The organism is Streptosporangium sp. NPDC051022, assembly GCF_040683035.1.
Classification (GTDB): domain Bacteria; phylum Actinomycetota; class Actinomycetes; order Streptosporangiales; family Streptosporangiaceae; genus Streptosporangium.
In genome coordinates, this window is the sequence record NZ_JBFBCF010000013.1 from 1 (window position 1) to 45,874 (window position 45,874).

Annotated in this window: 43 protein-coding genes and 1 pseudogene; 28 read left to right on the plus strand and 16 right to left on the minus strand. The window is 71.7% G+C overall.

The window, feature by feature from the left end; translation table 11 throughout:
- Together AB0N02_RS21600 and AB0N02_RS21605 are read right to left on the minus strand one after the other, a co-directional pair.
- A partial coding sequence (locus AB0N02_RS21600; protein ID WP_363949228.1) for a DUF4158 domain-containing protein occupies window positions 1–720 on the minus strand: 720 nt, incomplete at its 3' end.
- Window positions 721–1,220: 500 nt separating this feature from the next.
- Complete coding sequence (locus tag AB0N02_RS21605) at window positions 1,221–1,850, minus strand: helix-turn-helix domain-containing protein (protein ID WP_363949230.1); 630 nt, start codon at window positions 1,848–1,850, stop codon at window positions 1,221–1,223.
- A gap of 368 nt (window positions 1,851–2,218) precedes the next feature.
- Between AB0N02_RS21605 and AB0N02_RS21610 the strand changes: the two genes are divergently transcribed.
- Together AB0N02_RS21610 and AB0N02_RS21615 are read left to right on the plus strand one after the other, a co-directional pair.
- Window positions 2,219–3,430: a cytochrome P450 gene (locus AB0N02_RS21610; RefSeq protein WP_363949233.1), complete on the plus strand. Its 1,212-nt coding sequence runs from the start codon at window positions 2,219–2,221 to the stop codon at window positions 3,428–3,430.
- A gap of 27 nt (window positions 3,431–3,457) precedes the next feature.
- A complete protein-coding gene (locus AB0N02_RS21615; RefSeq protein ID WP_363949236.1) occupies window positions 3,458–3,658 on the plus strand; it encodes a ferredoxin in 201 nt (66 codons plus the stop codon).
- A 17-nt stretch (window positions 3,659–3,675) separates the two neighbouring features.
- Here the strand turns inward: AB0N02_RS21615 and AB0N02_RS21620 are convergent, their stop codons facing one another.
- Entirely contained in the window at window positions 3,676–5,292 is a 1,617-nt protein-coding gene (locus tag AB0N02_RS21620; RefSeq protein ID WP_363949238.1) for a DHA2 family efflux MFS transporter permease subunit, read from the minus strand.
- An 87-nt stretch (window positions 5,293–5,379) separates the two neighbouring features.
- Between AB0N02_RS21620 and AB0N02_RS21625 the strand changes: the two genes are divergently transcribed.
- Window positions 5,380–5,517 (plus strand): hypothetical protein, encoded by a 138-nt coding sequence (locus AB0N02_RS21625; RefSeq protein WP_363949239.1) that lies wholly within the window; start codon window positions 5,380–5,382, stop codon window positions 5,515–5,517.
- Between the two features lie 120 nt (window positions 5,518–5,637).
- Here AB0N02_RS21625 and AB0N02_RS21630 read toward each other — a convergent pair whose 3' ends face one another.
- Window positions 5,638–7,200 (minus strand): FAD-binding oxidoreductase, encoded by a 1,563-nt coding sequence (locus AB0N02_RS21630; RefSeq protein ID WP_363949241.1) that lies wholly within the window; start codon window positions 7,198–7,200, stop codon window positions 5,638–5,640.
- 439 nt (window positions 7,201–7,639) lie between these two features.
- Here AB0N02_RS21630 and AB0N02_RS21635 point away from each other — a divergent pair, with 439 nt between their 5' ends.
- On the plus strand, window positions 7,640–8,458 hold the full coding sequence (locus AB0N02_RS21635) for an alpha/beta hydrolase (RefSeq protein ID WP_363949243.1): 819 nt from the start codon (window positions 7,640–7,642) through the stop codon (window positions 8,456–8,458).
- Between the two features lie 88 nt (window positions 8,459–8,546).
- Here AB0N02_RS21635 and AB0N02_RS21640 read toward each other — a convergent pair whose 3' ends face one another.
- The gene (locus AB0N02_RS21640; RefSeq protein ID WP_363949245.1) at window positions 8,547–8,921 is read right to left on the minus strand and encodes a DoxX family protein; all 375 of its coding nucleotides are present in this window, start codon (window positions 8,919–8,921) and stop codon (window positions 8,547–8,549) included.
- A 153-nt stretch (window positions 8,922–9,074) separates the two neighbouring features.
- Here AB0N02_RS21640 and AB0N02_RS21645 point away from each other — a divergent pair, with 153 nt between their 5' ends.
- The 6 genes from AB0N02_RS21645 to AB0N02_RS21670 all read left to right on the plus strand — a co-directional run bounded on the left by AB0N02_RS21645 (window position 9,075) and on the right by AB0N02_RS21670 (window position 16,822).
- Window positions 9,075–9,605, plus strand: coding sequence for a MarR family transcriptional regulator (locus tag AB0N02_RS21645; protein WP_363949247.1), 531 nt, complete (start codon window positions 9,075–9,077; stop codon window positions 9,603–9,605).
- Window positions 9,606–9,980: 375 nt separating this feature from the next.
- Complete coding sequence (locus tag AB0N02_RS21650) at window positions 9,981–11,552, plus strand: alpha/beta hydrolase (RefSeq protein WP_363949250.1); 1,572 nt, start codon at window positions 9,981–9,983, stop codon at window positions 11,550–11,552.
- Window positions 11,553–11,701: 149 nt separating this feature from the next.
- A complete protein-coding gene (locus AB0N02_RS21655; protein ID WP_363949253.1) occupies window positions 11,702–11,950 on the plus strand; it encodes a hypothetical protein in 249 nt (82 codons plus the stop codon).
- A 22-nt stretch (window positions 11,951–11,972) separates the two neighbouring features.
- Window positions 11,973–13,307 (plus strand): Dyp-type peroxidase, encoded by a 1,335-nt coding sequence (locus AB0N02_RS21660; protein WP_363949256.1) that lies wholly within the window; start codon window positions 11,973–11,975, stop codon window positions 13,305–13,307.
- 247 nt (window positions 13,308–13,554) lie between these two features.
- Window positions 13,555–15,381: a glycoside hydrolase family 15 protein gene (locus tag AB0N02_RS21665; protein WP_363949258.1), complete on the plus strand. Its 1,827-nt coding sequence runs from the start codon at window positions 13,555–13,557 to the stop codon at window positions 15,379–15,381.
- Between the two features lie 49 nt (window positions 15,382–15,430).
- Window positions 15,431–16,822 (plus strand): MFS transporter, encoded by a 1,392-nt coding sequence (locus AB0N02_RS21670; protein WP_363949261.1) that lies wholly within the window; start codon window positions 15,431–15,433, stop codon window positions 16,820–16,822.
- 128 nt (window positions 16,823–16,950) lie between these two features.
- Here the strand turns inward: AB0N02_RS21670 and AB0N02_RS21675 are convergent, their stop codons facing one another.
- Complete coding sequence (locus AB0N02_RS21675; RefSeq protein ID WP_363949263.1) at window positions 16,951–17,643, minus strand: amino acid racemase; 693 nt, start codon at window positions 17,641–17,643, stop codon at window positions 16,951–16,953.
- A gap of 203 nt (window positions 17,644–17,846) precedes the next feature.
- Here AB0N02_RS21675 and AB0N02_RS21680 point away from each other — a divergent pair, with 203 nt between their 5' ends.
- On the plus strand, window positions 17,847–18,887 hold the full coding sequence (locus tag AB0N02_RS21680; protein ID WP_363949266.1) for an AsnC family transcriptional regulator: 1,041 nt from the start codon (window positions 17,847–17,849) through the stop codon (window positions 18,885–18,887).
- A 3-nt stretch (window positions 18,888–18,890) separates the two neighbouring features.
- Here AB0N02_RS21680 and AB0N02_RS21685 read toward each other — a convergent pair whose 3' ends face one another.
- Both AB0N02_RS21685 and AB0N02_RS21690 read right to left on the minus strand, forming a co-directional pair.
- Window positions 18,891–20,084: an amidase gene (locus AB0N02_RS21685; RefSeq protein ID WP_363949269.1), complete on the minus strand. Its 1,194-nt coding sequence runs from the start codon at window positions 20,082–20,084 to the stop codon at window positions 18,891–18,893.
- A gap of 139 nt (window positions 20,085–20,223) precedes the next feature.
- On the minus strand, window positions 20,224–21,099 hold the full coding sequence (locus tag AB0N02_RS21690; protein ID WP_363949271.1) for a LysR family transcriptional regulator: 876 nt from the start codon (window positions 21,097–21,099) through the stop codon (window positions 20,224–20,226).
- 111 nt (window positions 21,100–21,210) lie between these two features.
- On the opposite strand from AB0N02_RS21690, the gene AB0N02_RS21695 reads away from it, so the two are divergent.
- The 4 genes from AB0N02_RS21695 to AB0N02_RS21710 are packed head-to-tail and all read left to right on the plus strand — an operon-like array spanning window position 21,211 to window position 25,503.
- Entirely contained in the window at window positions 21,211–22,779 is a 1,569-nt protein-coding gene (locus AB0N02_RS21695) for an amidohydrolase (RefSeq protein ID WP_363949274.1), read from the plus strand.
- A 26-nt stretch (window positions 22,780–22,805) separates the two neighbouring features.
- Window positions 22,806–23,798 carry an ABC transporter substrate-binding protein gene (locus AB0N02_RS21700; protein ID WP_363949277.1) on the plus strand — a complete coding sequence of 331 codons (993 nt, stop codon included), beginning with the start codon at window positions 22,806–22,808 and terminating at the stop codon, window positions 23,796–23,798.
- 2 nt (window positions 23,799–23,800) lie between these two features.
- A complete protein-coding gene (locus AB0N02_RS21705) occupies window positions 23,801–24,709 on the plus strand; it encodes an amino acid ABC transporter permease (protein WP_363949280.1) in 909 nt (302 codons plus the stop codon).
- A gap of 41 nt (window positions 24,710–24,750) precedes the next feature.
- Complete coding sequence (locus AB0N02_RS21710; RefSeq protein WP_363949720.1) at window positions 24,751–25,503, plus strand: amino acid ABC transporter ATP-binding protein; 753 nt, start codon at window positions 24,751–24,753, stop codon at window positions 25,501–25,503.
- Window positions 25,504–25,656: 153 nt separating this feature from the next.
- Here AB0N02_RS21710 and AB0N02_RS21715 read toward each other — a convergent pair whose 3' ends face one another.
- Both AB0N02_RS21715 and AB0N02_RS21720 read right to left on the minus strand, forming a co-directional pair.
- Window positions 25,657–26,313 carry a response regulator transcription factor gene (locus tag AB0N02_RS21715; protein ID WP_363949283.1) on the minus strand — a complete coding sequence of 219 codons (657 nt, stop codon included), beginning with the start codon at window positions 26,311–26,313 and terminating at the stop codon, window positions 25,657–25,659.
- Complete coding sequence (locus AB0N02_RS21720) at window positions 26,310–27,515, minus strand: sensor histidine kinase (RefSeq protein WP_363949285.1); 1,206 nt, start codon at window positions 27,513–27,515, stop codon at window positions 26,310–26,312. Before AB0N02_RS21720 ends, AB0N02_RS21715 begins: the two co-directional genes overlap by 4 nt.
- Window positions 27,516–27,647: 132 nt before the next feature.
- Between AB0N02_RS21720 and AB0N02_RS21725 the strand changes: the two genes are divergently transcribed.
- Complete coding sequence (locus AB0N02_RS21725; protein ID WP_363949287.1) at window positions 27,648–28,637, plus strand: alpha/beta hydrolase; 990 nt, start codon at window positions 27,648–27,650, stop codon at window positions 28,635–28,637.
- A complete protein-coding gene (locus AB0N02_RS21730; RefSeq protein ID WP_363949290.1) occupies window positions 28,630–29,787 on the plus strand; it encodes an acyltransferase in 1,158 nt (385 codons plus the stop codon). Before AB0N02_RS21725 ends, AB0N02_RS21730 begins: the two co-directional genes overlap by 8 nt.
- Window positions 29,788–29,952: 165 nt before the next feature.
- Here AB0N02_RS21730 and AB0N02_RS21735 read toward each other — a convergent pair whose 3' ends face one another.
- A complete protein-coding gene (locus tag AB0N02_RS21735; RefSeq protein WP_363949293.1) occupies window positions 29,953–30,303 on the minus strand; it encodes a GerMN domain-containing protein in 351 nt (116 codons plus the stop codon).
- Between AB0N02_RS21735 and AB0N02_RS21740 the strand changes: the two genes are divergently transcribed.
- Window positions 30,302–30,742, plus strand: a complete 441-nt coding sequence (locus tag AB0N02_RS21740; protein WP_363949296.1) for a hypothetical protein — start codon at window positions 30,302–30,304, stop codon at window positions 30,740–30,742. The two genes, AB0N02_RS21735 and AB0N02_RS21740, sit on opposite strands and share 2 nt — an antisense overlap.
- Window positions 30,743–30,785: 43 nt before the next feature.
- The gene (locus AB0N02_RS21745; protein WP_363949298.1) at window positions 30,786–31,334 is read left to right on the plus strand and encodes a phosphatase PAP2 family protein; all 549 of its coding nucleotides are present in this window, start codon (window positions 30,786–30,788) and stop codon (window positions 31,332–31,334) included.
- Window positions 31,335–31,472: 138 nt separating this feature from the next.
- Here AB0N02_RS21745 and AB0N02_RS21750 read toward each other — a convergent pair whose 3' ends face one another.
- A complete protein-coding gene (locus tag AB0N02_RS21750) occupies window positions 31,473–34,253 on the minus strand; it encodes a BTAD domain-containing putative transcriptional regulator (protein ID WP_363949301.1) in 2,781 nt (926 codons plus the stop codon).
- Between the two features lie 98 nt (window positions 34,254–34,351).
- Here AB0N02_RS21750 and AB0N02_RS21755 point away from each other — a divergent pair, with 98 nt between their 5' ends.
- From AB0N02_RS21755 to AB0N02_RS21765, 3 genes are all read left to right on the plus strand, one after another.
- A complete protein-coding gene (locus AB0N02_RS21755; RefSeq protein ID WP_363949303.1) occupies window positions 34,352–34,804 on the plus strand; it encodes a carboxymuconolactone decarboxylase family protein in 453 nt (150 codons plus the stop codon).
- Between the two features lie 30 nt (window positions 34,805–34,834).
- Window positions 34,835–35,125, plus strand: coding sequence for a hypothetical protein (locus tag AB0N02_RS21760; protein WP_363949306.1), 291 nt, complete (start codon window positions 34,835–34,837; stop codon window positions 35,123–35,125).
- Window positions 35,126–35,291: 166 nt separating this feature from the next.
- Window positions 35,292–35,771: a DM9 repeat-containing protein gene (locus AB0N02_RS21765; protein ID WP_363949309.1), complete on the plus strand. Its 480-nt coding sequence runs from the start codon at window positions 35,292–35,294 to the stop codon at window positions 35,769–35,771.
- A gap of 356 nt (window positions 35,772–36,127) precedes the next feature.
- On the opposite strand, the gene AB0N02_RS21770 is transcribed toward AB0N02_RS21765, so the two are convergent.
- Complete coding sequence (locus AB0N02_RS21770) at window positions 36,128–36,802, minus strand: hypothetical protein (RefSeq protein ID WP_363949312.1); 675 nt, start codon at window positions 36,800–36,802, stop codon at window positions 36,128–36,130.
- A gap of 361 nt (window positions 36,803–37,163) precedes the next feature.
- Here AB0N02_RS21770 and AB0N02_RS21775 point away from each other — a divergent pair, with 361 nt between their 5' ends.
- Both AB0N02_RS21775 and AB0N02_RS21780 read left to right on the plus strand, forming a co-directional pair.
- A complete protein-coding gene (locus AB0N02_RS21775) occupies window positions 37,164–37,361 on the plus strand; it encodes a BTAD domain-containing putative transcriptional regulator (RefSeq protein WP_363949315.1) in 198 nt (65 codons plus the stop codon).
- Between the two features lie 42 nt (window positions 37,362–37,403).
- A complete protein-coding gene (locus AB0N02_RS21780) occupies window positions 37,404–39,374 on the plus strand; it encodes a tetratricopeptide repeat protein (RefSeq protein ID WP_363949318.1) in 1,971 nt (656 codons plus the stop codon).
- 156 nt (window positions 39,375–39,530) lie between these two features.
- On the opposite strand, the gene aspS is transcribed toward AB0N02_RS21780, so the two are convergent.
- The gene (aspS, locus tag AB0N02_RS21785) at window positions 39,531–40,862 is read right to left on the minus strand and encodes an aspartate--tRNA(Asn) ligase (RefSeq protein WP_363949321.1); all 1,332 of its coding nucleotides are present in this window, start codon (window positions 40,860–40,862) and stop codon (window positions 39,531–39,533) included.
- Window positions 40,863–41,403: 541 nt separating this feature from the next.
- Between aspS and AB0N02_RS21790 the strand changes: the two genes are divergently transcribed.
- Window positions 41,404–41,904, plus strand: a complete 501-nt coding sequence (locus AB0N02_RS21790; RefSeq protein WP_363949323.1) for a hypothetical protein — start codon at window positions 41,404–41,406, stop codon at window positions 41,902–41,904.
- Here AB0N02_RS21790 and AB0N02_RS21795 read toward each other — a convergent pair.
- Both AB0N02_RS21795 and AB0N02_RS21800 read right to left on the minus strand, forming a co-directional pair.
- Entirely contained in the window at window positions 41,889–42,215 is a 327-nt protein-coding gene (locus AB0N02_RS21795; protein ID WP_363949722.1) for a helix-turn-helix domain-containing protein, read from the minus strand. The genes AB0N02_RS21790 and AB0N02_RS21795 overlap by 16 nt on opposite strands.
- Window positions 42,216–42,290: 75 nt before the next feature.
- Window positions 42,291–42,776 (minus strand): annotated as a pseudogene (locus tag AB0N02_RS21800) (hypothetical protein); the annotation flags it as partial.
- 531 nt (window positions 42,777–43,307) lie between these two features.
- Here AB0N02_RS21800 and AB0N02_RS21805 point away from each other — a divergent pair.
- The 3 genes from AB0N02_RS21805 to AB0N02_RS21815 all read left to right on the plus strand — a co-directional run bounded on the left by AB0N02_RS21805 (window position 43,308) and on the right by AB0N02_RS21815 (window position 45,647).
- On the plus strand, window positions 43,308–43,583 hold the full coding sequence (locus AB0N02_RS21805; protein WP_363949326.1) for a hypothetical protein: 276 nt from the start codon (window positions 43,308–43,310) through the stop codon (window positions 43,581–43,583).
- Between the two features lie 84 nt (window positions 43,584–43,667).
- Window positions 43,668–44,657, plus strand: a complete 990-nt coding sequence (locus AB0N02_RS21810) for a zinc-binding dehydrogenase (protein ID WP_363949328.1) — start codon at window positions 43,668–43,670, stop codon at window positions 44,655–44,657.
- A 405-nt stretch (window positions 44,658–45,062) separates the two neighbouring features.
- Window positions 45,063–45,647, plus strand: coding sequence for an SH3 domain-containing protein (locus AB0N02_RS21815; RefSeq protein WP_363949330.1), 585 nt, complete (start codon window positions 45,063–45,065; stop codon window positions 45,645–45,647).
- Window positions 45,648–45,874 lie beyond the last annotated feature (227 nt).

Sequence of the window (45,874 nt, forward strand, 5' to 3'; positions counted from 1 at the left end):
CCCGCGCCCAGCCCTGGATCTGGGGGCGACCACCACCTCAACCTCGGGTCCTGCGCCGCACGTTCGTCTACCGGCTATGAGGAACGCAGCACTAGCGCCATTGGTGATCTGAGCCTGCCCGTCTCCCGGGGCCTCCTCTCCGGCGGCCGGGACGCCGGCCGAGGGAGCTTCGGCGACGATCAACTCTTCCAGCTTGCCGACCGACTCAAACGACAAACGCTCCATGGTCGTGGCGGTGAAGTTCCGCTCGAACATCGCCTCGGCCGCGCCCAGCACGCGTTCGATCCGGGTAGTCTTCGGCGGTTCGATCCTGTCTTCGCGGCAGCGCGCCAGCAACGCGCCGCGCAGTCGATCCCGCGACATCTCCACCGGGCAGATTTTGGTGGCCAGCCAGTCGGCGAGCTTGTCCTCATCGCCTACCGTCGGCTCACGGAAGCCGTAGAACTCCCGGATTTGCGCTCGGTGGTTCTTGATAGTCCGGCCGGACCAGTCGTAGGCGGCGAACAGCTGCGCGTCGACCTTCACCTGCCCCGCCATGAACTCCACCGCCGGGCGCGGCACGTCCTCCCGGCGAGGGAACCTCGCTTCCAGCTCGAAGAACTTCAGCATCAGCCCGAAGCCGAGCCGCGTCGCCCCGGACTTGTTCGCCAGTAGCGCGAACTCCTCCTCATCCAGCGTCCAGCACTCGATCAGGTCCTCTAACTCCCAGCCACGTCGCATGTCCGCACCCTTTCTCCCGACCTCTAACGGAGGGGCAGGAGAAACATGATTTGTAACCACTCGACTACCAACCGGTATGTCCGAGCTGTGATCGCGACGTGGCGGACCTGAGACGTAACGCTCAGTTACATTACTCCCGTCTCAAGCTGGCTTCCACCCCCGCGAGTCACTCGAACCACGATTACGCAGAGCTACTTTGCCCCTGGTGACGGCGACCCGAGTGCCGGGCCTCATCGGCGGGCTGCTCCTGGTGCTCCTGACCGGGTTCTGCTTCCGCGGAGAAGAGGCGGGCGCGGACCGGTGAGGTCACCCCGCCGCGACGCCTGCCGTGCCGGTGGCGGTCCTGGTGTCAGGATCGCGGAGCATGCGCAAGACGGTGGACCTCCGTCTTCACCGAGGCCGAGCGTGAAGATCAACACTCCGGTACATGCCGTCGCCACCTGGACGGATCACTTCCTGACGATCCACGGAGGCGGTGACAGCGGCCGTCTGCTGGTGTGTCAGGAACGCAGGAGGTTCGATGGCCGCGGCGGCAGTAGCGGGACCGCCGGTGGCAGGGGGGTGGCGGCTTCGGGGGAGAGGGCGTCGAGGATGAGGGTCAGATAGCGTCGCCAGCCGCCGCTGTGGGGATCCATTGTCGGCAGCACGCTGATGAGCATGGCCATGGCTCTGAAGATGTCCTCGGGGACGAGGTCGGCGCGGATGACGCCTGCTTGTTGTCCGCGGCGGGCGAGCAGGGTGAGCGGGTCGAAGAACCGGGTGGCGGCTTCGGCGGTGACGGCGCCGAGGTTGGTGGCGGTGGCCAGGATGTTGCGTTCGTTGATGGCCAGGGAGAGCGCGGCTTCCAGGACGGTGGCCAGGCCGCGTCGTGGCTGGTCGTCGTGCATGGCCTGTTCGATGGCGGGGGTGATCTGTTCGTCGAAGGCCTGGTCGAGGGCTGCCCGAAGTAGGGCTGTTTTGTCGGGAAAGTGGCGATAGAGCGTGGCGATGCCCACGTCGGCGCGGCGGGCGATCTCGTCGAGTTGGGTCTCAGGGCCGCGTTCGGCGTAGACCTGGCGTGCGGTTCGTGTGATCTTTTCGAAGTTGCGTGCCGCGTCGGCGCGCAGTGGTTTGGGGATGTCGGTGGCCACGGCTCCAGGATAGCAACCAATAGCTGACTCTCATTTGAGGTAGTATCCTGACATGAGTCATGTGATAGTTGACTATCTGTTGTGGGTGTCACGCGGGCGGCTCGGTGGTTCTGCCGCCGGTGCCGCGCGATGACCCGCGGGTTCTCGGACGTGCTCGGGGCAGGGAGGGGCCGGTGTCGGCGTCGCGATGCGGTCGAGCATCGCACCAATGCCGCCGAGCAGGGGGTGGCCGTGGCCCGTGACCTGCTTGGTCTCGAGACGCGGCGGCCGCTCGCGCCAGTGCCGTTCGCGGCCGGTGCCGCGCGGACTTCGATCGTTGGCGCGGCCGCTGTCTGACGCGGCCGGCCACCTCTTTCAAGGAGATGCCGATGAGTGTGAACGAGAGGGTTCTGAACTACCCGATTCCGAGCGACGCGGCGCTGGAGCCGCCCGCTGACTGGGCCGAACTGCGTGAGCGGTGCCCGGTGGCCCATGTCGAGCTGCCCAGTGGCGATCGGGCGTCGCTGCTGACCCGCTACGAGGACGTCAAGCGGGTGCTGGCCGATCCGCGCTTCACCCGCCGGCTCACCGCGCCCGACGCGGCCCGGCTGTCGGCCGAGGGCGACGGCGTGTTCAGCGGTCAGCTGGCGGGGATCATTCCCGACGGGGGTGAGGAGCATCGGCACTGGCGGCGCCTGGTCGGCAGGTGGTTCACCGCCAGGCGCATGACCGCGCTGCGGCCCGCCATGGTCCGGATCGCCGAGCGGCTCATCGACGACATGGTCGAGCGTGGCGCGCCCGGTGATCTCAAGGCCGGTCTGGGGTTCCCGCTGCCGGTCTACGTGATCTGCGACATGCTCGGTGTGCCCGCCGCCGATCGGGACCGGTTCTCGTACTGGTCCGACACGCTGCTCAACCTCACCCGCTACAGCAAGGCCGAGACCGAAGCGGCCCAGGGGGAGTTCGTCCGGTACATGTCCGAGCACGTCGCCGCCAAGCGCGCCGAGCCGGGTGAGGACCTGCTGAGTGAGCTGATCGCGGCCGGTGGTCCTGAGGACGGGGGGCTGTCCGACGTTCAGATCCTGGTCACCGGTATGGCGTTGCTGGTCGCCGGGCACGAGACCACCGCCAACATGATCGGCAAGATGGTGGCCATGTTGCTGGCCGACCGTACCCGGTGGGAGCGGCTGCTGGCCGATCCGTCGCTGGTTCGCACGGCGGTGGAGGAGGCGTTGCGTCTTGATGCCAACCCCGGTTTCGGTCTGCCTCGTTACCTGTGCGAGGAGGCCGAGGTCGGCGGTGCGGTACTGCCTCGCGGTACGACCGTGGTCTGCAGCATGGGCGCGGCCAATCGGGACGAGAGTGTTTTCGAGGCCGCCGGTCGGATGGACCTGACCCGCACGCCGAACCCGCATCTGGCCTTCGGTTCCGGAGCCCATTCCTGTCTCGGCCAGGCGCTGGCCCGTACCGAGCTGCAGGTGGTCCTGGAGGTGTTGCTGCGCAGGCTGCCCACTTTGGAGCTGGCCGTGCCGGTGGCGGAGCTGGAGCGTGTGGAGGGGCTGGCCGTCGGCGGTCTGCGTACGGTCCCGGTCCGCTGGTGACCCCGGGTCAATGGAGAGGAGTTCCCTGTGAAGGTCATCGTCGATGAGGGCAGGTGCTGCGGTGCCGGTCAGTGCGTGCTGATCGCGCCCGAGGTGTTCGACCAGCGTGACGAGGACGGCATCGTTGTCCTGCTGGAGCCTGAGCCGGCCGCGGATCGGCATGCCGCCGTCCGTGAGGCCGCCGCTGTCTGTCCCGCGGCCGCCATCCGTGTGGAGGACGACGGCTAGCGGTCAGCACCGGAGTGTCAGGCCGAGGTGCCGAGGCCGGCTGCCTGCGGAGCGTTGCGCGGGCTGCCGGCCTGCCGGCGCCGTACCGACAGGCAGGCGACGGCGCCGATCGCGATCACGGCGATGGGAAGCGCCAGGGTGGGCCGCATCGCCTGGACGACTCCGTGCTCGAAGGTGGAGGCCGCCGCCTGCTGGATGTGGTGGGCGAGACTCGCCGGTGTTCCCGGCGGCGGTTGGAACGCCGTCCCGGTCCGTCCGGCGCCGATCTCCAGGCCGTTCGCGGCGGCGTTGTCGAAGCCGGCCACGAACCGGTCGCGGACACCCGCCGGAAGGGCGGCGGCCCGCCTGGCCGCTTCGTCTCGCAGCGAGGCGGCCAGGCGGTTCTGCAGCAGGGCGCCGACCGCGGCGCTGCCGATGACCGTGCCGATCTGCCGGATCGTGTTCAGCACGCCGGAGGCGGCCCCGGCCATCCTCGGCTCGACGTTGTGCATCGCGACCGTGACCATCGGGCCGAACACGCAGCCGATGCCCGCCCCGGCCACGATCAGAGCCGGTTGGAACTCCCACCAGGCGCGGCCGACATCGGTGACCAGGGTGAGCCAGGCCATGCCGGCCGCGAACAGGACCAGGCCTGTCATCAGGACGTACTTGCCGCCGATCCGGTCCGCCGTCCGGCCGGCGATCGGTGACAGGACCGCCGACACCACCATCGCCGGCGCCATCACGAGTCCGGCTTCGAACGCGCTGAAGTTCAGCACCGACTGCAGATAGATCATCACCGGCAGGAACAGGCCGATCATCCCGACCTGGACGGTCGCGGACACGAAGCTCATGACCGCGTAGTCACGGTCGCGGAAGAGCACGAAGGGCAGCAGCGGTTCGCGGTGCTGCCGTGTGCCCTGGTGGGCCAGGAACACCACCAGCAGCAGCGCGGCCCCGCCCAGCAGCGCCCAGATCCCGGCGTTCCAGCCGTACCGCTGGCCCTCGGTGAGCCCGAAGGTCAGGCACACCAGTGTCGCCGTGGCGAGTATGACGCCCGGGACGTCCAGCCTGTGGCGGTTGCCGTGTCGGACGTCCGGTATGAGCGTGGCGGCCATCGTGAGTACGATCGCGCCGATCGGGACGTTCACGAAGAAGATCCAGCGCCAGTCGGCCGTGCTGACCAGGAGCCCGCCGAGCGTGGGCCCGGCGATCGTGGCCACGCCGGCGACCGCGCCCCAGACGCCGAGCGCCGTGCCCCGGCGTTCGGCCGGGAACGTGCCGACGATGATCGTCATCGTCTGCGGCATCAGCGCCGCCGCGCCCAGGCCTTGCGCGGCCCGGGCGGCGATGAGCTGGGCCGGATCCTGCGACAGGCCGCACAGCACCGACGCCACCGTGAACAGCGCGACGCCCCCGACGAACATGGTGCGCGGGCCGCGCGCGTCGCCCAGCCGGCCGAAGGTGATCAGCAGTGCGGCGAGGACGAGGATGTAGACGTTGATCACCCACAGCACCTCGTCCAGCGACGCGCGCAGGTCGTCGATCATGCTGGGGAGGGCGACGTTGACGGCCGTCAGGTCCAGCAGCGTCATGAAGAATCCCAGGCTGAGCGTCAGCAGTACCGCCCAGGGATCGCCACGCCATCTGCTCATTCCCATTCCTTTCATCGCCTTTCATCGGCTATCCGCTTCCCCGGGGAGCTTCGCCCGGCCGGACGGCGCCCCGCCGGGGTGTTGCCCGTGGACCTTGTCGAGATGGGCGCGCGACGCGTCGGCGACCGGCGCAGACACGCCCGTCTCGATCGCGTGATGCTTGACCTGCCCGATCGGCCCTGCCTGCGGGGACACGTCGAACTGCTCGGCCTCCGCCCCCCATGACCAGGATGCTAGCATGCTAGATAGTTAGCTCGTCGAGGGGAAAACACGTGTCTGTTCTCGTGGCCCCGCATCGGCGCGACCGCTCGTCCGGGCCGTTCTTCGTCGTCGAGGGGGCAGCGGTCAGAGCGGGACGGCGCCGTCCGGTGGTTCGATGGACTGCGCGTGCCGGAAGACGTTGTTCGGATCCCAGCGTCTCTTGGCTCGCTGCAGCCGGGGGTAGTTGGTGCCGTAGTACAGGGCCGGCCAGGGGACGCCGGAGGTGTTCCACTCCGGATCGCCGAGGTCGACGTCCGGGTAGCCGATGTAACAGCCGTCCGTGTGCCGGCCGGGCGAGGGCACGCCGTGCGGATACATGTCCCGGTACAGCGTGCGGATCCACCGCAACTGGTCGTCGCCGTCCTGTCCCTCCGGCCAGTAGGCCTGGTGCTGGAGCTTCAGGACGGAGTCGCGCTGCACCGTCGCGGTGTCACCGGGCCGTCGCCGGTTGATCGCGGAGCCGTAGGAGTCGATCTGCACCACCGCGTCGCGGGAGACCTCCCTGTCCCCGGTCAGCCCCCGCCACAGCGCGCTCACCTGGTCCTCGGGCAGGCGGGTGCGCATGTAGGCCGACTTGTGCTTGCCGCACCGGTCGTTGTGCGGCGCGCCCGTGACCTTCTCGACCACCGTCCAGGGCACGGCTGCGGGCTGGTGTGAGCCGGTGAAGAGGTCGCCCAGCGCGGCCAGGGAGGAGAACTCCCCGTGGGCCTCGGTGAGTGGATCCAGGTCCCGCCCCACGCCTGAGTTGATCTCGTGCTGGAAGCCGGTTATCAGCCTGCGGGCATCGGGGACCCCGGAGTCGATCTGGGCGATCAGGCCGATCTCGCCGCGGCCGGCGTGGCTCAGCAGCAGGATCCCGAACAGGTCGGCGTACTCGTCGTCCGGGCCGCCCTGGTGCCGCTCGAAGAAGGCGCCGAAGTTCTCCACGATCCTCCGGAAGCGGGCCTCGCCGACGTGCTCCCACTTCCAGCCGCCGGTGGCGAGGAAGACGCTCCTGGGGGCCCGGGGGAGGTGACGAAACCAGAGGCGGGTGATGACGCCGAAGTTGCCCCCACCGCCCCCGGTGTGCGCCCACCACAGGTCCGACAGGGCCTGGTCGGTGTCGTCGGCGGTGGCGGTGACCAGCTCGACCTCGCCGTTCTCCGCCACGACGGCGACCTCGACGGCGTGCAGGTAGTCGACGGTGAGCCCGTGCTGACGCGACAGCAGCCCGAACCCTCCGGCCACCACGTGGCCGCCGATCCCGACGGAGGGGCACGAGCCGCCGGGCAGTGCTCTGCCGGTCGGCAGGTACAGCTTCTTGTACAGGTGCCCGTTGGTGACGCCCGCCTCGACGCAGACGGTGTCGGTGGCCTCGTCGACCTGGACGCCGTCCATGAGTGACAGGTCGATGATGACCCGTACGTCCGGGGAGCACACGAAATCCTCGTAGCAGTGGCCGCCGGATCGCACCGTGATGCGCGACTTCTCCGGCGTCGACGGCTCGTCGAGGGCCTCCTGCAGGGCGTTCCCGACCTCCTCGCCCGTCCTGGGCAGCCGGATGTAGTCGGGCTCCGCGCGCCATCTGGGATTGAAGCCACGGCAGAGCGGCTCGTAGCGAGGGTCGTCAGGGCAGATCTTGATGCCGGACCGCCGGCCTGGCCTCATGGCTGTCACACCCTCCCCGATCACCGCCGCGCACGACGACGCTCCGGCCCGCCGCGGTACGCCGAAGGCCCACGATGGGGAGCGCGGGGTCTCCTCGGGGGCGGAACAGGACACCTCGATTGTGAACTCTCCGTGCCGACTCGGCTACTTACCGTGTCGGTACGATGGTGTGACGGGCGTTCACCGCCATCGCCCCCGGGGGCGTCGGCCGTACGGCTGGGCGCCCTCGTCGAGGCGTTCCGGTCGGTTAGGAGACCTAGAACTTGCCTAATGCTCCTAGGATAGGTCTAGTATTCCTAGATATGGCGCCGTGAAGGGTTCTGGCCGCCGGCCGGATCCCCCGGGCCCCGGCGGCTTCGGCCATCCCCGGCGCCGACGCCTCCTAGAGGCGCGCGCCCGACGTGTTGCGCCTCACACTCGAAGACTGGAAAGAGATGACATGGCCACATTGCGGGTACCGGGCGCGTGCCTCTACTACGAGGTCGGCGGCGGCGGCCCCGTGCTCCTCATGCTGCCGGGCGGTGGCGGTGACGCGGCCGTCTTCGACGTGATGGCCGGCCCGCTCACCGAGCACTTCACGCTCGTCACGGTGGATCCGCGCGGCTACTCGCACAGCCGCCTGGACGATCCGGCCCCCGTGGACCAGCGGGTCGAGGTGCAAAGCGACGACGCCTTCCGGCTGCTGGAGGTCGTGAGCCCCGACCGGCCCGCCTATGTCTTCGGCGGCAGCAGCGGGGCCATCGTCGGCCTCGACCTTCTCGCCCGGCACCCCTCCCGGGTGCGGCGGCTCGTCGCCCACGAACCGCCCTGCTTCGCCGTACTGCCTGACGCGGCCGAGCAGCGGGCCTTCGTCGAGGAGGTCCACCACCTCTTCCGCACGCGGGGGCTCGCCGCCGCCTCCGCACGGTTCCTGGAAGGCATCGGCGGCACCCTGAAGGGCCTGCCGGACCCCGGCTCGTTGCCGCCGCGAGCCGCCGAGATGATGACCCGGCTCATGGCCAACGCGCCGATCATGATGGAGCACGAACTGCGGCAGTTCACCTCCTACCTGCCCGACATGACCGCCCTCGGCGCCGCCGGAGACCGGCTGGTGCTCGCCGCGGGACGGGAGAGCAGGGGGCATCTGCCCTACCGGCCCGCCGCCGTCCTGGCCGAGCGCCTCGGCGTCGAGCTGGTCGAGTTCCCCGGTGCGCACAGCTTCACCGACGCGCCGGAGGAGTTCGCCGGGCGGCTGACCGAGGTGCTCCGCGCCTCCTGAGGCCCGGAGGGGGGCTCGTCGCGCGCGCGGGTCTCGCCGCCCCGGTGGTCCGGCCCCGGGGGCGGGGCCAGACCACCGGGGAAGGAGGTCAGAAGGAGTAGGGGCCGAAGCGGCCCCAGGCGACGACCACGGCGAGGACCAGCAGGACGACGTTGGCGCCGATCGCCTGGTTCTCCTTGCGGCGGACATGGACGACGGCCGCGCCGACCATGGTGATCGCCAGGCCGGTCGCCGCCAGCGGGGTGAGGACCGGGGCGATGCCGAGCGCCGCGGGCAGGATCAGGCCGATCGCGCCCAGCACCTCCAGGCCGCCGATCGCCTTGATCGCGACGGCGGAGAAGTCCTCGGTCCAGGCCATGCCGGACGCGGCGAGCCTCTCCTTCGGCTGGGCCAGCTTCATCAGCCCGGCCAGGGCGAACGCGGCGGCCAGCAGGCCGGCGACGATCCACAGTGCGACGTTCATCGGGGTCTCGATCCTCGGATTTCGACGTGAGAGTTCACGTTGGAGCCAGGCGCGTTCACTTGACGCGTCAAATGAACTCTGCCCCTGAATTAGTTGATTCGTCAAGTGATTCGGAGATCCGTTGAGTTGACGAATCAAGTTATGGTGGTGGTCATGGAAGCAACGCGGGACCCGGCTGAGCAGCCGGCCGGAGAGCGGATCGAGGAGTCGCGCTGGCTGGGGGAGGAGGAGATGCAGGCCTGGCTGGGGCTGGCCAGCATGCTGATCCGCCTGCCCGCCGCCCTCGACCGGCAACTGCAGCGCGACGCCGGGATCAGCCACTTCGAGTACCAGGTGCTCGCGGGCCTGTCGATGAGTCCCGGGCGCACCATGCGGATGAGCGACCTGGCCGAGATCGCCGACGGATCGCTGTCGCGCCTGTCGCACACCGTCACCCGGCTGGAGAAACGCGGCTGGGTGCGCCGCACCCCCGACCCCGCCGATGGCCGCTACACCCTCGCGATCCTCACCGACGGCGGCTGGGACAAGGTCGTCGCCACCGCCCCCGGCCATGTCGACGCGGTCCGCACCTACGTGATCGACCCGCTCACCAAGGCGCAGATCCGGCAGCTCGCCCAGATCGGCGACCGGATCAGCAACGCCATCGACCCCGGCGGCTCCTGCCCCTCCGGACGCTTCACCTGACGCCGGCCGGGGCCGCTCGTCCCCTCCCGGCCGCACGGTCCCGGCACTCCCGGACGGGCCGGAAGGGAGGTCCCATCCGGTGGGAGAGAGACGGCGGGGGCGTACCGGATCAGCCCGTGGACGTACGCGGGGCGGTCCGGGCGAGGTGTCCGGCAGGGCCGGTTCCGGGGAAAACAGCAGGTCAGGGCCGGTGAGCCGGGCAGGCGCCCGAGGCGGGACGCGCGCGGCGCGCGAGCGGGGGAAACCAGACCGGAGGCTGACGCGCCGGTCCGCTCACGCGGCCTAGGGTCTGTCGTCGAACCGGGGCGCGGAGATCATCAGGACGTTGTCCGCGCGGGGCCGGTCGTGTTCGGCACAGTACGGGAGGACAACGTGATGCGTGGGCGAAGGACGGTCGCGGCCGGGGCCGTGATGGCGGTCCTGGCGGGCGGCGCGGTGGCGGGTGCGCGGGCGGGGGCCGGTACGGCGTGGGCGGAGGGCGGCCGTGCCCCGGGAGAGGGGATGGCCCGCTTCCAGCGGCAGGAGGTCGTCTGGCGCGGCTGCCAGGCCGGCCCGGACGACGCGAGCGGTAAGGAACTGGACGAGGCCGGGGCCCGGTGCGCGGAGATCACCGTGCCGCTGGACTACAGCCGCCCGGACGGGCGGACCATCAAGATCGCGGTGTCCCGGCTGAAGGCCACCGACTCCCGGCGCCGGCGAGGGGTGCTGCTGTACAACCCGGGCGGTCCCGGCGTTCCCGCGATGTATCTGGCGTTGAAGGTCAGGCAGGCCGAGCCCGCGGTGGCGGCCCGTTACGACCTGGTGGGGATGGACCCCCGCTTCGTCGGGCGGAGCGGCCCCCTGAACTGCGGGTGGCCGAGTGGCATCGTCGGTTCGGCCGGGCCGGATCGGCGTACTTTCGACCAGGGCGTGGCGACGGCCAGGGACCTGGCGGCCCGCTGCGCCGTCCACAGGGATGTGCTGCCCCACATCTCCACCCGTAACACGGCCCGGGACATGGACGTGGTGCGGGCGGTTCTCGGCGAGGCGAAGCTGTCCTACCTCGGCTCGTCGTACGGCACCTATCTGGGCGCGGTCTATCTTCAGCTGTTCCCCCGCCGCGCCGATCGGGTCGTGCTGGACAGCGCCGTGAACACCGAGTTGTTCGGCCCCGACCTGACGAGCACGCAGGGCCCGGCTCTGGCGGCGGCGCTGGAGAACTGGGCGGCGTGGGCGGCCCGTCACAACGGCCGTTACCGTCTGGGGGCGACCACGGCCGAGGTGCTGGCCACGGTGAGCCGGATCAACCAGGCCGTCAACCGCGGCCCGCTGCGCGTCGGCGGTCACCGGGTCGACGCCCGTGTGCTGCCCATGGTCCTGTTCACCGTCACCTCCGGTGACAGCGAGGAGGTCTATGCCGGTTTCGCCGCCGACATCCGGGTCCTGCGGGACGCCGCCCGAGGGGCCGAGGTCACACCCACCGAGGTTCTGGATCAGGTTCTGACCGGTCTGTCCTCTCCGGACGCGGACGGATCCGCCAGCGCCCAGACAGCGATCTTCTGCGCGGACCGGGCGGCCTCGCGCGATCCCGAGACCTACTACCGCGACATCCAGGCACATCGTGCCGACGAGCCGCTGTTCGGCCCGCTGATCCGCAACCTCACCCCCTGCTCGTTCTGGCCGGCCGCCCCCGCCGAACCTCCCACCCGGGTCCGTAACGACGTGCCGCTCCTGATGGTGGGGGCCGACGGTGACCCGGGGGCGGTCTACTCCGGCCAGCAGGTCACCCACCGGGCTCTGCGCGGTTCTCGCCTCGTCACCTTGCGCGGAGCCTTCCGGCACACGGTGTACGCGGGGCTGTTCGCTCCGCCGAACGCGTGCGTCGACGACGTCGTCAACCGGTACCTGGTCGACGGTGTCCTGCCGGACAGGGACTCCACCTGTCTCGTCGCCCGCGGCGGCAGATGACTCTCCTCGGCCGGGTGGTGGGGCGGGGCAGGGACGAGGCCGGCAGGGGGCGCGCCGTCCGGGTCTCCGACGTCGCCGTGTGGGATAATCTCCCCTGTCAGCCGCCTTCCGGCACGTTCCCCCTCTGACCGGACGAGGGAGGAACCAGCATGGACATCACGCCGCAGGCGATGGTCATCCCCAAGGAGACCGGCCAGGTCGGACACCGATCGACCTGTCCAGGCCGCCGCACCCCTTCACCGAGGCAGGCAACACCGAGTTCAACATGTTCCTGTGGATGCCCCCCCACCGCGGAACGGGCCGGTGACGTGCTCCTGGCCGACTCCACGATCTTCAGCTCGCTGTTCGGCGGCGAGAGCCTGCGTGCCTTCTGGCGCAACATCGCGCCGACGAAGTAGCGCCAGGGGAAAGGGGGTGCCCGTGACCGCACCGGCGCACGCCGAGCTCGAACTCGGCGACATCCAGCGCGGGGTCCTCAGCCCCCGGCCGAGCCCGTACGCGGCGGCCTACATCCTGTTCCGCATCGACGACCGCGCACACGGACGGGAGCTGATGCGGCGGGTGCGCGCGGTGGTGACCTCGGCCGCCGACACGGCGAGCCCGCTGGGCGAGACCTGGGTGAGCGTCGCGCTCACCTACCACGGTCTCAGGGCTCTGGGGGTGCCGGAAGAGTCGCTGGAGACGTTCTCCTGGGAGTTCCGGCAGGGCATGGCCGCCCGGGCCCCGGTACTGGGCGACGTCGGCGACAGCGCCCCGGAGAACTGGGAGGCACCGCTGGGCACGCCCGACGTCCACGTGGTCCTGGTGGCCCTCGCCCCCGACGGCGCCCGGCTGGAGGCGGCCGTCGACCGCGCCCGCCCGGCCTACCACGCCCTGCCCGGCGTGACCGCGATCTGGCGGCAGGACTGTCACGCGCTGCCCACCGAGACCGAACCGTTCGGCTACCGCGACGGCATCAGCCATCCGGCCGTCGAGGGCAGCGGCATCGCCGGATCCAACCCGATGGAGGCACCGCTCAGGGCCGGGGAGTTCGTGCTCGGCTACCCCGACGAACTCGGCGGCGTCCAGGCCCCGCAGCCCGAAGTGCTGGGGCGCAACGGCACCTACGTGGCCTTCCGTAAGCTTCACCAGCGCGTCGCCGCCTTCCGCCGCTACCTGAGGGACAACTCCACCGGCCCCGAGGACGAGGAACTGCTGGCCGCCAAGATCATGGGCCGCTGGCGCAGCGGCGCGCCGCTGGCGCTCAGCCCGGACCGCGACGACCCCGGCCTGGGCGCCGACCCCGGCCGCAACAACGCCTTCCTGTACGGGCGTGACGATCCGGCGGGATTCGTCACGCCCGGCGGCTGCCACATCCGCCGGGGCAACCCGCGCGACGCGGCGGTGGCGGGTGTGCCGAGGCTGCACCGGATGATCAGGCGCGGTACCGCCTACGGTCCGCCGCTGCCCGAGGGGGTCCTGGAGGACGACGGGGCCGACCGCGGGCTGATGTTCACCTTCGTCGGAGCGCACCTGGGGCGGCAGTTCGAGTTCGTCCAGTCCGAGTGGATGAACGACGGCGTCTTCTTCGGCGCGGGCGACGCCCGCGACCCCGTCGTCGGCTCCGGCGACGGCCACGGTGACTTCACCATCCCCCGCAGGCCGCTCCGGCGGCGCCTGCGAGGACTGCCGCGCTTCGTCGTCACCCGCGGCGGCGAGTACTGCTTCATGCCCTCGCTGAGCGCCATGGGCTGGCTCGGTGATCTCAACGGCTGACGACGCGGCGGGCGCCACCGAGGCGCGTCGTCCGCGGCCGCACCGCCCGGGACGCGTGGCGGCGTCCGAACCGCCCGGCCGCGGGACGGCCGACGCCGGGACGCACGGGCCGGTGACCGTCACGCCCCCCTTCCTCCCCGGAACGGCCGGGAGGGGTGATGCGGCGACGCGTGCGGAGTTAGCTTTGTATTGACGCTCCGTCCCCCGGCGCCAGTCGCTCGGTGCGCCCGACATGACGGAGGAACCCATGAACGACTATCCACAGATCGCGGACCACGGGCTGATCGGGGACCTGCAGACCGCCGCTCTCGTCTCCAGCACGGGCACCATCGACTGGTGGTGCACGCCCCGCTTCGACTCTCCGAGCGTCTTCGCCTCCATCCTCGACAGCGAGCGCGGCGGACACTGCCGGCTCTCCGCCGACGTGGACGGCACCGCCGGAGCCGCCGTCCGGCAGCTCTACCTGCCGGACACCGCGGTCCTGGTCACCCGTTTCATGGCCCCCGGCGGTGTCGGCGAGGTCGCCGACTTCATGGAGCCGAACCCCTCCGCCGTCCCCTCCGACCGGCACCGCCTGGTACGGGTCGCCCGCGTGGTCCGCGGCAGCCTGCCCTTCACCCTCACCTGCCAGCCCCGGTTCGACTACGGGCGGGCACCGCACACCCTCACCGTCCTCGACGACGGCTCGGCCCTCTTCCGCGGCCCCGGGCTGGACCTGCACCTGCAGACCAGCACCCCCATCACGCTGTATCCGGACGGCAGCGACGTCACCGCCCGCTTCACCCTCCACGCCGACGAGGCGGTCGCCGTCACCCTGACCGCCGACAGCGGAGGCCGGCTCGCCGTCACCCCCCTGACCGGCGGCGACGTGCGCGACAGCGTCCACGCCTGCGAGGACTTCTGGCTCGGCTGGCTGCGAGGATCGCGCTACCGGGGCCGCTGGCAGGAGATGGTCTGCCGTGCCGCGATCACCCTCAAACTGCTCACCTACGCGCCCACCGGCGCGCCGATCGCCGCCGCCACCATGGGCCTGCCGGAGCAGATCGGCGGCGAGCGCAACTGGGACTACCGATACACCTGGATCCGCGACGCCTCCCTGTCCGTCAGAGCCCTGATCGACCTCGGCTTCGTCGAGGAGGCCCAGGCCTTCCGCCACTGGCTGCGAGACCGCCTCGACGCCGGCGGAACCGCCTCGGGGGAGCCGCTGCAGATCATGTACCGGATCGACGGAGACCCCAACCTGACCGAGGAGGTCCTCGGCCACCTGGAGGGATACCAGAAGTCCGCGCCGGTCCGGGCCGGCAACGCCGCCGCCGACCAGATCCAGCTCGACATCTACGGCGAGGCCTCCGACGCCCTGGCCCAGGCCCAGGACATCGGGGGCTTCCACGGCTGGCAGGTCTTCGCCGGTCTCCTCGACTGGCTGGCCGACACCTGGGACCGCCCCGACGAGGGCATATGGGAAACCCGCGGCGGACGCCAGGAGTTCACCTACAGCCGCCTGATGACCTGGGTCGCCTTCGACCGCGGCATCCGCATGGCCACCGCCTACTCCCGCCCCGCCGACCTGACCCGCTGGGCGGCCGTCCGCGACACCGTCTTCAACCAGATCGTCGAACGCGGCTGGCACTCCAAGCGGGAGGCGTTCGTCCAGCACTACGCCACCGATGTCCTGGACGCCTCGCTCCTGCTCATGCCCCGCGTCGGGTTCGTCTCCCCCCGCGACCCGGCCTGGCTGACCACCCTGGACGCCATGGGCCGGGAACTGGTCAGCGACAGTCTCGTCTACCGTTACGACCCCGACGCCTCCCCGGACGGGCTCCGCGGCTCCGAGGGCACCTTCAACCTGTGCACCTTCCTCTACGTCGAGGCCCTCGCCCGCGCCGGACGGCTGCGCCAGGCACGGTACGCCTTCGACAAGATGCTCACCTACGCCAACCACGTCGGCCTGTTCGCCGAGGAGATCGGCCCGTCGGGCGAGCAACTCGGCAACTTCCCGCAGGCCTTCACCCACCTCGCGCTCGTCGCCGCCGCCATGGCGCTCGACGAACAGCTCGACCAGGCCGAAAAGTGATCGCCGCCGCCCGCTCCGCCGCCGCTGCGGCCGGTGAGCGGAGCAGAAAGTGACCGGGACTCCCGCCTTCCCGGGCTCGGCCGCCGCCTCGCGGAGAACCCTGGTACCGCTCGCCCTCGCCCAGTTCATCTGCAGCTTCGCGGGCTCGAACATGAACGTGATGATCAACGACATCAGCGAGGACCTGAACACGACCGTGAAGGGCGTGCAGACCACGATCACGCTGTTCCTGCTCATCATGGCGATCCTCATGATCCCCGGCAGCAAGCTGACCGACCGCTGGGGCCGCAAACGATGTTTTCTCGCGGGCCTCATCCTGTACGGGGCCGGCGCCCTGCTCAGCACGTTCTCACCCGGCCTCGGAGTGCTGATCCTCGGCAACTCGGTACTCGAGGGCGTGGGCACGGCGCTGCTGATCCCGCCCGTCTACATCCTCGCGACGCTGGCGTTCAGCGATCTTCCGTCGCGTGCCCGGGCCTTCGGCGTGATCAGCGGGCTGGGAGGCATCGGCGCCGCGGCGGGACCGCTGATCGGAGGCCTCATCACGACGGCGATCAGCTGGCGGGCCGCGTTCGTCTTCCAGACCATGGTCGTCGTGACGATCATCTTTCTCAGCCGCCGGATCGTCGACCCCGTGGCGCCGGACCCGACGCGCCCCTTCGACACGGCGGGGGCGGTCCTGTCGGCGGTCGGCATGTTCTTCGTGGTGTTCGGGATCCTGCAGGCCAGTAACGACCTGGTGCTCACGGCGGTGCTCGTCGCGATCGGAGCCGCCTTCCTGGTCTGGTTCCTCCTCCACATCCGCTCCCGGGAACGCGCGGGGAAGGAGCCGCTGCTGTCGACCGGGCTGTTCAGGAACCGCACGTCCAATCTCGGCCTCGTCACGCAGAACATCCAGTGGCTGCTTCTCATGGGGACGTCGTTCGTCGTGGCCGTCTTCCTCCAGACCGTACGTGGATACAACGCGATCGAGACGGGCGTCATCTTCACCGCGGCGACCCTGGGCGTCCTGTTCTCGTCCCTGGCCGCCGAGCGGCTCGCCAGGAGGCACTCGCAGAAAGCCCTGATCCTGACGGGCTTCATCATGACCCTGGCCGGGATCGTGCTCCTGCTCGCCCTGGTCAAGGTCTCGCCGGGTGCCGTCGCCTTCGCGCCCGGGCTCCTGCTGATCGGCCTGGGGCTGGGAGTGATGCTGACCCCCTCGGTCAACATCGTGCAGTCCAGCTTCCCCGAGAGACTTCAGGGCGAGATATCCGGGCTGTCGCGCAGTGTGTCCAATCTCGGCTCGTCGTTCGGCACGGCGATCGCCGGCACGATTCTGGTCTCGGGGCTGGCCACGGGAAACCGGTCCTACGTCCTGGCGATGACCGCGCTCGCCGTCCTCGCCCTGATCGGCCTCGCCGCCGCGACGCGCCTGCCCGCCGTCACCGGACGCCGCTGACCGGCCCCGGACGCGGCGACCGGCGCAGACCGGCGCGGCCGTGAAGCGGTCCTCGCCCGGCTCACGGCCGCTCGACCGGGCCCGACCGGGCCGGGCCGGGGCGAGGCGGAGGGTGCGGTGCGTCCGTGTCAGCCGAGTGCCAGGGCGGCGACCCGGCGGGCCAGCAGGCGGGCGGGGTCGAGAACCGGCATGGGGAGGCGGGAGCCGTCCAGGGCCAGGACGAGTTCGGTGCACGCGGTGACGATCCGCTCGGCGCCGCGGTCGGCCAGCGAACGGCAGACCTCGGCCAGCGCCCGCCGGTGGGCCGGCCGGGCGCCGCCGCCCTTGACGGCGCCGATGGCGGCCATGACCTGCCGCTGGCCGGGTTCGTCCGGTTCGATCGCCGCCACGCCGTACCGCCGCAGGGCCTCGGTGTACAGACCCGCGCGCAGGGTGCCCGAGGTGGCCAGCACACCGGCCGCGCGGACGCCGTCGGCGGCCAGGGCGTCGGCCGTGACCTCGATGATGCTCACCAGTTCCAGCCCGGCCTCGTCGGCCAGGTGCGGCACGAAGGCGTGGGCGGTGTTGCAGGGGACGGCGAGCACCTCGCATCCCGCCCGCTTCAGGGCCTCGATGCCGCGCCGCAGGTACGGGGTCGGGTCCTCGCCGCCGCCGAGCAGGCTCAGGGAACGGTCGGGGACGCGGGGGTCGCCCCAGATGACGACGGGCACGTGCCCCTGGTCGCAGGTGGCCGCCGTCTCCTCCACGAGCTTGCCGTAGAAGTCGACGGTGGCCGCCGGGCCCATGCCGCCCAGGACGCCGACCAGCCGGGTCCCGCTCACCGGGTACCGCCGGGGGAGGCGGCGGCCGGCGCCGGGCCGCGGTCGCGGAGCCGAGTCATCGAAAAGGGGTCCTCTCCCTCGTGACGGAGGCGGGGATGAGTCAGGGGATGAGTCAGGGGCCGGGGTCGGCCGCCCGCACAAGGATCGAGGTATAAGGTGATCCCGGTGCTCAGACGCAGCAATCTGCCACCAAAGGAGTGAATGTGCAGGATTCCGGCATCGAGCCTCGGCGGTTGCTGTCGGAGACGGACCTGGAACTCATCGACGCCCTCCAGATCAACCCGCGGGCGAGCTGGGCGGACGTCGGGGCGGCGATCGGCGCGGATCCGGTGACGGCGGCGCGCCGCTGGCAGCGGCTGAACGACGCGGGGGAGGCGTGGACCACCGTCGCCCTGGGTCGGCGCCAGATGCACGCGATGAGCATGGCGTTCCTGGAGATCGACTGCGCGGCGGGCGCGGCGGTCGAGGTCGCCGACAGGCTGGCGCGGGCCGGGCATCTCATCACCGTGCAGCACCTGGCCGCCGGTCACGACCTGTTCGTCATCGCCGCCGCCGCCTCGATGCCGGCGCTGGCGGACTACCTGCTGACGGATCTGCCGCGGGTGCCCGGGGTGGCGAAGGTGCGCACCCACGTCGCCACGCGCGTCTTCGAGGCCTCGTGCCGCTGGCGGCTGCGCGTGCTGCCGCCCCGGGCCGCCGGCGCGCTGGCCAGGCGGCCCGGACCGGCGCAGCCCACCAGGCAGATGGACGAGGTCGACCGGCTGCTGTTCAAGGCCCTGCTCCCGGACGGCCGCGCCGGTTACACCGAGCTCGCCGGCGCCGTCGGCGTGTCCGAGCGCACGGTGCAGCGCAGGCTCTCGCGCCTGGTCGCGACCGGCGACATCGACTTCCGCTGCGACCTGGCGCGCTCGTACGCCGGCTGGCACTCCTCGGCGGTGCTGTGGCTGCGGATGCCGGACGGGCTGCTGGAGGAGACGGGCCGGGCGCTGCTCGGCTGGCCGGAGACGCGCACGTGCGCGGCGCTGGCGGGAGCCCGCAACATGCTCCTGACCGTCGGCCTGCACACCGTCTCCGACCTGCACCCGCTGGTGGTGCGCCTGGAGGAGCGGTTCCCGCACGTGACCATCGCCGACCGGCAGATCGTGCTGAGGCAGTCGAAGCTCTACGGGCGCCTCCTGGACTCCTCCGGCCGCTGCACGGACGTCGTCCCGGTCGACCCCTGGAGGCTGGCGCCGCGCGGGTGAGGCTCAGCGCGGCTCGGGGATCGCGCCGCCACGGGCCTCCCGGCACAGGCCGGCCCGCAGCACGTCGGCCTCGCCGCGCCCCACCACCTGCAGGTCCCCGACGGCCAGCGCGGGCAGGCCGAGCGCGGAGACGACGGCGGTGATCCGGCCGACCTCGCCGCGGACGGCCGCCTCGTCACACCCGGCCCGCGGCGCGGGGCCGCCGAGCGTCGGTGTGATCAGGACGTCGACGCCGGACATCCGTTCGGCGAAGGCGGCGCGGAAGGCCGAAAGCTCCCGCACGGCCCGGCGGTACTCCCGGTGGTCGATCCCGGCGGCGTCGTCCAGCTTGCGCCGCACGCCCGCGCTGTAGCTCGCGGCGCTCGCCGGGTAGGTGGCCTCGTGGGTGCGCCGGGCCTGCGCGCCCACGATCGTCCAGTACGGGGAGAGGATCCCGTACGGCAGGTCGATCTCGCGCACCCGAGCCCCCAGGTCGGCGAACTCCCCGGCCTGCGCGCAGCCCTCGGCCACGCCGACGACCATTCCCGACAGCGAGCTCGGCGCCTCGGCCGCCTCCCCGGAGAGCACCCGCCACACGCGCGCGCAGTCGGCGACCGACGTGGTCATCGGCCCGGCCACGTCGAACATCGGGGCCAGGGGGGCGACCCCCTCGGCGGGCAGGCGGCCGGCCCTCGGGCGCAGGCCGACCACCCCGCAGCAGGCCGCCGGGATCCGTACCGAGCCGCCGGTGTCCGTGCCGAGGCCGAACCGGGCGATCCCGGCGGCGAGCGCGGCGGCCGTACCGCCGCTCGACCCGCCGGGGGCCAGGTGCGCGTGGCGCGGGTTGCGCACGTCGCCCCAGTGCGGGTTCTCGCTCGTGACGCCCCAGGCGAACTCGTGCAGGTTCGCCTTGCCGACCAGGAGCGCCCCGGCGCGCTCCAGCGACTCGACGCACGGCGCGGTGGTCAGCGCCTCCTGGCTTCCGTACAGGACGGACCCGCGGGTCGTGCGGAGCCCGGCGACGTCGATCATGTCCTTGACCACGAACGTCCAGGCCGGCAGCTCGGGCGCCGTGGCGGGCGCCGGCCGGTCTCGGCGCGCGAGCCGGGCGAGAACCGGTTCGGGACCGGACTCGATGAGGATGTTGTGCCCGCTGTACCGGCGGATGGCCTCGGCGGATCCGGCGATCGCCGCGGCGGCCGCCGCCTCGTGTTCCACGGTGAAGGACCTCCTGACGCCCGCCCGGGCCGCGCCCGTGATCCGGCGAAGGTCGGCGGAGCTGCTGGTTTCGGCCGGGCGCGACGCCGGGGCGCCGGGGCGTGCGGGAGCCGCGCCGCGGTGCGCAGGACCGTACCGGTCAGACCGCCAGCGCGTCCAGCAGGGACCGCAGGCGGGCGGTCTCGCGGTCGGGGTGGACGAGGGTGAAGATGCTGCGGCTGGTGTTCAGCCACGGCACGTCGGCGACCACGACGTCCGGGCCGTGCCCGCGCAGCGCGAGGTCGGGGACGAGCGCCGCCCCCATCCCCGCCCCGATCATGTCCATTGTGATCTTGAAGTCGTCGGAGTGGCAGACCACCCGGGGATGCAGGCTCCAGCGGGCGAACACGGCGTCGAAGAAGGAGGCGTCGCTGCTGGCCGGATGGTGCATGATCCACGGCAGGTCGACGAGCTGCTCGACCCGGTAGGGCGCCAGGTCGGGCCAGCTGCGCGGCAGGACGACCTTGTAGCGGTCCTCGGCGATCCAGCGCCGGCCCAGCGCCGACGGCCACGACAGGCCGGCGTTGCCCACCTGGTAGACGATCGCCGCGTCCATCTCGCCGCCGGCGCCCAGGCGCGGGATGAGCTGGGAGCACTCGGCGACGGAGACCCTGACGCCGGCGCGTTCGGCGGGTTCCATCTCCCGCAGGACGCCGGTCAGCACGTCGGCGAAGCTGGGGAAGATGCCCAAGTGGATCTGCCGCTCGCTGTTCCTGTGCACGGCCTGGACGGCGGTGACCATGCGCTCGAGGTCCAGGAGCACGATCTCGGCGTGCCGGGCCAGCACCTCGGCGGCGCTGGTGGGCAGCACGCTGTGGGCGGAGCGTTCGAACAGCTTGACGCCCGTTTGCCGCTCCAGCGCGGCCATCTGCTGGGAGACGGCCGAGGAGGTGTAGCCGAGCCGGTTGGCGGCCGCGGCGAAGGACCCCAGCTGGACGACCTCACAGAGGGTGCGCAGGTGCTCGGGCTTCAGCATTAGAGTTCCTTGCTCTCAGCGCTGCTAAATGTCGTGTTTATAGCGCTTCCGTCTTCTTTTTGCCACTCCTACAGTGATGGCCACCGTCACCTCGAATCCCTGAGAGTCACATTGAGCATCCGCGTATATCGCAACGCCGCCATCCACACCGGAGACAGCGGCAACCCGTTGGCCCAGGCCATGGCAGTGGACGGCGAGCGGCTGCTGGCCGTCGGCACGCAGGCGCAGGTGCGCGAGGCCGCGGGCCCGGGAGCGGAGCTGATCGACCTGGAGGGCGCCGCGGTGCTCCCCGGTCTCTACGACGCCCACATCCACACCGCCCAGTACGCCCAGAGCCTGGGCGCGGTGGACCTGCGCGACGTGCGCTCCCTGGACGACGCGCTGGCCAGGGTGGCCGCGCACGCGGCCCGGCTGAGACCGGGCGCCTGGCTGTTCGGCGGCCGGTGGAACAGCAACACCTGGGATCCGCCGGCGCAACCGGACCGGTACGCGCTGGACTCGGTCTGCCCCGAGCTGCCGGTCGCGCTGCCCAGCGTGGACGGCCACACGGTATGGGCCAACTCCGCGGCCCTGCGGCTGGCCGGCATCGACGCCACCACCCCCGACCCGGTGGGCGGCGAGATCGTCCGCGACGCGGACGGGGAGCCCACCGGCATCCTGCGCGAGTCGGCCTCCTACCCGCTGCGCAACCTCATGGTCTCCGCCGACCTGCGCGACCTGCTGCGCGCCGCGCAGGAGGAACTGCTCGCCCTCGGCCTGACCAGCGTGCACGACATCGACGGTGAGGACTGCCGGGCCGCCTACCTGCAGCTGCGCGAGGCCGGTGAGCTGAAACTGCGCGTGCACAAGGCGATCCCGATGATCCACCTGGAGACGGCCATCGCCGAGGGCCGCCGCACCGGGCAGGGCGACGACTGGTTCCGCACCGGCCCCGTGAAGATCTTCAGCGACGGGGCGCTGGGCTCGCACACCTGCCACATGAGCGAGTCCTTCGCCAGCGAGCAGGACAACACGGGCATCGCGGTCACGCCGTACGAGGACCTGGTCAGGCTGTTCGGCAGGGCCGCCGGGGCCGGGATCGCGGTGGCCACGCACGCCATCGGCGACCAGGCCAACCACCTGGTCATCGACGCCTACGAGGCCGTCGGCCGTACGGCGGGGCTGCGCCACCGCATCGAGCACGCCCAGCACCTGCGGCCCGGCGACCTGGCCAGGATGGCCCGGCTGGGCATCGTCGCCTCGATGCAGCCCGTGCACTGCACCAGCGACATCGACCTGGTCGACTCCCTGCTGGCCGGGCACGAACTGGCCTCCTACGCCTGGCGCGGGATGCTGAACGTCGGCGTCGCGCTGGCCTTCGGCTCCGACGCCCCGGTCGAGCACCCCGACCCCTTCGCGGCGCTGTACGCCGCGGTGACCCGTGCCCGCGTCGACGGCACCCCCGCCGGCGGCTGGCAGCCCGAGCAACGGCTGAGCATGGGCGAGGCCCTCACCGCCCACACCCTCGGCGCGGCCTACGCCGCGGGCGAGGAGGACGACAAGGGCGTCCTGGCGCCCGGCAAACTCGCCGACTTCGTCGCGGTGGACACCGATCCCTTCGCGGAGTCACCGGACGCGGTGCTGCGCACCAAGGTCCTGACGACCGTCGTCGGCGGCGAAGTCCGCTGGCAGCACTCCTGAACCACCTCTTTGAAGGAGCACCCCCCGTGAACACCCGGATCCTCACCACGCTCGCCGCCGGCGCGCTGCTGGCCGCGACCGCGGCCTGCGGTGCCCAGTCCCTGGACGAGGGCGGCACGCCCGGCACGGCGGCCCCGGCACAGGGCGCAGCGTCTGCCACAACACCGGCCACAGTGCCGGCCGTCGTCCTGGACCCGGCCCCCGCCGAGGAGAAGGCGGCCGACGTCATCAACGCCATCACCCCCGACAAGGACCTCGCCGCCAAGGCGCCGGCGAACGTGAGGTCCGCGGGCCTGAAGGTCGTCTCCTCCATGGGCTACCCGCCGATGGAGATCTTCGCCGGTGACGGCAAGACGGCGATCGGTTTCGACCCCGCCCTGACCAGGGCCATCGCCAGGAAACTCGGCGTCAACGTGACCATCACCGACGAGGAGTTCAACTCGCAGATCCCCGGCGTCCTCACCGGCCGCTACGACTTCGTCATCTCCTCGATGACCGACAACCCCGAGCGGCAGGGCCAGGTCACCTTCGTCGACTACGTGCGGGCGGGCGCGGGACTGCTGATCAAGAAGGGCAACCCGGCCGGCATCGCCGGGCCCAAGGACCTTTGCGGCAAGACGGTCTCCGTCGTCGACAACGGCTCCTCGATGGAGCTGGCCGAGCGGTACGACGCCGACTGCAAGAAGGACGGCAAGGCCGCGCTGGACATCCTGAAGTTCCCCGGCGACCAGGAGGCCCTGCTCCAGGTCAGCGGCGGGCGCGCGCAGGCCACCATCACCGACTACGTGGTGGCCGCCAGCAAGGCCGCCGACCCCAAGCTCGAAGTCGAGGCCGTCGCGCTCGAAGGCACCGAGAGCCCCTGGGGAATCGGGATGAAGCCCGACAACAAGGAGCTCATCGAGTCCGTCAAGGGCGCGCTGGACTCCCTCATCCAGAGCGGCGAGTACGGCAAGCTGCTCAAGGCCTGGAACCTGGAGAAACTGGCCGTGCAGTCCGCTGTGATCAACGGCGGTAAGTGACCGTGCGGACCGAACCGATCACCGACGCGTCGGGCACCCCGATCCCCGTCGCGCGGACCCGGCACTGGGGCCGCTGGCTGGCCGCGGCCGCCGCGCTGGGCGCCGTCGGCTGGCTGGTCTACCTGGTCGTGGTCAACCCGCGACTGGACTGGGGCAAGGTCGCCGAGTACATGCTCAACGACCGGATCCTGGAGGGGGTCTGGGTCACCGTCGAAATCTCGGTGCTGGCGACGGTCCTCGGGCTGGTGCTGGGCGTGGTGATCGCGATCATGCGGCTGTCGCCCAACCCGGTGCTGAGCGGGCTGGCCACGCTCTACATCTGGTTCTTCCGCGGCACGCCGGTGCTGGTGCAGCTCATCTTCTGGTACAACCTGGCCTTCCTGTTCCCCGCGCTGGTGCTCAAGATCCCGTTCACCGCGATCGGCCTCAAGTGGGACACCAACCTGGTGATGACCGGCTTCACCTCGGCCATGCTGGGACTGGGGCTGAACCTGTCGGCCTACTTCGCCGAGACCGTGCGCGCCGGGATCCAGGCCGTCGACCACGGCCAGACCGAGGCGGCCTACGCGCTGGGCATGACCCCGGCCAAACGGATGCGGGTCATCGTGCTGCCGCAGGCGCTGCGCATCATCATCCCGCCCACCGGCAACGAGTTCATCTCCATGCTGAAGACCACCTCGCTGGTCTACGTGGTCGCCGGGCACGACCTGATGACCAACGCCAGCCAGATCTACAAGACGAACAACCTGATCATGGAGCTGCTGATCGTGGCGAGCCTGTGGTACATGCTCATGACCGCCGTGGCGACCTTCCTGCAGGGCAGGCTGGAACGCCGCTTCGGCTCCGAGGCCGTACGGCTGGTGCGCGGCGGCGGCCTGGCCTCCAGGATTCTGCCGAAGGCGGCCGCGTGAACGCGCCCGACGGGCAGGTCGTACAGGCCTCGGGCGTGCGGATGGGCTACGGCGACGTGCAGGTGCTCAACGGCGTGGACCTCACCGTCGCCTCCGGTGAGGTGAGCTGCATCATCGGCCCCTCCGGCTCGGGCAAGTCCACGTTCCTGCGCTGCCTCAACGGCCTGGAGCCGGTGCTCGGCGGCAGCCTGCGGGTGCTCGGTGAGGAGGTCGGCCACACCCTGCGCGACGGCAGGTACCACCCCTGGACTCCCAAGGAGTTCGCCGCCTTCCGCAGGAACATCGGCATGGTGTTCCAGCGCTTCAACCTGTTCGCCCACCACAGCGCGCTGGAGAACGTCGCCTGCGGTCCCGTCCACGTCCTGGGCACCCCGGCGGAGCGGGCACGGGCGCTGGCCATGGAGCACCTGGACCGGGTGGGCCTGGCAGATCACGCGCACAAGCGGCCTCACCAGCTCTCCGGAGGCCAGCAGCAGCGGGTGGCCATCGCCAGGGCGCTGGCGATGAACCCGGCGCTGATGCTGTTCGACGAACCGACCTCCGCCCTGGACCCGGAGCTGGTCGACGAGGTCCTGGAGGTCATGAAGGGCCTGGCCGCCGAGGGGATGACGATGGTCGTGGTGACCCACGAGATCGCCTTCGCCAGGGAGGTCGGCGACTGGCTGACCTTCTTCGCCGACGGCGTGGTCGTCGAGCGGGGCAGGCCCCGCGAGCTCCTGGCCGCCCCGGGCCACGAACGGACCAGGGCGTTCCTGTCCAGCGTGCTCGGCCCGGAGGAACGCCGCGCCTCCTGATCGCGCCTTCCGCCCGGCCGCGGGTTCTTGACCGCGAAGGGCGGCCACCGTGCTCCCGCAGGCACCCGCCCGCGGGAGTACGGTGGCCGCCCGCGGGAGTACGGTGGCCGCCCGCGCTTCCGGAGGGGCCGCCCCGGGCCGACCTCGCCCCGGTCAGCCGGACGGTGACACCAGGCCCGTCTCGTAGGCGGCGATGACGAGCTGCGCACGGTCGCGGGCACCGAGCTTGGCGAGCAGCCGTGTCACATGCGCCTTGACGGTGGCGACGCTGATGAACAACTCGGCGGCGATCTCGGCGTTGGACAGGCCGCACCCGACGAGGGTCAGCACCTCGCGTTCCCGCCCGGTGACGCCTTCGAGCGGGCGTCGCCGCGGGGCGGGCGCGGGACGGGCCGCGAACTCCTCGATCAGCCTGCGGGTGACGCCCGGCGCGATCAGGGCGTCGCCGGCGGCGACGACACGGATCGCCGTGAGGATGTCGTCCAGCGCCATGTCCTTGACGAGGAAGCCGGACGCGCCGGCGCGCAGCGCGCCGTAGACGTGGTCGTCCTCGTCGAAGGTGGTCAGGACGACGACGCGCGCCGTGCCGGGGCCCGCGGTGATCAGCCGGGTGGCCTCGACACCGTCCATGCCGGGCATGCGGATGTCCATCACCACGACATCGGGGCGGAGGCTCTCGGCCAGCCGGACCGCCTCCTCCCCGGTACCGGCCTCCCCGGCGACCTCGAGGTCGGGGACGTCGGCGATGACCGTCCGCAGCGCGGTACGGACCAGGGGCTGATCGTCGACGAGCACGACGCGGACGGTCATCGGACCCCCGCAGGCACGGGCAGGCGGACCGCCACCCGGAAGCCGCCCTCGGGGCGCGGCGCGGCGGAGAACTCCCCGCCCAGCAGGCCGACCCGCTCGCGCATCCCGGCCAGGCCGTACCCGCTCCCCGCGGCGCCGGTACGGCCGTCGCCGCCGTCGACGACCTCGATGGAGAGCTCCTCCCGACGGTAGCCGATGGACACCCGGCAGGAGGGGGAGCCCGCGTGGCGCATCACGTTGGTGAGCGCCTCCTGGACGATGCGGTAGGCGGACGTGTCGATTTCCGCGGGCAGCGCACGCGGCTCGCCCAGCCACCGCACGTCGACGCGGAGACCGGCCTCCGTCGTCGTCGCGGCGAGCCGGTCGACGTCCGCCAGGCCGAGCCCCGGATCGAGCACCCCGCCCCGCCCCTGCCGTCCCGGTTCGGCCCGGCGCAGCACACCGAGCGTACGGCGCAGCCCGGACAGGGTCTCCCGGCCGACCGTCTCGATCTCACCCAGCGCCTCGCGCGCCCGCACCGGCTGCGTGTCGATGACCCGCCGGGCCGCACCGGCCTGGAGGGCGATGACGCCGATGCTGTGCGCGACCATGTCGTGCAGCTCACGCGCGATCCGGAGCCGCTCGTCGGTGACCGCCTGGGCCGTGGCCTGGGCGGTCAGCCTCTCGGCGTACTCGCGGGCCCGGTGGGCCGAGTCGCCGCCCAGCCAGGCGATGACGGCCGTCAGGGCCACGGCCAGCTCCGCCGAGGTCCCGATGCTCCAGCCGGACAGCAGCCGCGCGGCCAGGTAACCGGCGAGCACGGTGAGCGCCATGGCGACGGCGGCGACCCCGGTCCGGCGCGGCCGGGTGGCCGCGACGAAGTACAGCGCGACGTCGGCCGCCAGGAACTGGGCCAGGGGGATCTCGCCCACGCCGAGGGGGAACGACGCGACGACGGAGGCGGCGAGCAGCAGGGTCAGCGCGGGCAGCGGCCGGCGGCTCAGCAGAGCGCCTCCGGCCAGCGCGAGGACGGTGGCCGCCAGCAGGAACGTCAGCCCGTCCCACCGGTAGAGCAGGACTCCGGAAACCACGGAGGGCGCCGACTCGCCGGGCAGCCTGACACGCATGAGGAACGTGAACGCCATGCTCGCGCCCCAGGTCACGACCGTCCAGACGCCGGGCGGTACACGCCTCAGCGGGGGCAGCGGGGGCGTGACGTCCATGCGCCGATCGTAGCGGGGCGTTCCACGCCGGGGCATTGGACCGGAGGCGTACATCCACGGTCTACCGGTGCGCCGGCGAATGCGACCGGCGGTCCGATGCGGCGCGGGCACGGCCTGGGACACCTTCGTGAGGTGACCGAAACCAGTGAACCGGCGGCGCGCCACCGGCACGGGAGCCGCCTGCGCCGCACCCTGCTCGCCGCGTTCGTCACCGTCTCGGTGGCCGTGCCGGTGACGGGTACGGCCCGCCCCGCGGCCGTCCCGGCGCCCGTCCCGGCCGTCCTGCCCCCGCTGCCGGCCGTGACCCCGGCGGCCCTGGACGAGCGGTACACCGTCAGCCGCGCCGCCATCCGGGCGGCCGAGCGGACGGCCGCCGGGCACGGCGACCGGCTGCGGGCTGCGGCGCTGCGCGTCATGGCGGCCCCCGAACGCCGCTTCCTGTCCTTCGACGGCCGTGAGGGCGGCCGCGCCGTCGAGGTCTTCGGAGACCTGTCCCGGGCCGAGTGGATCGCCGTGCTGGTTCCCGGCGCCGACACCGACCTCGACAGGTACGGGCTCCTGCGAGGCGGTTCGATGAGGCTGCAGCGGGAACTCGGCACCCGGGCGGCCGTCGTCGCCTGGCTCGGCTACCGGACGCCGAGCACCGTGAGCCCGCAGGCCCTGACACCCGCCCGGGCGGACGAGGCGGCCCCCGGCCTGCGCGTCTTCGTGCGGGCGCTGCGGACGGCCAGGCCCGCCGCCCGGGTCTCCCTGCTGTGCCACTCCTACGGCTCGGTGGTCTGCGGCCGGGCCTCGGCCGGACTGGACGTCGCGAACATCGTCCTGTACGGCAGCGCCGGAACCACCGCCGACAACGCCGCCGGGCTGCGCACCCGGGCCGCCGTATGGGCGGGCCGGGGCGCCGGCGACTGGATCGCCGGCGTGCCGCACACGCGGATCCGCCTTCCCTTCGCCGTCATCGGGTTCGGCGCCGATCCGGTCTCGCCGGAGTTCGGCGCCCGGGTGTTCGCGGCCGGCGACGGCGGTCACAGCGACTACCTGAGACTCGGTTTCCCGTCGCTGCGGAACATCGCCCGGATCGTCTCCGGGCGGCTTCCCGCCGGGGAGGTCCGCGGTGCGTGAGCTCGTCCGCCGCATCGACGCGGCGACTCCGCCCGGCCGCGACCGCGCCGCTGACGCGCTGCGCGGATTCGCCATCCTGGGCGTGGTGATCGGCCACTGGCTGGTGACCGCGCTGGTCGCCGACAGCGGCACGCTGCGCGTCACCAGCCCGCTCAGGCAGATGCCCGCTCTGGCACCCCTGTCCTGGGTGCTGCAGACCATGGCGGTCTTCTTCCTGGTGGGCGGGTGGATGGCGGCCGGAGGTCTCGCCCGCGCCCGCGCCCGGGGCATGGGCTACCGGCGGTGGCTCGGCGTCCGGATGGCCCGGCTGTTCCGGCCGGTCGCCGCGCTGGTGGCGGTGTGGGGCGCGGCGGCGGTCGTGATGCTCGCCTCCGGGGTCTCCCCGGACACCGTGATCATCCTGGTCAGGCTGGTGCTGTCCCCGCTGTGGTTCCTGCTGGTCTTCGCGGGACTGACGGCGCTGACCCCGCTGGTGGTGCGGCTGCACCCGCTGTGGCCGCTGGCCGTGGTGGCGCTGACGGATCTGCTCCGCTTCGGGCTAAGCGGGCCCTCCTGGCCGGGCTGGATCAACGTGGCGGCCGGGTGGCTGGTGCCGTACTGCCTGGGCGCGGCCTGGAGCCGCGGCGCCCTGTCCGGCCGCGCGACCGGATGGGCGCTGCTGCTCGGCGGGGCCGCCGCCACCGCCGCGCTCGTGCTGTGGGCCGGCTACCCCGCCTCCATGGTCGGAGTGCCCGGGGCCCGCGTCTCCAACCAGGCTCCGCCCACCCTCGCCGCCGTCTGCTTCGGTCTGGCCCAGAGCGGAGCGGCCCTGCTGCTGCTCGACCCGCTGCGCCGGGTGCTGCGCCGCCCCGCGGCCTGGGCCGTCGTGGCGTCGGTCAACCTCTCGGCGATGACGATCTTCCTGTGGCACCAGACCGCGATGATCGCCGTCACCGCGACCGGCCTGCTCACCGGTGAACTCCTGCCCGGCCTGCACACCGTCCCGGAAAACCCCGGCTGGGTGCTCGCCCGGCTGGCCTGGCTGCCGGTGTTCACGGCGGCGTTACTGGTGTGCCGGACCGCCTTCCGCACCCATGAACGGGGACGGCCGGGCGAAGTCGGGAACCGCCCCGCGCCTTCCGCGTCCACCGGGCAAGGTCCTGCCGGGTAGCCGGCGTGTTCGGACGCTCCGGTCCCAGCACCCGCTCGACCGGTGGCAACAGGGGTGAGTGCGTCTCGATCGACCTCGTCCTCTCCAACACCGCCGGTCGCACGCTCCACTCAATCCGGCCAGGACCACGGCGATCTGTCCTGAGCAGTGGACAGGTCGCCACCGTTACGCCGGGCAGTCGCGGGGGCCGATGCTCCGCCCGGCACCGACGACGGTGATCCGGGCGGGGCTTCCCGGTGCCGTGGCGGCGACCGTGCACACGATCTGCTCGACGGCCAGTGTGGACAGTTCGCCGGCCGGAGTGGACAGGGTCACCACCAGGTGGCCTGCCGGCTTGGCGGTCACCGAGAACGGGCCGGCATCGGGCGGGACGCCGGTGGTGAGTCCGTGCGCCTGTTCCGTCGCGGTGGGTCCGGCTGCCAGCAGCGCGAGCACGTCCGCCTGGGACAGCCCACGACCGGGCCGCGTCACCGCGCTGAGCCGGCCGTTCTTCACCAGGTAGAGGGTGGTCTTCATGGCCGGTGCGACGCATGTCAAGGGCGTCGCGCTGGACGTGCGCCCCCGCGAAGGCGCGCGCTGGCTCGAGGAACACGGTGCCCGCTACGACCTCTACCGCATTTACGACAACGAGTGGTGGCACTTCGAGTACCGCCCGGACAGCGGCGGCAGGCCACCACGACGACTGCCCCACCCCGGCGTGGGCTACGTGACCGGGAACGGGGACCAGATGCGGCCCGGGGGCGGCGACAAGCAGGAAGACCCGGCTGAAGACCGGATCGGTGACGGGCGTCACCGGCTCCGGCGCGGCCGGGTGGATCACGGTCCGCTCGGCGACCCGGCGGTGATCTCCCAGGCAGGAGCCGTGCGCGGTGCCGCGCCGAGCGCCGCGTACGCCGTTGGGGAAGGCGGTGCGGGCGACCGCCGGCCGTGCCATGGCGCCGTGTCCCGTCAGTGAGGCCGTAAGGTCGTGTTCATCGTTCGTTCACGATAGGACACATGTGTACCACGACATCGTCGGCTTCGCCCTCACCACCCCCGCCTGGCTCCACACGCTCGCCGAAGTCGGCACCGACGCCGGATTGTTCCTGTTCGTGGCGCTGTACGGGTTCGCGGCGTGGCGGGCCTGGCGGGGCCCGGCCCGTGACCTCGCCCTTGTGATCGCGGGTCCGGCCGGAGTGGTGTTCGCATATGTCGTCAGCGAGGCCGTGAAGCTCGTCGTCCGGGAGGACCGGCCGTGCCGCGGCGGGGTGACGACGATCGCCGCCTGCCCGCCGTCCGGAGACTGGTCCTTCCCCAGCAACCACTCGGTGATCGCGGCGGGCGCGGCGGCCACGCTCGTTCTGGCCTGGCGCGCCCTGGCCTGGGTGGTACTGCCGCTGGCGGCGGTCATGGCGTTCTCGCGGGTGTTCGTGGGCGTGCACTACCCCCACGACGTGGCGGCGGGCTACCTGCTCGGGCTGGTGCTCGCGCCGCTTTTCGCGCTGCTCATGGTGGGCGCCGTCACCCCCGCGGTACGTCTCGCGCGAACGCGTCTGTCGCATCGATGAGCCGGTCCACGGGGTGAAGCGCGTCCTCCCGGCCCGGCTGCGCGCCGGTCGAGGCCACTCGATCATGGGTCCGGAGGGGATTCGAGGCCCGGCCGGTGTCCGGGGCGAGGCCGGAGACGTCCGGTCGCCCGCCGGGCTTCAGACGCCGGCGGTACGTCCGGCGTGTTCCAGGAGGACGCGGACCTCCTCGGCCTCCGGGACACCGAGCTCCCCGTAAAGGGCGAGAGCCAGCCGCCCGTGCTCACAGGCCCGCTCCGGGTGCCCGAGTGCGAGGTGGGCGCGCGCCAGCCCGTCGTGGGCGCGTGCCCGCTCCGGCCGGTTGCGCGTCAGGTCGGCGAGCGCGAGGGCGGCCGTGTGTTCCTCGACCGCCCGGACAGGGTCGCCCGCCGCCTCGGCCAGCCCGTTGAGCGCGGCAGCCTCGTCGGCGGTGTTGCCGAGCGTGCGGTAGAGGGCCGCGGCCAGCTCGTGGCGGGTGCGTGCCTGGGCGAGTTCGCCCTGGTGCCGGAGGACGACGCCGAGGTGGTTGAGGGTCACCGCCTCTCCGGCCGGGTTTCCGACCTTGCGGTGGAGCGCCAGTGCCAGGTCGAGATGGCGCCGGGCCTCCTCCGGACGACCGGCCCGGTCGAGGAGGAGGGCGAGGATGCCGAGCACGTGGGCCTCGCCCCAGGTGTCGGCGCCGATCCGGGTGAGGTCGAGTGCCTGCTTGAGGTACCGTTCCGCCTGCGTGTCCTGCCGCCGGCGCAGGGCCACGTTCCCCAGGGTGAGCAGTGCCCGGGCTCGCTCGTATGCCTCCTCGCACGCCTCGAGGGCCTGGTGAGCGTGCTCCTCCGCTCGTTCGTACTCGCCGAGTCGCCAGTGGGTCCACGCCAGGTCGGTGAGCGCTCGCGCCTGGACCACGCGGTCGCCGAGCTTGAGGCTGCGCTGGAGCGTCAGGGTGTGGAGTGTGAGCGCGTCGTCGTGGTGCGCCTGCCGGTCGAGGTAGGGGCGCATCGCCAGAGCCAGGAAGCCGAGGCAGATCTCGGGTCCGTGGACGGCGGTCGCGATGATGTTGGAGCGTTCGGCGTCGAGCCAGGAGATCGCCTCCGCGGCGTCGCGGATGGGCGCGATCGGGGTGGTCGGCCGGGGGATACCCTCCCGCCGGCTGACGCTGTGCGGGAAGAGCCGGTCCATCGCCGCGCGGGAGCGGTGCAGGTAGTAGGCGAGCAGCCGCATGACGGCGCCGTCGTCCTCGGCGATCGAGCGGGCGTGCTCACGGAGCAGGTCGTGGAAGGTGTACCGGCCCGGTTCGAGCTGCAGGAGCATGTGGGCGTCGAGGAGGCCTTCGAGGAGATCCTCGGCCTCCTCCTCAGGGATTCCCGCCAGCGCGGCCGCGCCGTACGGGTCGATGTCGCGGCCGGGCACCAGCCCGAGCAGGCGGAACATGCGCTGCTCGGCCTCGTGGAGTTGCCCGTAGGAGAGGGCGAAGGCCGCCGACACCCCGTCCAGGAGGCGGCGATGATCCCGCAGCCGGCTCGCCAGGTAGGACACGGTCCAGCGCGGGCGGTGCTGGAGGCGGGCGGCCGAGATCCGGATGGCGAGCGGGAGATGCCCGCACAGCCGCAGCACCTCGCGCACGGCGTCCGGCTCGTGGTGGGCGCGTTCGCCCACGATCCGGCGGAACAGCTCGGCGGCGTCCTCCTCGCCCAGCACCTCGACCGACAGCGCGTGGGCGCCGTCCAGGTCGACGAGCCGGCGCCTGCCGGTGATCAGGACGAGGGTGTCGGAGCGCCCCGGCAGCAGGGGGCGCACGTGCTCGGCGTCGAGGGCGTTGTCCAGTACGGCGAGCACGCGGCGATCGGCCAGCTCGGCGCGCCAGAGGGCGCTTCGCTCGGCCGGTGTGACCGGGATGCGGTCGGCGGGCACCCCGAGCTGGCGGAGAAGGGCCTCCAGCGCGGCGGAGGCGTCGATCGGCTCCCGGCCCGCGGTGTGGGCCTGCAGGTCGATGAAGACCCCGCCGTCCGGATAGCGGGCGGCCAGCCGGTGGGCCACGTGGACGGCGAGCGTGGTCTTGCCGACCCCGGCCATGCCGTCGATCGTGACGACCGTCGTCCCGCGGTGCTCACCCACGAGCCGCTCCAGCTCGGCGGTCCGTCCGGAGAAATCGGGAATGTCGTAGGGCAGGAAGGTGGAGCGGCGCGGCGGGCCGGAAACGACCGGTGCCGCGTCGGCCAGGCGCAAGGCCGGATCATCCGCCAGGACCGCCCGCTCCAGCTCGGTGAAGGCGTGCCCGGGGTCAAGGCCCTGCTCGTCCGCGAGAGCCGTACGGTAGGAACGCGCCGCGGCCAAGGCGTCGGCCTGCCGTCCCGCCCGGTGCAGGGCCAGGACGAGGTGGCCGTTGAGCTTCTCGCGGAGCGGGGTGGCGGTCACCTGGGCCGCGAGCTCGTCGAGCAGGTCGCCGTGCCGTCCGGCGGCGAGCTCACCCTCCACCAGACGCTCGTACGCCGACAGCCGGCGGTCGTTCCAGAGCTCCCGGACGCCGGTGACGTAGTGCGCGTGCACGTCCTCCAGCGCCTCGCCGCTCCACAGACCCAGGGCTTCGCGCAGCTCGCCGGCGGCCACCAGCTCGGTGAACTCCTGCGCGTCGACCTGCCCGGGCCCGGGCTGCGCGACGTAGCCGCCGGCCCGCGTCTCGAGGAGCTCCACGGCTCCCGCACCCCGCAGCGCCTTGCGGATCGCGGTGATCGAGGCGTGGATCTGCGATCGGGCGGTGTCGGGCCGGTCGTGGCCCCACATCGCGTCGATCAGCCGCTCGATGCTGATCACCCGGCCGGCGTTGAGCAGGAGGTAGGCCAGTACGGCCCGGTGACGTGGGGCGACGCTCGTCAGGGGCGCGCCGTCGACGATCATCTGGACGGGGCCGAGAAGGGTGAAGCGCAGCACCGTTCCTCCCCGTCACCGTCGCATCGTGGGCGCATAGCGAATGTATCAATCCGGGCGGCCACTGTAGATCTCACACGAACCGATACGGAGGAAACACGATGGAAGCCCGGATGAAGAACCCCGCCACGATCATCCCCGCCGTGATGAAGCCGATCCAGGAGCTGATGAAGGCCGCTCACTCGCAGGGGCTCCCCCAGGAGCTCATGGAGATGGTCCACCTGCGGGTCAGCCAGGTCAACGGCTGCAGCTTCTGCGTCGACGCCGGCCTGAGGAACCTGCGCAAGCTCGGCGAGAGCGACGAGCGCATCGGCCTGGTCGCCGCCTGGCGCGAGGCTCCGTACTACACCGACGCCGAGCGGGCGGCGCTGGAGCTGGCGGAGGCCTCGACCCGGCTGGCCGACCGCGCCGACGCCGTCTCCGACGAGGTCTGGGACAACGCCGCCGACCACTTCGACGAGCAGCAGCTGGCCTCGATCCTGCTGATGATCGCCATCACCAACCTCTTCAACCGCCTGAACGCCCCGATCCGGCAGATCGCCGGCAGCTGGTAAGCCCCCGCCCCCCACACAGGAGACAGAGACATGTCCGTCGTCCGCTCGCACCGCTACTCCGTCGCCGATGCCGACCTGGAGGAGTTCCTGGCCCGCCGGAGCTCGCTGATCGCGACCGTCAGGGAGGGGCACCCCGGGCTCGTCCGCGCCGTGCTGATCCGGCTCGAGGACGGCACCTACACCGACACCTGGCACTGGGAGACCGCCGGGCAGTTGGGCGCCGCGCTCGCCGCCCTGCCCACCTTCCCGGAGGCGCCGCTGACCATGGCCCTCACCGGGGACGGCGCCGCCCTGAACGGCCGGGTCGTCGACGAGCGCTGAACGGCCACGCCGCCGGGCGGGCGAGCCCGCCCCGGGGGCAGCCCGGACGAGTGCGGCGCCACACCGTCACCCGTACCGGCGGGTCGCCGGGACGGACCGCGAGATCACCGGCCCGGACGGCCGCCGAAGTATTGCGGTACGCGACATCGTGACGGAAAGTAATCACATGGTTGCAGCACGCTTTACTCACTGGAACGGGCTACCGCCGGAGACACGACAGGCGGGCTTCGAACAGGACCATCAGATCCTCTACGTCGCACGGGCCGCGTACGCGGGCGGCCTGCACCTCGGGAAGATCCGGGCCGACTGGCACAAGGCCGCCATCGTCTACGGCGGTCAGGAGGTGTGGGTCGACGGGGCCGAAGTCTGGACACACCGGCTGAGCGACGACTCCGGCGGCGTGTGGAACGTCCCCGGCGGCTCTCCGGGCGACGCGATCGTCTGCGGCCGCGAAGCCGACGGCACCCCGCTGTACGCCGCCCGCGCCTACCACAACGGTGGCCTGCACCTCGGGAAGTGGCGGGCGGACTGGACGGCCGCCGCCATTCCGTACGGCGGCGGCGAACTGTGGATATCCCGGTTCTCGATCCTCTGCCCCGGCCAGTACATCGACGGCGACCCCGCCTTCGACTGGCAGCGCCACTGACTCACCGCCGTACTTCCTCGAAAGGGTCGTCGGCACACCCCGGGCGCATGCCGCGCCACGGCGTCCGAGCGCCCCCACGAGGCGGGAGAACCCGTCCCGCAGGCGTAGCTCGTCGGCTGTTTCCGGCCCCCTCCTCCCGGGCGGGCTCACCGGCGCCCCTGTTGCCGGTGAGCCCGCCCTCGCGTCATCGGGTCTGATCCGCGTGTCCGGTGGTCGCCGGGGCGCCGGGGCGCCGGGGCGATGGGGTGATGGGGTGATGGGCGGATCGTGAGGGCGGGCCGGACGTGGGGCGCGGATCCGCAGGAGGGCCGTGGCGGGCTCCGGGAACCGTTTCCCGGAGTTCGTCTCCGAGGCCGTCAGCCCCTACGCCAGTAGTGGTCCACGTGCTTCGTCCTGCCGTTCACCACGAATTCGCTGTACGGGTAGGCCCAGGAAACGCAGGGGATGACGATCATGCACTGCCGGATCCTCTCCTCGAACGCCGAGCCGTACCAGGTGGTCTTGTTGCCGACTCCGGAGTTGATGGTGAATCCGCCCTTTTCCCAGCCGCCGGATTGGTTCTTGATGTAGGTGTTCCGCTCCACGCCGCCGACCTTCTCGTCGCTGACGCAGTAGTAGAGCCTGTGGTGCCATTCGACGATTTTCGAACCGGTCACGCTGTAGTAGTCGATGTAGCGGTCGTGGGTCTTGCAATAGGTGCTCCGGGCCGCGTTGCCGCGGGCGGGCTCGAGGCTTTCGTGCCTGAGAGGAGTCTGCTGGTCCGGGTCCACGATCCGGTCGGCCCACTGGGGATACTTGTTGACGAGAGTGGCGCGGTCCTCGTCCGAAAGCCGCTTCCCGGCATGCGCGAAGCTGTTCCGGTTGATGCGGTTGACGATGTCGACGACCTTTTGCGGGACCTCCCCCGCGCCGACGGCCACCGCGGGCCGCTCACCCGCGGGGCCGTCCGGCGCGGCCGAGACGGGAACGAAGGTTCCGGCCGTGCCGACCACCGCGATCGCTGCGATCAGGAACAGGCGGTTGATGGACATTCCGGGTGATCTCCTTGGGGCGGACGTGATTCTGTTCCGTCCCGGCGGCGGGATCTCCGCCGGCGAAACGGCCCGCCGGCCTGCGATCGTTTCGTCGGCCCGGTCGGTGGGTCGCCGCGAGGGCGCTCTGGGAGAACGCGTCTCCACGGCCGGATGGAATTGAGGTGTTCTGGTCTTTTCGGCTTTCCGGTGAACCACCCGCTTCTGGTGATCGCCGTGTTTCCGGCGTCCGCCCTTCCGCTTTCCGGTGGAACGGGACTCACTGTGCGCCGTTGCCTGTGAACGAACCTTGGGCCAACCTTGAACCAGCTGATCGGACCAGCTGTCTCGGACCGGAATTCCAGCTGGAAGGGTGAACGGGATGGCAGTGGAGTTCGGCTTGTTCGGTGGCGTCGAGGCGCGGGCCGACAGCCGGCTGATGGACGAGCGCCTGGTCGGCCAGCTCATGCTGGCCCTGTATCGCTGCGGCCGTTCCGCCGACGCCCTGAACCACTACCGGGACCTCCGGCGGCGCCTGGCGGAGGATCTCGGTATCGATCCGGCTCTGGCGCTGCGGTAACTCCCGGCACCGCCGCCGATGTTCACCGGCCGGGACACGGAGGTGAGGGTCCTCCGCGAGATGCTGGATCCGGGCGAGTCGCGGTACGCCCACGTGGTGGCCGTGGACGGAGTCGCCGGGGTCGGGAAGTCCGCGCTGGCGCTCCACGTGAGCCATCGGATGGCGCAGGGGTTCCCCGACGGGCAGCTCTACGTCAACCTGCAGGGCGCGGCGGACGGAGGGGCGCCGCTGACGCCGTACGACGTCCTCGTCCAGTGGCTGCCCCAGCTCGGTGTGCCGGGCACGGATGTGCCCGGCGAAACAGGGGCGGCGAGCGCGCTGTGGCGCTCGGTGCTGGCGGGGCGGCGTCTGCTGCTGGTGCTCGACGACGCCTTCTCCGCCGAGCAGGTCCGTCCGCTGCTGCCCGCGGAGCGCGGATGCGTGACGCTGGTGACCAGCAGGAGCGTGCTGGCCACACTGGACGGAGCGGAGTTCGTGCATCTGGAACCGCTGGCCGAGGGGGAGGCGGTGACGCTGCTGGGGCGGTTGACGGGCGAGGGGCGGGTGGCCGCCGATCCGGTGGCCGCCGGCGACGTCGTCGGACTCTGCGAGCGCCTTCCGCTGCTGCTGCGCATCGTGGCCGCCAGGCTGGCGGCCCGCCCGGGCTGGCCGATCCGGGCGATCGCCGACCGGCTGGCCGAGGAGCACCGGCGCCTGAACGAACTACAGGCCGGTGAACTGAGCGTACGGGCGAGCCTCGCGGTGAGCCTGAGGGAGGCGAGCGAGGAGGGCGCACGGGTCTTCGCGTCTCTCGCGATGGTCGGTGTGGCGGAGCTCGACCCGCCGCTGGCGGCCTCGCTCGCCGGCCTGCCCTGGACGGCCGCCGAAACCATCCTGGAACAGCTCGTCGACGCCCGCCTCGTCGACTCGCCCGTTCCCGGCCGCTACCGGATGCACGACGTGGTCCGGCTCTACGCCCGTGAGCAGGCCCGCCTGCGGGCCGGCGCCGCCGAGTGGAGCGCCGCCCGGCGCCGGGTGCTGGACCACTACCTGGCCCTTGCCCACCAGGCCAGCCTCCTGCTGGACCCGGAGGAGGCGTCCGCGCTCACGGTGGGGCCGCCGCCGATCCACCCCGCGGGTTTCGCGTTCGGCGACCGCCCGGAGGCGAGTGCCTGGGTCGACTTCGTGGCCCCTCATCTGCCGGCGGTCATGGCCGAACTGGCCGATTCCGGCGAACTCGCCGCCGACATCGCCCTGTGCGCCCTGCAGGCGTATCCGGCGCTGATGGTCCGCGATCGCTGGACGGAGCTGATCCGGCTGAGTTCCATCGCGGTCCGGACCGCCCGCGGCAGTAGCCGGGTTCTGGAGGCGCGGGCCCACAACCTGCTGGGCATGGCCTACGGCAACACCGGCCGGTTGGACGAGAGCGTCGCCGAGTTCGGCCACGCGCTCCGGCTGTGGGAGGAACTCGACAACCGGCACCAGATGGCCCGGGCCCTGAACAACCTGGGCCTCGTCGCGCGCCTGCGCGGAGACCTGCCCGAGGCGGCGCGCTGCCACGAACGCAGCATCCTGCTGTTCGGGGAGGCCGGGGACTCCAGCGGGCAGGCCCGGGCCCTGTCCAACCTGGGCCTCGTCCATCAGCGCATCGGTGACCACGACCAGGCGATCGTGGCGCACGAGGAGGCCGCCGAGATATTCCGGGCCCTGGGCGACCGGTACCGTCTCGGCCTCGTTCTGGGAGACCTGGCCCGGGCCGTACGGCTGGCCGGCCGGATCCGCGAGTCCCTCGACCGTTACCTGGACAGCCTGCAGGTCATCCGCGAGACCGGCAACCGTTCCGGTGAGGCCGAGCAGCTGTGGGGACTGGCGCAGGCGCTGCACGACCTCGGTGAATCCGACTTCGCGCGTGCCCGGTGGCGCGCCGCCCTGGACATCCTCTGCGAGTGCGGCGACCTCACCGCCGAGGAGGCGGAGGCCGTTCTCGCCCAGCCCGTCCCGGAGGCGCCCGCGGCCATCAGCAGAGGTCGTTGACGGCGTCCGGCACGGGGGAGCGGTGCGGAGGTTCTGACGGTGGCGGACGGCGCGCGGGGCCGCCCGGCCGAGCGGTCCCGCGCGCCGTCCCGATGAGAGGCCGGAATCCGGGAAACGGGCCGGCGGTGCCCGGGTGAGGGGCACCGCCGGGGGGTGCTACGGGGTCAGGCGGTGGAGGTCGCGTGGGAACAGGGTGGCGCGGCGGATGTTGTCGGCCCCGGTCAGCCGGGTGGTCCACCGTTCCAGGCCGAGGGCGAAACCGCCGTGCGGGGGCATGCCGTGCCGGAAGGCGGACAGGTAGCCGGTGTACGGCTCGGGCGATTCCCCGCGAGCGGCCAGGGCGGTGAGATAGTCCTCGTAACGGTGCAGGCGCTGACCGCCGGTGACGAGCTCCAGGCCGCGGAAGAGCAGGTCGAAGCTGTTGGAGTACTGCGGCCTGCCGGGGTCGGGGTGGGTGTAGAAGGGGCGTTTGACCATCGGGTAGCCGGTGACGAACAGGAACTCGCTGCCGTGCTCGCGCAGCGCCCACTGTGACAGCCAGCGTTCGTGGGCCGGGGCGAGGTCCGGTTCGCCCCGGGGGTCTTCGCCGGTGTGGGCGGCCAGGAGTTCCTGGGCCTGGGCGAAGTGGATCTCCGGGATCCGCTCCGGGACGTCGGGCAGTTCGACGTTCAACAGCGCGCACGCCTCGCCGGCGTGCTGTTCGACGGCGCTCGTCATGCCGGCGAGAACCTCGCGCAGCACCGCCATCACCTCCCGGTGGTCGGTGACGAAGCCGAGTTCGGCGTCCAGCGAGGTGTACTGGGCCAGGTGCCGTACGGTGTCGTGGGGTTCGGCCCGGAAGACAGGGCCGGTCTCGTAGACGCGCTCGAAGACGCCGACCATGGTCTGCTTGAAGAACTGCGGAGACTGGGCCAGGTAGGCGCGGGTGCCGAACCAGTCGATCGCGAAGACGTTGGCGCCGGACTCGGTCGCGGAGGCCACCACCTTGGGCGTGTGGATCTCGGTGAAGCCGAGCGCGTCCAGCGCCGCCCGGAAACCCGCGACCGAGGCCGCGGAGACGGCGTGGGGGGCGCGCAGCAGCGGGTGCCGCAGGGTGACCGGGGCGTGGTCGAGGATGGTCGGCAGCGTGGCCGGTACCGCGGGGCGGTAGAGGTCGAACGGCGGAGCCGCGGCCGGTCCCGACAGAACGGTCACCTCCGGGGAGGTCACCTCGGCTCCGCCGGGGGCCTGGGGGTTGGCGACCACGGTTCCGGTGACCTGCAGGACGGTCTCTTCGGGGTGGTCGCCGGCCGAGGTCATGGCCTCGGGTTCGGTGACCACGGCCTGGGCCAGGCCGGAGCGGTCCCGCAGGATGAGGAAGGTCACGGATTTCAGGGTCCGCCTGCGGTGGAGCCAGCCCTGGACGGTCACCTGCCGGCCGATGTGGCGCGGAAGTTCCGCGGCCAGGGTCCGGTGGACGGACGGGACGGTTGTCGTTGCGGAGATCATCACAAACCTCTGGTCAGTGAGTGGTGATCCCTTGGGAGTGCGGGCGAGAAGGGAACTCGCGGTGCCACCGCACTTTCACCGCCGTGACGACGGCGGCCTCGACGGCCCGGTAACGGGGGCCGGCCGGCGGGGCATTGGGCGCGGACGCCGTTCCTCCCCGCACTCGGGAGGGTCTTCGCCACCGGGGACAGGTCCGCCTTCGCAGCTTCCGGCGGCTCTCTCCCACCTGTCCTGGACCGGTGACTACTCGTCTCCGTCAACGTGTTGCCGGAAGACTACGCGGGCGCGATCACGTCTCGCAACAACAATCGGCGCGGGTCGCGCGAGCTCCGCTCACCACCGAATGTCGCCTGTGGTTAAGCACTGGGCGCGCCATGGGAGTGAATTCCCCTCGCCCGCCCACCAGAGTCGAGATATCCGATCGTGAGTCTCAACCGGCTCGCAGCGTGGAGACGATCGATCGGCGACAGTCCGTTCCGGCTCTACCGGACGGTTCGCGAAACCTACGAGGGGAAATGAAATGGTGGTCACAAAATCCATCGTGCGATCCGGCGCACTGGTCGCGGCGGCCTTGCTCGTGGCCGTGGGAGCGACGTTCCCGGCGCAGGCGGACCTAGACCCGGACCCGGACGGCGGGGCGGACCAGGCGGCGCGGCCGACCTGCGGCGGCTGGATTCACAGCAACTACGACGACAGGACGGGCGAGGTGGTCAGGGCCGGGAACATGAAGGTCGGTCCCTACGCCGAGTGCGACAACGCCACCTACGCGCAGGTGGGCACCTATCTCTACTACTGGTGCTACGCCGTCAACGGCTACGGCCACCGCTGGACGTACGCGCGGGTCGCCGGGAGCAGCAGACAGGGGTGGCTTCCCCAGGGCTACCTGAGCAACGGAGGTTCCACGAGGTCCTGCAACGGGATCGGCGGGCCTGAGCTGCCCGCGTCGTTGATGTACGCGCGCGACAGTGCCGGGAGGAGTCTCCGCATCGTGACGCGTACGGCCACGCACGGGCATGGCCGTGCCGCTCATGCCTCCCCGTAGCAGGCCACTCGGCGGTACTCCTGGGGTGACATGCCATAGGCTGCCCGAAATGCCCGGCTGAAGTGCTGTGGGCACGGAAATCCCCACATGGCGGCGATGGCGTGGACGGGCCGGGCACTGAGCAGGGGAGCGGCGAGGTCGCGGCGGCATCGTTCCAGACGCCGGTGACGGATCCAGTCGGCCACGGTCTGGTCGTCCCGTTGAAAGATCCGTTGCAGAGACCGCAGGGAGATGTGGTGCGCCTCGGCGATCAGGGAAGGGGAGAGTCGTGGGTCACCGAGGTGCTGTTCGATGAAGGAACGGATCCGCATGCTCAGGGCCGTGGTGTGCGCTTCGGGCGGCACAAGGGAGCCCGCGCCGAGTTCGTCGGCCACGGCCGAGGTGATGAGTTCCAGGAGAACGCCCTCCACCCGCGAGGCGTCCGCGGGCCGTAATCGGCAGCGGTCGGAGACCAGGTGCTCCAGGGTCACCCTGAGCAGGCTGCGCACGCCTTCCCCGCTCGGCAGACATCTGGAGATCAGGTCGTCCATCATGCGAGGGGGCAGTGGAAACGACGCCTTGGGGAAATGCGCCGTGATCTGCGCGCACGCTCCGTTCTCGGCGTCGGCCTCGGCCAGAAAAGGCCTGGAGGTGTCGTACAGCAGGAAATCGTGTGCGCCCAGAACGATGTCGCGACCCTCTTGGGAGAACATGATGTTTCCTCTTCGCACGAGCCCTAGCACGTACATTTCCGGATCGGACTTCCTGATCAGCCTGGCGGTGCGGTGGCTGACGAGTGGGGAGTGAACGGATGTGAGGATCTGTGCGGATCGGAGATTCACCATCTGCGTTTCCCCCTGAAGTCGGATCGGTGGCGGGTGTCCAGGAGAGTGGGGTGATAGGACTTCGTGGTCATTTCATACCAGGAGGCAAAACGGTCGGCCGGTGGCAGATCTTCGCTGTGGAACACTTTTTCAAGCATCAATCATCCCTCGTGTCATATGAAGCGTTATCCGCTTTCGTCCTGTGATCTGACAGGAATGGTTACTCTTCCATGCGGGATTACGCAACAGGCGATTCCCTGAACAAAGGGGTTTAGGGAGTGGCCGGAACGAGAGGCCGGGGACCGTCCGTCGGCGGCGACGAACTCGGGTTGCTGCGGCCGGCCGCGGTGCCCCGTCTCGTCCCGGCCGAGCTCCTACCGGCGGCGAACGGCCTCAGCTCTCTGACCCGCTACGCCGGATCGATCCTCGGACCGGTACTGGCCGGTGCCCTGATACCCGCTGTCGGGCTCGGCACGCTGTACCTGTTCGACGCCGTCGCACTGCCGGTCGTCGTGTGGGCCGTCGCCGGGCTGCCGCCGCTGCCGCCTGCTCATCCGGCTGCGCGGTACCGCGGGCGCCGTCCCGCGATCGGTGAACTTCGTGCTGAGCACCTTCCGCAACGCCATCACACAGGCGCACACCCACGACGTCATGCGCGGCCGGGTCCAGGGATCGCTCACCGTCGTACTCTTCGGAGGCCCGCACATCGCGAACCTGGTGCACGGGACCGCCACGGCGATCTTCGATCCCCGAACGGTGATCTGCGCCGGCGGGGCGCTCACCACAGTGACCGTGGCGGCGATCGCATGGGCGGTGCCAGAGCTGCGGAACCACACCGCTCGATACCGTTGTTCCCCGGAATCCGGCACCGGATGAGCGTGCCGGTTCTTCCACTCCACCGCACCGCTCGGGGAGCGTAGGTGAACACCCGAGGACCGCGAACACGAGGGAGCGCACCCGATGTCCCTGCCCGCACACATGCATGCCGCCTACGTCACGGGGCCCGGCCCGGCGGAGGCCATCCGGTACGGACGGATACCGGTGCCGGTCATCGGTCCCACCGACGTCCTGGTGCGGGTGCTGGCGGTGGCCGTCGATCCCGTGGACGTCTTCGTGCGGTCGGGCGCCTACCCCACGCCCATGCCGTCGCCGTTCGTGATCGGCCGGGACCTGGCCGGTGAGGTCGCCGCCGCGGGCCCCGGCGCGGTCGGGTTCACACCGGGGCAGCAGGTGTGGTGCAACAGCCTCGGGCACGCGGGCCGGCAGGGCTCCTTCGCCGAGTACGCCGCGGTCGCCGCGGACCGGCTGTATCCGATCCCGCCGGAGGCCGACCCGGTTGACATGGTGGCGGCCGCCCACCCGGCCGCCACCGCCTGGCTCGCCCTGTTCCGGCACGGGCGGCTGCGGGCCGGGGAGAGCGTGTACGTCGGCGGCGGGGCCGGCAACGTCGGCTCCGCCGCCGTGGCCCTGGCCGCGGCGGCCGGGGCACGGGTGGTCGCCACCGCGCGCCCCGACGACTTCGCCGCCGTCCGTGCGCTGGGCGCCGCGGAGGTACTCGACTACAACGACCCGGATCTCGCCGACGGCCTGCGCGCGGCCGCGCCCGGCGGCTACCACGTCCATGTGGACACCTCCGGGCACGGCGACCTGGCCACCGGAGTCGACCTCCTCGCCCACGGCGGGCGTCTGGTGGCGATGGCCGGCCTGCACGCCACGCCGGTGCTGCCGCTCGGCCGGCTCTACACCCGCGACGCCGCCATCGTCGGGTTCGCGATCAGCAACGCCTCCACCGCCGACCTCGCCGCCGCGGCCGACGGTGTCGCCCACCTGCTGCGCACCACCCGGTGGCGCCCCCGCGTCGCCGACCGCCTCCCGCTGTCGCATGCCGTCCAGGCGCACCGCAGGGTGGAGGAGGGCCGCGTCGACGGCCGGCTCGTGCTGCACCCGTGACCGGGCCGGGACCTGCGGGGCAGCCCGCCGTGGGCGACGACGTTCATGATCGTCGCCTCACCGTGCGCGGTGCGGCCGGCGGGGATTCGTTCTTGCGGGCCGGGCCCGCAGGGCTCTGATCACACGTCTTCCCGCCGCCGCCCCTTGGAATCGATCATCCGGTCGTCCCGGTACGTCCGGACCTTCCGGTGCGCGGCCGGCGCTGCGGTGCCGGCCTGCCTCGTCGGCGTTGTCCGTCCCGACAGTCGAGGTGCCCATAAAAAATAGTTGTTCATCTGTTCAGGTGTTTACATGTTCAGTAGTCAGGCAAATACTCATTGTGAGCACCGCTGGTCGGGCATCCCCGCCCGGCCCGCTGGCCGTCCCGTGCCAGAGCAGGTGCCCATCGAAGGGAGTCACACCACGATGACCGCGAAACGAACCGCCGCCGCAGCCGTGTTCCTCGCCGTGGGCGGCCTGATCCCGGCGGCCCTTCCCGCCGGAGCCGCCCCCGTCGGTGCCCTCACCGGCGCCTCCGCCCCCGTCTGCACCTACCGGATCACCGGCGTGCGCTCCGGTACGACGCTTCCTCTGCGCTCCGGAGCAGGGGAGACGTTCCGCACGGTCGGCACGCTGCCGACGGCCGACGGCCGACTCACCGGTGCGTGCACGAGCGTCAACGGCTGGGTCCGGGTCACCTCCGCCGCCGGTGCGACCGGCTGGGTGCCGGCCAAAGACCTGCGCAGGGTCGCCACTCCCTCCAGCGCCACCGGCCGGTCGAGGCCGGCCTGCGTCTACCGGGTCGCCCACGTGCGGCGCTCCAGCTTCCTCAGCGTCCGCTCCGGTCCCGGGCTGCGGTTCCACCGGGTCGGCTCGCTGCGGGCGGGCAACGGCCGGCGTGCCGGCGCGTGTGCTCCGGCCGGGGGGTGGATCAAGATCAAGTCTGCCAACGGCAGGCACGGCTGGGTCTCGGCCCACTACCTCCACAAGGTCACCGGGCCGCACCGATAACCTCCCACGGCTCTCCGCTCCCGGCGCCGTTCACCGGCCGGGGGCGGAGTGGCCCAGCCGGTCGCACCGGAGGCGATGCCCGCCGGGCGCCGGAGTGCCGCCGCGGGGTGCCGGACCCGGCCCCCGCCGGCAGCCGCTGTCAGGAGGGCCGTCGTGGGGGGGGCGGGGGCGGTTCGGGGGCCCCGCCCCGCCCGGCGCCCAATAGGTTGGGGGTCGTGGTTAACAGC

Coding starts and splice junctions, on each gene's coding strand:
- AB0N02_RS21650 (WP_363949250.1), top strand. CDS start 9,981: ATGCGTGGGCGAAGGACGGTCGCGGCCGGGGCCGTGATGGCGGTCCTG.
- AB0N02_RS21795 (WP_363949722.1), bottom strand. CDS start 42,215: ATGCGGATCCGTTCCTTCATCGAACAGCACCTCGGTGACCCACGACTC.
- aspS (WP_363949321.1), bottom strand. CDS start 40,862: ATGATCTCCGCAACGACAACCGTCCCGTCCGTCCACCGGACCCTGGCC.
- AB0N02_RS21610 (WP_363949233.1), top strand. CDS start 2,219: ATGAGTGTGAACGAGAGGGTTCTGAACTACCCGATTCCGAGCGACGCG.
- AB0N02_RS21775 (WP_363949315.1), top strand. CDS start 37,164: ATGGCAGTGGAGTTCGGCTTGTTCGGTGGCGTCGAGGCGCGGGCCGAC.
- AB0N02_RS21690 (WP_363949271.1), bottom strand. CDS start 21,099: ATGCTGAAGCCCGAGCACCTGCGCACCCTCTGTGAGGTCGTCCAGCTG.
- AB0N02_RS21645 (WP_363949247.1), top strand. CDS start 9,075: ATGGAAGCAACGCGGGACCCGGCTGAGCAGCCGGCCGGAGAGCGGATC.
- AB0N02_RS21710 (WP_363949720.1), top strand. CDS start 24,751: ATGGGCTACGGCGACGTGCAGGTGCTCAACGGCGTGGACCTCACCGTC.
- AB0N02_RS21810 (WP_363949328.1), top strand. CDS start 43,668: ATGTCCCTGCCCGCACACATGCATGCCGCCTACGTCACGGGGCCCGGC.
- AB0N02_RS21720 (WP_363949285.1), bottom strand. CDS start 27,515: ATGGACGTCACGCCCCCGCTGCCCCCGCTGAGGCGTGTACCGCCCGGC.
- AB0N02_RS21765 (WP_363949309.1), top strand. CDS start 35,292: ATGGTTGCAGCACGCTTTACTCACTGGAACGGGCTACCGCCGGAGACA.
- AB0N02_RS21640 (WP_363949245.1), bottom strand. CDS start 8,921: ATGAACGTCGCACTGTGGATCGTCGCCGGCCTGCTGGCCGCCGCGTTC.
- AB0N02_RS21760 (WP_363949306.1), top strand. CDS start 34,835: ATGTCCGTCGTCCGCTCGCACCGCTACTCCGTCGCCGATGCCGACCTG.
- AB0N02_RS21815 (WP_363949330.1), top strand. CDS start 45,063: ATGACCGCGAAACGAACCGCCGCCGCAGCCGTGTTCCTCGCCGTGGGC.
- AB0N02_RS21770 (WP_363949312.1), bottom strand. CDS start 36,802: ATGTCCATCAACCGCCTGTTCCTGATCGCAGCGATCGCGGTGGTCGGC.
- AB0N02_RS21620 (WP_363949238.1), bottom strand. CDS start 5,292: ATGAGCAGATGGCGTGGCGATCCCTGGGCGGTACTGCTGACGCTCAGC.
- AB0N02_RS21630 (WP_363949241.1), bottom strand. CDS start 7,200: ATGAGGCCAGGCCGGCGGTCCGGCATCAAGATCTGCCCTGACGACCCT.
- AB0N02_RS21740 (WP_363949296.1), top strand. CDS start 30,302: ATGGCCGGTGCGACGCATGTCAAGGGCGTCGCGCTGGACGTGCGCCCC.
- AB0N02_RS21635 (WP_363949243.1), top strand. CDS start 7,640: ATGGCCACATTGCGGGTACCGGGCGCGTGCCTCTACTACGAGGTCGGC.
- AB0N02_RS21665 (WP_363949258.1), top strand. CDS start 13,555: ATGAACGACTATCCACAGATCGCGGACCACGGGCTGATCGGGGACCTG.
- AB0N02_RS21655 (WP_363949253.1), top strand. CDS start 11,702: ATGGACATCACGCCGCAGGCGATGGTCATCCCCAAGGAGACCGGCCAG.
- AB0N02_RS21715 (WP_363949283.1), bottom strand. CDS start 26,313: ATGACCGTCCGCGTCGTGCTCGTCGACGATCAGCCCCTGGTCCGTACC.
- AB0N02_RS21755 (WP_363949303.1), top strand. CDS start 34,352: ATGGAAGCCCGGATGAAGAACCCCGCCACGATCATCCCCGCCGTGATG.
- AB0N02_RS21735 (WP_363949293.1), bottom strand. CDS start 30,303: ATGAAGACCACCCTCTACCTGGTGAAGAACGGCCGGCTCAGCGCGGTG.